Annotated in this window: 53 protein-coding genes and 1 tRNA gene; 25 read left to right on the top strand and 29 right to left on the bottom strand. The window is 66.5% G+C overall.

Annotation, left to right across the window (positions count from 1 at the left end; genetic code table 11):
* Positions 1 to 17 precede the first annotated feature (17 nt).
* The 3 genes from A5733_RS25500 (at position 18) to A5733_RS25490 (ending at position 2,493) form a co-directional block, all read left to right on the top strand.
* On the top strand, positions 18 to 1,109 hold the full coding sequence (locus A5733_RS25500; RefSeq protein WP_076242115.1) for an NDMA-dependent alcohol dehydrogenase: 1,092 nt from the start codon (positions 18 to 20) through the stop codon (positions 1,107 to 1,109).
* A gap of 77 nt (positions 1,110 to 1,186) precedes the next feature.
* A complete protein-coding gene (locus A5733_RS25495; protein WP_076242111.1) occupies positions 1,187 to 1,639 on the top strand; it encodes a nuclear transport factor 2 family protein in 453 nt (150 codons plus the stop codon).
* A gap of 29 nt (positions 1,640 to 1,668) precedes the next feature.
* Positions 1,669 to 2,493 carry an SDR family NAD(P)-dependent oxidoreductase gene (locus A5733_RS25490; RefSeq protein ID WP_067773154.1) on the top strand — a complete coding sequence of 275 codons (825 nt, stop codon included), beginning with the start codon at positions 1,669 to 1,671 and terminating at the stop codon, positions 2,491 to 2,493.
* Here the strand turns inward: A5733_RS25490 and A5733_RS25485 are convergent.
* On the bottom strand, positions 2,490 to 2,795 hold the full coding sequence (locus A5733_RS25485; protein WP_067773152.1) for a hypothetical protein: 306 nt from the start codon (positions 2,793 to 2,795) through the stop codon (positions 2,490 to 2,492). The genes A5733_RS25490 and A5733_RS25485 overlap by 4 nt on opposite strands.
* 107 nt (positions 2,796 to 2,902) lie before the next feature.
* Here A5733_RS25485 and A5733_RS25480 point away from each other — a divergent pair, with 107 nt between their 5' ends.
* Positions 2,903 to 3,319: an HIT family protein gene (locus A5733_RS25480; RefSeq protein WP_067773149.1), complete on the top strand. Its 417-nt coding sequence runs from the start codon at positions 2,903 to 2,905 to the stop codon at positions 3,317 to 3,319.
* Here the strand turns inward: A5733_RS25480 and A5733_RS25475 are convergent.
* Together A5733_RS25475 and A5733_RS25470 are read right to left on the bottom strand one after the other, a co-directional pair.
* Positions 3,279 to 4,712, bottom strand: coding sequence for a cell wall metabolism sensor histidine kinase WalK (locus A5733_RS25475; protein ID WP_067773093.1), 1,434 nt, complete (start codon positions 4,710 to 4,712; stop codon positions 3,279 to 3,281). The genes A5733_RS25480 and A5733_RS25475 overlap by 41 nt on opposite strands.
* Before the next feature lie 30 nt (positions 4,713 to 4,742).
* Positions 4,743 to 5,462: a response regulator transcription factor gene (locus A5733_RS25470; protein ID WP_067773090.1), complete on the bottom strand. Its 720-nt coding sequence runs from the start codon at positions 5,460 to 5,462 to the stop codon at positions 4,743 to 4,745.
* Positions 5,463 to 5,558: 96 nt separating this feature from the next.
* Here A5733_RS25470 and A5733_RS25465 point away from each other — a divergent pair, with 96 nt between their 5' ends.
* The 3 genes from A5733_RS25465 to A5733_RS25455 all read left to right on the top strand — a co-directional run bounded on the left by A5733_RS25465 (position 5,559) and on the right by A5733_RS25455 (position 6,921).
* Positions 5,559 to 6,374 (top strand): hypothetical protein, encoded by an 816-nt coding sequence (locus A5733_RS25465; protein ID WP_076242110.1) that lies wholly within the window; start codon positions 5,559 to 5,561, stop codon positions 6,372 to 6,374.
* A 26-nt stretch (positions 6,375 to 6,400) separates the two neighbouring features.
* Positions 6,401 to 6,475: transfer RNA gene (locus A5733_RS25460), tRNA-Thr, on the top strand.
* A gap of 41 nt (positions 6,476 to 6,516) precedes the next feature.
* Complete coding sequence (locus A5733_RS25455; protein ID WP_076242109.1) at positions 6,517 to 6,921, top strand: HNH endonuclease; 405 nt, start codon at positions 6,517 to 6,519, stop codon at positions 6,919 to 6,921.
* On the opposite strand, the gene A5733_RS25450 is transcribed toward A5733_RS25455, so the two are convergent.
* The 7 genes from A5733_RS25450 to A5733_RS25425 all read right to left on the bottom strand — a co-directional run bounded on the left by A5733_RS25450 (position 6,918) and on the right by A5733_RS25425 (position 12,204).
* A complete protein-coding gene (locus A5733_RS25450; RefSeq protein ID WP_076242108.1) occupies positions 6,918 to 8,579 on the bottom strand; it encodes an ABC-F family ATP-binding cassette domain-containing protein in 1,662 nt (553 codons plus the stop codon). The two genes, A5733_RS25455 and A5733_RS25450, sit on opposite strands and share 4 nt — an antisense overlap.
* Positions 8,580 to 8,664: 85 nt before the next feature.
* Positions 8,665 to 9,060, bottom strand: coding sequence for a type II toxin-antitoxin system VapC family toxin (locus A5733_RS25445; RefSeq protein WP_067773081.1), 396 nt, complete (start codon positions 9,058 to 9,060; stop codon positions 8,665 to 8,667).
* Complete coding sequence (locus tag A5733_RS25440) at positions 9,045 to 9,284, bottom strand: hypothetical protein (RefSeq protein WP_067773077.1); 240 nt, start codon at positions 9,282 to 9,284, stop codon at positions 9,045 to 9,047. The genes A5733_RS25445 and A5733_RS25440 overlap by 16 nt, the downstream gene beginning before the upstream one ends.
* Positions 9,285 to 9,350: 66 nt before the next feature.
* Positions 9,351 to 9,506: a hypothetical protein gene (locus A5733_RS27775; RefSeq protein ID WP_198938931.1), complete on the bottom strand. Its 156-nt coding sequence runs from the start codon at positions 9,504 to 9,506 to the stop codon at positions 9,351 to 9,353.
* Between the two features lie 39 nt (positions 9,507 to 9,545).
* A complete protein-coding gene (locus A5733_RS25435; protein WP_076242107.1) occupies positions 9,546 to 10,691 on the bottom strand; it encodes a cellulase family glycosylhydrolase in 1,146 nt (381 codons plus the stop codon).
* 97 nt (positions 10,692 to 10,788) lie between these two features.
* Positions 10,789 to 11,490 carry a cutinase family protein gene (locus A5733_RS25430; RefSeq protein ID WP_067773071.1) on the bottom strand — a complete coding sequence of 234 codons (702 nt, stop codon included), beginning with the start codon at positions 11,488 to 11,490 and terminating at the stop codon, positions 10,789 to 10,791.
* 81 nt (positions 11,491 to 11,571) lie between these two features.
* The gene (locus A5733_RS25425; protein ID WP_369830975.1) at positions 11,572 to 12,204 is read right to left on the bottom strand and encodes a M15 family metallopeptidase; all 633 of its coding nucleotides are present in this window, start codon (positions 12,202 to 12,204) and stop codon (positions 11,572 to 11,574) included.
* A gap of 119 nt (positions 12,205 to 12,323) precedes the next feature.
* Here A5733_RS25425 and A5733_RS25420 point away from each other — a divergent pair, with 119 nt between their 5' ends.
* Complete coding sequence (locus tag A5733_RS25420; RefSeq protein ID WP_076242106.1) at positions 12,324 to 15,512, top strand: adenylate/guanylate cyclase domain-containing protein; 3,189 nt, start codon at positions 12,324 to 12,326, stop codon at positions 15,510 to 15,512.
* The gene (locus A5733_RS25415) at positions 15,509 to 17,218 is read left to right on the top strand and encodes an FAD-dependent oxidoreductase (RefSeq protein WP_076242105.1); all 1,710 of its coding nucleotides are present in this window, start codon (positions 15,509 to 15,511) and stop codon (positions 17,216 to 17,218) included. Before A5733_RS25420 ends, A5733_RS25415 begins: the two co-directional genes overlap by 4 nt.
* Here the strand turns inward: A5733_RS25415 and A5733_RS25410 are convergent.
* Positions 17,166 to 18,059, bottom strand: a complete 894-nt coding sequence (locus tag A5733_RS25410) for a DUF5995 family protein (protein WP_142254209.1) — start codon at positions 18,057 to 18,059, stop codon at positions 17,166 to 17,168. The genes A5733_RS25415 and A5733_RS25410 overlap by 53 nt on opposite strands.
* A 217-nt stretch (positions 18,060 to 18,276) precedes the next feature.
* On the opposite strand from A5733_RS25410, the gene A5733_RS25405 reads away from it, so the two are divergent.
* From A5733_RS25405 to A5733_RS25390, 4 genes are read left to right on the top strand one after another with little or no spacing between them, the layout of a single operon-like run.
* Positions 18,277 to 20,640, top strand: a complete 2,364-nt coding sequence (locus A5733_RS25405; RefSeq protein ID WP_076242104.1) for a xanthine dehydrogenase family protein molybdopterin-binding subunit — start codon at positions 18,277 to 18,279, stop codon at positions 20,638 to 20,640.
* A 17-nt stretch (positions 20,641 to 20,657) separates the two neighbouring features.
* Positions 20,658 to 21,362, top strand: coding sequence for an SRPBCC family protein (locus tag A5733_RS25400; RefSeq protein ID WP_076242103.1), 705 nt, complete (start codon positions 20,658 to 20,660; stop codon positions 21,360 to 21,362).
* The gene (locus A5733_RS25395) at positions 21,359 to 22,246 is read left to right on the top strand and encodes a xanthine dehydrogenase family protein subunit M (RefSeq protein ID WP_076242102.1); all 888 of its coding nucleotides are present in this window, start codon (positions 21,359 to 21,361) and stop codon (positions 22,244 to 22,246) included. The genes A5733_RS25400 and A5733_RS25395 overlap by 4 nt, the downstream gene beginning before the upstream one ends.
* Positions 22,239 to 22,706 (top strand): (2Fe-2S)-binding protein, encoded by a 468-nt coding sequence (locus A5733_RS25390; protein WP_076242101.1) that lies wholly within the window; start codon positions 22,239 to 22,241, stop codon positions 22,704 to 22,706. Before A5733_RS25395 ends, A5733_RS25390 begins: the two co-directional genes overlap by 8 nt.
* A gap of 62 nt (positions 22,707 to 22,768) precedes the next feature.
* Here the strand turns inward: A5733_RS25390 and A5733_RS25385 are convergent, their stop codons facing one another.
* Complete coding sequence (locus tag A5733_RS25385) at positions 22,769 to 23,602, bottom strand: SDR family oxidoreductase (protein ID WP_076242100.1); 834 nt, start codon at positions 23,600 to 23,602, stop codon at positions 22,769 to 22,771.
* A gap of 39 nt (positions 23,603 to 23,641) precedes the next feature.
* Positions 23,642 to 24,550 carry an enoyl-CoA hydratase gene (locus A5733_RS25380; RefSeq protein ID WP_076242099.1) on the bottom strand — a complete coding sequence of 303 codons (909 nt, stop codon included), beginning with the start codon at positions 24,548 to 24,550 and terminating at the stop codon, positions 23,642 to 23,644.
* Between the two features lie 252 nt (positions 24,551 to 24,802).
* Here A5733_RS25380 and A5733_RS25375 point away from each other — a divergent pair, with 252 nt between their 5' ends.
* The 5 genes from A5733_RS25375 to A5733_RS25360 all read left to right on the top strand — a co-directional run bounded on the left by A5733_RS25375 (position 24,803) and on the right by A5733_RS25360 (position 27,748).
* Positions 24,803 to 25,180, top strand: coding sequence for an intersectin-EH binding protein Ibp1 (locus tag A5733_RS25375; RefSeq protein ID WP_067773042.1), 378 nt, complete (start codon positions 24,803 to 24,805; stop codon positions 25,178 to 25,180).
* Between the two features lie 68 nt (positions 25,181 to 25,248).
* Positions 25,249 to 25,584, top strand: coding sequence for a hypothetical protein (locus A5733_RS25370; RefSeq protein ID WP_076242098.1), 336 nt, complete (start codon positions 25,249 to 25,251; stop codon positions 25,582 to 25,584).
* 109 nt (positions 25,585 to 25,693) lie between these two features.
* Positions 25,694 to 26,083: an intersectin-EH binding protein Ibp1 gene (locus A5733_RS25365; RefSeq protein WP_067773037.1), complete on the top strand. Its 390-nt coding sequence runs from the start codon at positions 25,694 to 25,696 to the stop codon at positions 26,081 to 26,083.
* Between the two features lie 45 nt (positions 26,084 to 26,128).
* Complete coding sequence (locus tag A5733_RS27350; protein ID WP_142254208.1) at positions 26,129 to 26,296, top strand: hypothetical protein; 168 nt, start codon at positions 26,129 to 26,131, stop codon at positions 26,294 to 26,296.
* Positions 26,297 to 27,748 carry a trehalose-6-phosphate synthase gene (locus A5733_RS25360; RefSeq protein ID WP_076242097.1) on the top strand — a complete coding sequence of 484 codons (1,452 nt, stop codon included), beginning with the start codon at positions 26,297 to 26,299 and terminating at the stop codon, positions 27,746 to 27,748. It begins immediately after the preceding gene.
* A 40-nt stretch (positions 27,749 to 27,788) separates the two neighbouring features.
* On the opposite strand, the gene A5733_RS25355 is transcribed toward A5733_RS25360, so the two are convergent.
* From A5733_RS25355 to A5733_RS25300, 12 genes are all read right to left on the bottom strand, one after another.
* The gene (locus A5733_RS25355) at positions 27,789 to 28,274 is read right to left on the bottom strand and encodes a mammalian cell entry protein (RefSeq protein ID WP_076242096.1); all 486 of its coding nucleotides are present in this window, start codon (positions 28,272 to 28,274) and stop codon (positions 27,789 to 27,791) included.
* 3 nt (positions 28,275 to 28,277) lie between these two features.
* Entirely contained in the window at positions 28,278 to 28,979 is a 702-nt protein-coding gene (locus A5733_RS25350; RefSeq protein ID WP_076242095.1) for a mammalian cell entry protein, read from the bottom strand.
* The gene (locus A5733_RS25345; protein ID WP_076242094.1) at positions 28,979 to 30,655 is read right to left on the bottom strand and encodes an MCE family protein; all 1,677 of its coding nucleotides are present in this window, start codon (positions 30,653 to 30,655) and stop codon (positions 28,979 to 28,981) included. The genes A5733_RS25350 and A5733_RS25345 overlap by 1 nt, the downstream gene beginning before the upstream one ends.
* Positions 30,655 to 31,851, bottom strand: coding sequence for an MCE family protein (locus tag A5733_RS25340; RefSeq protein ID WP_076242113.1), 1,197 nt, complete (start codon positions 31,849 to 31,851; stop codon positions 30,655 to 30,657). Before A5733_RS25340 ends, A5733_RS25345 begins: the two co-directional genes overlap by 1 nt.
* Entirely contained in the window at positions 31,851 to 33,248 is a 1,398-nt protein-coding gene (locus tag A5733_RS25335; protein WP_076242093.1) for a virulence factor Mce family protein, read from the bottom strand. Before A5733_RS25335 ends, A5733_RS25340 begins: the two co-directional genes overlap by 1 nt.
* Positions 33,245 to 34,303 (bottom strand): MCE family protein, encoded by a 1,059-nt coding sequence (locus tag A5733_RS25330; protein WP_076242092.1) that lies wholly within the window; start codon positions 34,301 to 34,303, stop codon positions 33,245 to 33,247. The genes A5733_RS25335 and A5733_RS25330 overlap by 4 nt, the downstream gene beginning before the upstream one ends.
* A complete protein-coding gene (locus A5733_RS25325; RefSeq protein ID WP_067773015.1) occupies positions 34,296 to 35,345 on the bottom strand; it encodes an MCE family protein in 1,050 nt (349 codons plus the stop codon). Before A5733_RS25325 ends, A5733_RS25330 begins: the two co-directional genes overlap by 8 nt.
* Complete coding sequence (locus A5733_RS25320; protein ID WP_067773012.1) at positions 35,345 to 36,550, bottom strand: MCE family protein; 1,206 nt, start codon at positions 36,548 to 36,550, stop codon at positions 35,345 to 35,347. The genes A5733_RS25325 and A5733_RS25320 overlap by 1 nt, the downstream gene beginning before the upstream one ends.
* A gap of 15 nt (positions 36,551 to 36,565) precedes the next feature.
* Positions 36,566 to 37,408 carry an ABC transporter permease gene (locus A5733_RS25315; RefSeq protein WP_067773009.1) on the bottom strand — a complete coding sequence of 281 codons (843 nt, stop codon included), beginning with the start codon at positions 37,406 to 37,408 and terminating at the stop codon, positions 36,566 to 36,568.
* Positions 37,405 to 38,169, bottom strand: a complete 765-nt coding sequence (locus tag A5733_RS25310; RefSeq protein WP_067773006.1) for an ABC transporter permease — start codon at positions 38,167 to 38,169, stop codon at positions 37,405 to 37,407. The genes A5733_RS25315 and A5733_RS25310 overlap by 4 nt, the downstream gene beginning before the upstream one ends.
* 285 nt (positions 38,170 to 38,454) lie before the next feature.
* On the bottom strand, positions 38,455 to 39,372 hold the full coding sequence (locus tag A5733_RS25305; protein WP_067773004.1) for a 3-oxoacyl-ACP reductase: 918 nt from the start codon (positions 39,370 to 39,372) through the stop codon (positions 38,455 to 38,457).
* Between the two features lie 27 nt (positions 39,373 to 39,399).
* Entirely contained in the window at positions 39,400 to 39,591 is a 192-nt protein-coding gene (locus A5733_RS25300) for a ferredoxin (RefSeq protein WP_067773000.1), read from the bottom strand.
* Between the two features lie 165 nt (positions 39,592 to 39,756).
* Here A5733_RS25300 and A5733_RS25295 point away from each other — a divergent pair, with 165 nt between their 5' ends.
* From A5733_RS25295 to A5733_RS25280, 4 genes are all read left to right on the top strand, one after another.
* Positions 39,757 to 40,935, top strand: a complete 1,179-nt coding sequence (locus tag A5733_RS25295; RefSeq protein ID WP_067772997.1) for an acyl-CoA dehydrogenase family protein — start codon at positions 39,757 to 39,759, stop codon at positions 40,933 to 40,935.
* Between the two features lie 8 nt (positions 40,936 to 40,943).
* Entirely contained in the window at positions 40,944 to 42,026 is a 1,083-nt protein-coding gene (locus A5733_RS25290; protein WP_076242091.1) for an acyl-CoA dehydrogenase family protein, read from the top strand.
* A 2-nt stretch (positions 42,027 to 42,028) separates the two neighbouring features.
* A complete protein-coding gene (gene fadD17 / locus A5733_RS25285; protein ID WP_076242090.1) occupies positions 42,029 to 43,528 on the top strand; it encodes a long-chain-fatty-acid--CoA ligase FadD17 in 1,500 nt (499 codons plus the stop codon).
* Positions 43,529 to 43,663: 135 nt separating this feature from the next.
* The gene (locus tag A5733_RS25280; protein ID WP_076242089.1) at positions 43,664 to 44,638 is read left to right on the top strand and encodes an NAD-dependent epimerase/dehydratase family protein; all 975 of its coding nucleotides are present in this window, start codon (positions 43,664 to 43,666) and stop codon (positions 44,636 to 44,638) included.
* Here the strand turns inward: A5733_RS25280 and A5733_RS25275 are convergent.
* Complete coding sequence (locus A5733_RS25275) at positions 44,624 to 45,178, bottom strand: TetR/AcrR family transcriptional regulator (protein ID WP_083666449.1); 555 nt, start codon at positions 45,176 to 45,178, stop codon at positions 44,624 to 44,626. The genes A5733_RS25280 and A5733_RS25275 overlap by 15 nt on opposite strands.
* A 43-nt stretch (positions 45,179 to 45,221) precedes the next feature.
* Here A5733_RS25275 and A5733_RS25270 point away from each other — a divergent pair, with 43 nt between their 5' ends.
* On the top strand, positions 45,222 to 45,938 hold the full coding sequence (locus tag A5733_RS25270) for a helix-turn-helix domain-containing protein (RefSeq protein WP_076242112.1): 717 nt from the start codon (positions 45,222 to 45,224) through the stop codon (positions 45,936 to 45,938).
* Here the strand turns inward: A5733_RS25270 and A5733_RS25265 are convergent.
* Positions 45,875 to 46,270 (bottom strand): VOC family protein, encoded by a 396-nt coding sequence (locus A5733_RS25265; RefSeq protein WP_076242087.1) that lies wholly within the window; start codon positions 46,268 to 46,270, stop codon positions 45,875 to 45,877. The genes A5733_RS25270 and A5733_RS25265 overlap by 64 nt on opposite strands.
* Positions 46,271 to 46,398: 128 nt before the next feature.
* Between A5733_RS25265 and A5733_RS25260 the strand changes: the two genes are divergently transcribed.
* A complete protein-coding gene (locus tag A5733_RS25260) occupies positions 46,399 to 47,958 on the top strand; it encodes a succinic semialdehyde dehydrogenase (RefSeq protein WP_076242086.1) in 1,560 nt (519 codons plus the stop codon).
* Between the two features lie 75 nt (positions 47,959 to 48,033).
* On the opposite strand, the gene A5733_RS25255 is transcribed toward A5733_RS25260, so the two are convergent.
* Both A5733_RS25255 and A5733_RS25250 read right to left on the bottom strand, forming a co-directional pair.
* Positions 48,034 to 49,155 (bottom strand): nitronate monooxygenase family protein, encoded by a 1,122-nt coding sequence (locus A5733_RS25255; RefSeq protein ID WP_076242085.1) that lies wholly within the window; start codon positions 49,153 to 49,155, stop codon positions 48,034 to 48,036.
* Entirely contained in the window at positions 49,155 to 50,843 is a 1,689-nt protein-coding gene (locus tag A5733_RS25250; protein WP_198938930.1) for an acyl-CoA synthetase, read from the bottom strand. Before A5733_RS25250 ends, A5733_RS25255 begins: the two co-directional genes overlap by 1 nt.
* Positions 50,844 to 50,876: 33 nt before the next feature.
* Here A5733_RS25250 and A5733_RS25245 point away from each other — a divergent pair, with 33 nt between their 5' ends.
* On the top strand, positions 50,877 to 51,677 hold the full coding sequence (locus tag A5733_RS25245) for a crotonase/enoyl-CoA hydratase family protein (protein WP_067772970.1): 801 nt from the start codon (positions 50,877 to 50,879) through the stop codon (positions 51,675 to 51,677).
* The last annotated feature ends 230 nt before the right edge of the window (positions 51,678 to 51,907 follow it).

The raw sequence follows: 51,907 nt of genomic DNA, 5'->3' as shown, positions 1-51,907 counted from the left end.
GGATCTTGACCTCGTCCTTGACGGGGTCACCGATCTCGATTTCCTCGATCGACCATGGTTGGTTGAACTCCCAGATGGAAGCCGCGGGCATGTGCCATTCCGATCACCACCTGGTGACCGGTGACATCCCGATGGCAGGTTTCCCGGTGCTCGGTGGCCACGAAGGCGCCGGCATCGTGACCGAGGTCGGCCCGGGCGTCGACCACATCAAGCCGGGCGACCACGTGGTGCTGTCGTTCATCCCGTCGTGTGGTGAATGTCCGGCCTGTCAGGAGGGTCTGCGCAACCTGTGCGACCTGGGCGCAGGCCTGCTCGGCGGCACCGCGGTGTCCGACGGCACGCACCGCGTCCACGCAGTCAAGAACGGCCAGCCCGTCATCCCGATGACGCTGCTGGGCACGTTCAGCCCGTACATGGTGGTCCACAAGAGCTCGGTGGTGAAGATCGACCCGTCCATCCCGTTCGAGGTGGCCTGCCTCGTGGGGTGCGGTGTCACCACCGGTTACGGCTCGGCCGTCCGCAGCGGCGACGTCCGTCCCGGTGACGACGTCGTCATCGTCGGCGTCGGCGGCGTCGGCACCGGTGCGCTGCAGGGCGCCCTGGCCGCCGGTGCCCGCAACGTCTTCGTCGTCGACCCGGTCGAGTTCAAGCGCGACAACGCCCTGAAGTTCGGTGCCACCCACGCCTACCCCGATATCTTCAGCGCGATGGCCGGGGTCGCCGAGGTCACCGAGGGCCGGATGGCGCACAAGACGATCGTCACCGTGGGCGAGCTCAAGGGTGAAGACATCGACCACTACATGAACATCACCGCCAAGGGCGGCACCGTGGTGGCCACCGCGGTCGCCAACATGGCCAGCAACGACGTCAAGCTGAACCTGTCGATGCTGACGCTGCTGCAGAAACGCCTGCAGGGCACCATCTTCGGTGGCGGCAACCCGCACCATGACATCCCGCAGCTGCTGAGCATGTACAAGGCCGGCCGGCTGAACCTGGACGACATGGTCACCCGGCAGTACAAGCTGGAGCAGATCAACGACGGGTACCGGGACATGCTCGAGGGCCGCAACATCCGCGGCGTCATCCGCTACACGGACGCAGATCGCTGATCACTCTGCGGTTTGTGGAGCGGTAGCCGTCACCAGTACGGCTACCGCTCCACAAATCAGGGCATGAAGGGAATTTCGTGACCGAAACACAAACCGAGACCCCCGTCGTCCTCGCCTCCCGCTCGTCGTGGAAGTGCGTGCAGACCGGTGACCGTGAGGGCTGGCTGGCGCTGATGGCCGACGATGTCGTGGTCGAGGACCCGATCGGTGAGGCCGTCACCAACCCCGACGGCACCGGGGTGCGCGGCAAGGAAGCCCTCGGCGCGTTCTACGACGCCAACATCGGGCCCAACGAGCTGACCGTCACCTGCGAGGAGACCTTCCCCTCGAGCTCGCCGACCGAGATCGCCTACATCCTGGTGTTGCGCACCAAGTTTCCCAACGGGTTCACCGCGACCGTGCGCGGGGTCTTCACCTACAAGGTGAACGACGAAGGACTGATCACCAACCTGCGTGGCTACTGGAACATGGATGCCATGCAGTTCGCGGACGCGGACGCGAGGAGCAATTCGACCCAGGAAGAGAACTGACCGGCGGTACGCTCGCCGGCCGCGGCGCGATCGTGGTCGGCGGCACCCGTGGCATCGGCCTGGCGGTCGCCCAACTGCTGGCCGATCAAGGCGCCGGCGTGGTGGTCAACGGCCGTGACGCCGACGCGGCACAGGCCGCCGCACAACGCATTTCCGGTGTCGCCCATGCCGGTTCCCCCGCCGATCCCGACGTGGCCGACGCGCTCGTCGAGACGTGCATGTCCGAGTTCGGCCGCCTCGACATCCTGATCAACTGTGCCGGCACCGCCGAGCCGGTCGGCTCATCGATCCTGAACGTCACCAGTGCCGAATTCCGCGACCTGCTCGACGCACATCTGGGCACGGTGTTCGAGACCTGCCGTGCGGCAGCTCCGAAGATGGTCGCTCAGGGCGGCGGAGCCATCGTCAACACCAGTTCCTTTGCGTTCCTGGGCGATTACGGTGGCAGCGGCTATCCGGCGGGCAAGGGCGCGGTCAACGGGCTCACCCTGGCGATCGCCGCCGAGCTCAAGGAGCACGGGGTGCGCGCCAATGTGGTGTGCCCCGGCGCCCGCACCCGGTTGTCCACCGGATCGGACTACGAGCAGCACATTGCCGAGCTCAACCGGCGCGGATTGCTCGACGACGTCAGCATGCAGGGCGCGCTGGACGCGGCGCCGCCGGAGTACGTCGCCCCCACCTACGGCTATCTGGCGAGCGACGCCGCACAGGACGTGACCGGCCGCATCTTCATCGCCGCCGGCGGATTCATCGGCGAATTCACCCGTCCGTCACCGGGTTTCATTGGATACCGCGACCACCACAGCACCCCGCCATGGACAGCGGCCGAGTTACACGAGCTGATCGGCAGTTAACCGCACAAGCCGCGGCCAGAACGGCCACGCCACGCTGTCCGACCGCGCAGGCCGGTGTGGTGCATGACCGGAAGCTTCAGCGGACGGTAGTAGGTGAGCACCACCTGGTCCTCGTCGTGCGACGACGGAGTACAGGAGTGGAATTTCCAGCCATCCAGGCTGCGCCCGGCGATCTTGGGGTGGTCGACGACATCCCACCACGTATCGGCCGGCACATCCAGGTCGATCCACTCGAAATCGGTGGACCGCCCGGACAGGGCTTGGTCATCACTGTCAGCTTCCCGCTTGACCGCGTCGGTCACGATCGACATCCTTCAGGCAAAATTACTAAGCCCCACTAGTCAACCGGGTTTCCGTTTCCTGCGCAACGAGATCGGCATCTCATTCGGCCATCACTATGCTCGTGGCCATGGCGTCCGTCTTCACGAAGATCATCAACGGAGAACTGCCCGGACGATTCGTCTACCAAGACGATGAGATCGTCGCGTTCCTCACCATCGCGCCGATGACGCAGGGGCACACCCTCGTGGTTCCGCGCGCCGAGATCGACAACTGGCAGGACGTCGAGCCGGCGGTGTTCGGCCGGGTGATGGAGGTGTCGCAGCTGATCGGCAAGGCCGTGTGCCGCGCCTTCGGCGCCGAGCGCGCCGGCGTCATCATCGCCGGCCTGGAAGTGCCGCACCTGCACGTGCACGTCTTCCCCGCCTACAACCTGACCGATTTCGGCTTCGCCCACGTCGACAACAATCCGTCCGCCGCGTCCCTCGACGAGGCGCAGGCCAAGATCAAAGCTGCGCTGGCAGATCTGCAATCCTCGGCAGGCTGACGGTGAACCGGCAGCCCTGACCCGGTGCCGTGGTCACCCGCACCTTTCCCCCGTGGGCGAGCACCAGCGAATGCACGATCGACAGCCCCAGCCCGGTACCGCCGCTGGCCCGGGCACGTGACGTATCGGCCCGGTAGAACCGCTCGAATATCCGCTGCGCATCGTCGGCGGTCATGCCGGGGCCCTCGTCGCACACCTCGATGACCGCGTCGTTCCCCTCGGTGCCCACGCGCACCGTGATCCCGGCGGTGTCCGGGGTGTGCTGCACCGCGTTGGCGACCAGGTTGCTCAGCACCTGGCGCAACCGGGCCTCGTCGCCCAGCACCTCAGGCGTGCCCGGGCCGTCGAACACCTCCATGCGCACGCGCCGGCCCGGAGCGATCGACTGGGTGTCGTGGACCGCGTCGGTCGCCAACGTCAACAGGTCGACCCGATGCTGATCCAGCGGCCGCTGCGCATCCAGCCGAGCCAGCAGCAGCAGATCCTCGACCAGCAGGCCCATCCGCCGGGACTCGCTCTCGATCCGGCCCATCAACATCTCGACATCGCGGGCCGCCCCCTGGCGGTACAGCTCGGCGAATCCGCGGATCGTGGTCAGCGGGGTCCGCAGTTCGTGGCTGGCATCGGTGATGAACCGTCGCATGCGCTCCTCGGACGTGCGCGCCTGCTCGGCGGAGGCCTCCGACGACGCGACAGCCCGCTGGATCTGCGCGAGCATCCCGTTGAGCGCCAGGGACAGCCGGCCCACCTCGGTACGTGGATCACGTTCGGGCACACGACGATCCAACTGCCCGGCCGCAATGGCGGCCGCAGTCTGTTCCACCTCGACCAGCGGACGCAGGCTGCGGTGTACGACGGCGTAGCCGACGATGCCGAGGAACAACAACACGACCGTGCCGATGCCGACCTGCGACCAGATCAATGCCCGGACCGACGACTGCACGTCGGACAGATCGATCGCCACGGTGGTGCGTTCCCCGTTGGGGCCCTGCACCGTCATGGCTCGCCACTGCACGTCGGATGACCCGACCGAGCCGACGGTCACCGGCTGGGGCCCGACATCGTTGTCGTCGGGCAGCGAGGGTTCTGCCTCTCGGTCGTTGATCGCGATCCAGGTTCGGCCATCCTGGTCGACGCCGCGCACATAGAAGTTCGACGGCGGGCGCGCCGGGTTCGGCCCCTCCAGCGGGGTCGAGGGCATCTGGTGCGGCTCCTGCGCCCACCCTCGCGAGGCGTCCAGCAGCGTCTGATCGACACGGCTGATCTCGGTGTGCCGCATGATCGAGGTCACCGCGATGCCGGAGGCCAACAGCCCGCAGGCCACCAGGAACAGCACGACGGCCACCAGGCCGACCCGCAGCGGCACCCCATGCCGCTCTACCCGGTCAAACACCCCAAAAGTATGCCGCCGACGCCGCGAGCGTCAGCGTGGCTCGCGCAAAACGTAGCCGACGCCGCGCAGCGTGTGCAGCAGGCGCTTTTCGCCGGTGTCGACCTTGCGACGCAGGTAGGACACGTAGGACTCGACGACGTTGACGTCTCCGCCGAAGTCGTACCGCCACACGTGGTCGAGGATCTTCGGCTTCGACAAGACGGTGCCCGCATTGATGATGAAGTAGCGCAGCAACGTGAACTCGGTCGGTGACAGCGAGACCGGCTCGCCGGCCTTCCACACCTCGTGGGTGTCCTCGTCGAGTTCGATGTCGGCGAAGGACAACTTGGCGCTGCGCGGTTCCTCGACGCCCTTGCCGGACCGGCGCAGGATCACCCGCAGCCGGGCCACGACCTCTTCGAGGCTGAACGGCTTGGTCACGTAGTCGTCGCCACCGAGGGTCAGCCCGGCGATCTTGTCTTGCAGGCTGTCGCGCGCGGTGAGGAAGAGTGCCGGAGCGTCGATGCCGTCGGCCCGCAACCGCCGCAGCAGGCCGAAGCCGTCCATGCCGGGCATCATCACGTCGAGGATCACCGCGTCGGGCCGGACTTCCCTGGCCTTGTCGAGGGCTGCTGCGCCGTTGGACGCGGTGTGCACCTCGAACCCTTGGAACTTCAGGCTGACGGAAAGCAACTCCACGATGTTGGCCTCGTCGTCGACGACGAGTATCCGGGCTTCCGGGACGCTCTCAGGTAATGCAGGCATGGCCATTCCCTGATGTTGGTGGTGCGTGTTGAACTCAACCTGCATACACGCTGTGCACTTCCTGTGAGTTTAGCTGTGATCCTGGTAACTACACTGGCGCCCATGAACCTCGGCAGAACCCTGGTGCAAGTTGCCACTGCGCCGGTACGCATCGGGCTGGCCGTGGCAGATGTCGGGCTGGGCATCGCCGGCGAGACACTCAGCGCCGTACAGCGGGGGATCACCGATTCCAACCCGCTGGGCGGCAGGTCGTCGATGGCGGGCCTCCTCGGGCTCGACGACGCGGTGGAGCGGGCCAACCGGCTGGCCCGGCTGCTCGATGACGACGCGCCACTGGGTCGCGCACTGGCGCCGGACGGTCCGGTGAACCGTTTGCTGCGACCGGGCGGGCTGGTCGACCAGATCACGGCCGAGGGCGGCCTCCTGGACCGACTGACCGCCGACAACGGCGCTGTGGCCCGGGCGGTCGCGCCCGGCGGCCTGGTGGATCAGATCACGCTCGAGGGCGGCCTGCTGGACCGACTGACCACCGACGACGGGGCGTTGTCCAGGGTGATCGCCCCGGGCGGGCTGGCCGATCAACTGCTGGCCAACGACGGTTTGATCGAGCGAATTCTGCGTGAGGACGGCGTCGCCGATCGCCTGCTGGCCGAGGGCGGCCTGCTCGACACCCTGACCGATCCCGACGGCCCACTGCTCAAACTCGCCGACGTGGCCGACACGTTGAACCGGCTGGCGCCCGGCCTGGAGGCCCTGGCTCCCACCATCGACGCACTACACGACGCGGTCATCACGCTCAGCCAGGTCGTCAACCCCTTGAGCAACATCGCCGACCGCATCCCGCTGCCCCGGCGATCGTCGCGACGGAGCACTCCGCGCCCGGTCGTCTCCCAGCGGATTGTCGACGCCGACGAGTGACCCGTTAAACTGGGCGCGTTCGACCCGCCTCCTTAGCTCAGTGGTAGAGCGTTCGCCTTGTAAGCGGAATGTCATCGGTTCAATCCCGATAGGGGGCTCCACGCGCAATCGACTTGTCGGTGCCTGGCAGTAGCTTCCCGATATGAGGCTCTGCCGAGGCTGTGGTTCACCACTGATCAAACGCAGCCAGAAGGTGTACTGCAGTAACGCATGTCAGGGATCGGCCCGACGGACGAACAGCACAAAGCGTTGGCTTGAGACCGGCCAGGCGTCGATCACTTCTCTTCACAGGCATTACGTCCGGCTGTACCTCACTGAAGAACAATCGGGCTGTTGCGCAATCTGCGGCGCCGCCAATGTGTGGCAGGAACTTCCCCTGATCTTTGTGCTGGACCACATCGACGGAAACCCGACGAACAACCGTAGAGAAAACCTGCGGCTGGTGTGCCCGAACTGTGACTCCCAGCTCCCGACGTACAAGAGCCGGAATCGCGGTAATGGGCGGCATTTTCGTCGCCAGCGTTACGCCAACGGTCAGTCGTATTAGAGCTCGGATACCCGGCCGTTCTCCACCGCCCATCGGCGGTCCAGCCGTACGTTCTGCAGCATTCGCCGGTCGTGCGTCACCAGCAGGAGCGCACCTTCATAGCTCTCCAGCGCCTGTTCGAGCTGCTCGATGGCGGGCAGGTCGAGGTGGTTGGTCGGCTCGTCGAGAACCAGCACATTGGTGCCGCGGGCCTGTAGCAGCGCCAAGCCTGCGCGGGTGCGCTCTCCGGGTGAGAGCTGGTCCACCACGCGCTCCACGTGGTCGGCCCGCAAGCCGAACTTGGCCAACAGAGTTCGTACGTCCGCGGTCGACCAGGATGGCAGATACTGCTCGAAGCGGTCGACCAGTCGCGCGGTACCGGTGAAATCCACACGGGCCTGGTCGATCTCGCCGATGGCGACGTTGGCCCCCAACGCCGCACGGCCGTCGTCGGGCTGTTGTCGGCCGAGCAGCAGCCTGAGCAATGTCGATTTGCCCGCCCCGTTGGGTCCAGTGATGCCGATCCTGTCGCCGGCATCGACTTGCAACGAGACAGGTCCGAGAACGAAGTCCCCTTGCCGCACAAGTGCATTGTCGAGCGTCGCCACCACCGAGCTGGATCGTGGCGCGGTGCCGATGGTGAACTGCAGTGTCCATTCCTTGCGCGGTTCGTCGACTTCTTCCAGTCGGGCGATGCGGCTCTCCATCTGCCGGACCTTCTGCGCCTGCTTCTCACTGGATTCGGTGGCGGCTCGACGCCGGATCTTGTCGTTGTCCGGCGCCTTGCGGATCGCGTTGCGGACGCCCTGACTCGACCATTCGCGCTGAGTGCGCGCGCGGGCCACCAAGTCGGCTTTCTTCTCGGCGAACTCTTCGTATTGTTCGCGCTTGTGCCGGCGGCTTACCTCGCGTTCTTCCAGATAGCTTTCGTATCCGCCGCCGTAGACGGTGTTGGTGTGCTGCGCCAAATCCAGTTCCAGCACCCGAGTGACGCTGCGGGCCAGGAACTCCCGGTCGTGGCTCACCAACACCACGCCGCCGCGAAGGTCGCGGACGAACTGCTCGAGTCGGGCCAGCCCGTCGAGGTCGAGATCGTTGGTCGGCTCATCGAGCAGGACGACGTCGAAACGCGACAGCAGGAGTGCCGCCAATCCCACCCGCGCCGCCTGTCCCCCGGACAGCGCGGTCATCGGCGTGAAATCAGGTTGCACCATGTCGGTGTCGAGTCCCAGATCGGCCAGGACCGTCGGAATCCGGTCGTCGAGATCGGCCGCGCCGGCAGCGAGCCAGTGATCCAGGGCGGCAGCGTAGATATCGGCCGGGTCAACGCCCGGCAGCGCATGCGGCTCGGCCAGTGCCGCGGCCGCCGCTTCCATGGCCCGCGTGGCGTCGGTGCAGCCAGTGCGGCGTGCGATGTAGGCCGCGACGGTCTCCCCCGGAATCCGCTCATGTTCCTGTGGCAGCCACCCGATGAACGCGTCGGACGGGGCGACGCGGACCGTCCCCGCGAGCGGCGCGAGCACACCGGCCAGAATCCGCAACAGCGTGCTCTTGCCCGCGCCATTCGCGCCGACAACCCCGACCACGTCGCCCGGCGCCACGGTCAGATCCAGGTTGTCGAACAGGGTGCGATGGGCGAATCCGCCGGCCACGTCCTTGGCGACAAGCGTTGCGGTCATGGCCCTATGGTCGCATCGCCGTGGGTGGCGTTGAGCGTTGCCGCCCGGGCCTGAAGCGGTTCCACCGATATGGGATTGGCGGACGTCACACTTCGGCGAGGTCGACCAGGCTCAGCTGGGGGATTCGCTCGAAGTGGCGTCGATTCCGCGTTGCAAACGGCAAGTTGTTGCGGATACAGATTCCGGCTTGCAGGCAATCGGCGAAACCGATCGGCGTGCCCGCGTCGCGTAGAAGTGACGCGGCTTCACCTGCTCGCAGCCCAGCAGCCATGTCGAGCGGCAGAGTCCGCGCTTTCAGCAGCTTTAGTATCTCCTGATGGCACCGGTGAAAATCGGTGCCCATGCGAAGCTCGAAAGCAGTTAGAGCCGTCAGCCGGATCCGCCGAGAACTGATCAGTTCACGCACGAGCGAAACGCCGGCACCCTTACCTCGCAGAAAATCGATCACCAGATCGGTGTCGACAACTACGAGGCCCGCCACGTCTCCCGCATTTCCCGAATTGCCTGTGTTGCCAGGTCTGCGTCGGCATCGGTGAACGTGCCCTCCAAGCTGAGCAGGGCGTCGACCTCATCCGGAGCAACACTCGCCAAGTAGGCATCGAGTGCCTCTTGAACGATCGATGAGAACCCGCGTACGCCTCGCTGCTGCGCCAACGCGCTCAGTGCACGGTGCTGAGGTTCGGTGATCTCGACGGTCGTGCGCATGCATGCATTCTAGCATCAATGCAGGTAGGGGCATCAACCGGGAATTGATTTCCCTGAGTCCAGCCGTCAGGTCTCGTCGGCGATCTGCGCGCGGCTCTCGTGCAACCCGGGGCCGTCCGGATCCTCACCTTGGTGATCGAGCTCGTGCTGAAACTCCCGCTGGCCCTCGGTCGTCTCCCGGGCGTCCTTCGGTATCGGTCGGCCGTCCTCGCGTTGCTCCATAACCCCGTTTATTCACCCGCCGCTGCCCCGGCCAAACGTTCAGACGCGGGTGGTCAGCTTTCGCAGGGTCTGGTATTCGGTGACCTTGTACGGCCGGCCGTCCGGCTGCAACAGGTCGCTGAACCACACGTTGGGCACCTTGGTGTACGGCTTGTCCCACGAGTCCCAGGGGAAGTACGTCTGGGTCTTTCCGGCCACCAACCCCCAGCTGTAGGCAGCGACGTTGTGTCGCTTGGCCACCGGCAGCACGCCCTCGACCGTGCTGCCCTGATCGCGTGCCAGGTACTCGGTGCACAGGATCGGTCGACCCAGCGGGGCGAGTTCGTCGATGCGGGCCTCGAATTCGGCGGGGCCGGCATAGGAATGGAACGAGATGACGTCGGAGTTGTCGAGCTGGAAGGCGGCCATCTCGCTGCGGTGTGCCCGGTCCCAACTGCCCTGCCACACCCCGCTGGTCAACGGCTGGGCGGCATTGACCGACCGCGCCCATCCGAAGACCTCGGGTAGCAGGCCGCCGACCGCGTCGATCTTGTCCTTGCGTTCCACCTTGCGGTATTGCTTGGCCGGGTTGTCCGGCTCGTTCCACAGGTCCCAGCCCAGCACGCGGTTGTCGTTGCGGAACTGGCTCATCACCCCGACGACGTAGTCACGCAGCACGGGCCGGTAACGCGGGTCGTCGATGCGTTGCGCCCCGGGGCTCTGCACCCAGCCCGAGTTGTGCACTCCCGGTGTCGGTGCGCGTTGGGCACCGACCTGTGGTCGCGGATCCCAGCATGAATCGAAGAACACGAACAGCGGCTTGATGCCGTGGCGGGCCGAGATCCCGACGAACTGCCCCAGCCGGCTTTGGAATCCGGCCCGGTCCTGCGCCCACAGCAGGTCGTGCAGGAATACGCGTACGGTGTTGAAGCCCAGCAGCCGACAGGCCCCCAACTCGCTGTCGATGCGCCGTGCGTCGTAGGTGCCCGGTCCGAACATCTCGAGCTGGTTGATCGCGTTCGAGGTGATGAAGTTGGTGCCGACGAGCCAGCCCTGCGCCTGGTACCACGCGTTGGCACGTTCGACGGGCCATTGCCCGGGCGCCGCGGTGGCGCGCGGGAGGACGGAAAGCGCGGACAGTGCGGGAGTGAGGGCCGCTGACGCTGCCAGTACCAGCGGGATCTTGAGGGCCGTTCGACGGTGCACTTAGTGAACATAGTGGCGGCCGGCGCAGCCCTCGGCCTCACGTATCACATTGCAACCATTGAGGTTTCATATCGTTATCAACGCGCTGGAGCTATCCCTAGAGCCGGCCCACCGTGAAATCGGCGGCCTGGCCCGGCATCCCGTTGAACACATAGGCGGTGTGCGCGAAGGTGGGCACGCCGGCGGGTGTCCCGTCGCAGATGGAGTCACCCGCTTCACACAGCTCGATGGTCTTGTCCTTGTACCGCGGGCCGATCACCATGGGCGGTGCGCCGATGCCACGCATGAACTCGTCCGACGGCGTCCCGAGCAGCACCACCGAGGCCACGTGGTCGGACACCTCGAGCGGCATCGGGTCGGGGATGTACTGCTTGTACTCCGTCGGGATGCCGTCCGGCACGGCAGCCGAGGTGACGAATCCGGCCACCACGGCACCCTGCGAATAACCGCCCAACACCACCCTGGTGTCGGGGCAGTTCTTGGCGGTGGCCTCGATGTGGTCGGCGGCATCGCGGATACCGTCGACGACGGTCCTGGCAAACTCGATACGGTCACCGAAGTTGCCGCTGGCCGGGTAGTTCACCGGATACACCTCGACGGACCGCTCGCCGGTACGCGCACGCAGCGCGTCGACGAAGCTCTGGCCGGGACCACCCACCCCTGGTGGCTCATAGGTGCCGCGGGCGAACACCACCTCAACATCAGGGCACGGCTGCGCCGATGCGCGGGGCAACGGTGCGACCACCACGGCGGAGGCGGCGATGAGCGCCGCGCCCATGATCAGTTTGAGGATGTTCATATCGACTCCCGGCCTGCTGGGCCCACCGGCCCGTGACGAACGTTGCCGTTCCCCATGCCTGCAATTCCCAAACCCGGCCGTCTATGCCAGCGGCACGTCCAGGTGCGGCCGCGGATCACCGGCGCCCGGGCCGTCGAAGTGCCACCACTCCCCCGGGTACACCGCCAGGCCACCGGCACTCATGGCCTCGCGCAGCCGGGCCCGGTTCTTCTGCGCCGCCGGGCTGACCCCCTCGGCGGCGTAGGCGTGGCTGCGCGGGGTGAAGTCGTCGAAGCCGGTGCCCATGTCGACGAGCGATACCGCGTCGGCGATCGTGACGTCGACCGAACGGCCGGCCTCATGACTGCGGGCGTAGTCGCCCGGTCGGGCCACCCAATTCGGATTCGGCACCGCCTCGAACATCCGTACCTGCACCTCATGTGGGCGGTAGCAGTCCCAGAACACCAGGGCTTCGGGCCGCAGCGCGGCTGCGGCCGCGGCCAGGCCCGCGGCCATCGACTCGTGCACAAGGCACGGCGCCCCGACCGGGTACAACTGCCGGCCGACGAAGTTGTCGCTGGTCGCGTAGCGCAGGTCGACGATCGCGTCTGGGACGACCGACCGTACGTCGACAAGACCGGCCGCGGCCGCCGGTCGGGCACCGGCTGCGGGCGCGGGGGCGACGACCACGCCCGACACCAGCATCAGCGCGAGCAGAGCGGGACGCATCGACATATTGCACCACAACGGATTTGATTGCCGGTTCAAGCAAAGTTTCGTCGTTAACGATAATTTCACCGGAGTCGGTTGCGCGCAGGATACGCTTTTCCCGTTCCCTCGCAGGAAAACCGGAGATGAGCCGCGACGAGACGCAGACATCGATCGACGCACTGCTCGACCGAGCGGTACGTGCGTGCAACCGCGGCGACCGTGCTGCAGCAAATTCTCTGGCGGAACAGGTTCTGGCTGTCGACCACCGCAACGCCGACGCCGAAGACCTGCTCACGGCGGCTGCCGACCAAGGGGAGATCCGCCGCCTGACCCTGATGTTCATCGACCTTGTCGACTCGACGCTGTTGTCCACCCGGATCGAGCCCGAGACCTACCACACGGTGGTCGGCCGTTACCGGGCCGAGGTGAAGCGACTGGTCAATCACTATGAGGGACATATCAGTTCGACGAAAGGCGACGGTCTACTGGCCGTGTTCGGTCACCCCAGAGCGCACGAGGACGACACTCGCCGGGCAGTGGCGACGGGGCTGGAGATCACGCACGCCGTGGCCCGGCTGAGTGAGCAGGCCAAGCGTCGATTCGGCGTGGGGATCGATGTCCGGGTCGGCGTCCACCGGGGCATCGTCTACCTCGACACCGACCAGGACGACGTCTACGGTTTTGCCGCCAACTTCGCCGCCCGGATCTCCTCGCTGGCAACTCCGGGAACCGTTGCTGTGTCCGACGTGGTCGCGGTGTTGGTCAACGATACGTTCGAGCTCGCGGCGCGCCCGCCGGCGGCCGTCAAGGGTGTCGACGGATTGGTGGATCACCACCTCGTGCTCGCCGAGCATCCGCAAGCGATCCTGGCGAAACCCGCACGCCTGGTCGGGCGACAACGCGAGCTGGCCTGGTTGCAACACACCTGGCCGCAGGTGCTGAAGGGAGTTTCCGAATGTCCCGGCGTCGCCTTCCTCGGTGAAGCCGGGATCGGAAAGACGCGGCTGGCGCACGCCGCGGCGGCGCTGGCCGAGGACAGCGGCGGCACGGTCGTGAAGATCCGCGGCTCACCCCTGCACACCGATGCGGGGCTCTACCCCGTCCGGCGTCTGTTGGAAGCGCGCTGCGGCATCACCCGACTCACCGCCGCCGCCGATCGGCTCCGCCTGCTGGAAGCCGAACTGCGCTCGCGCACAATGGACCCCGAAACGTACGTCCCGCTGCTCGCGCCGGTCCTCGGCGTCGGACCCGAACACGGATACCAGCCGGCCGCGGCCGAGGGCCGCAGCCTGTATGAGGCGATCGGCAGCGCGACGCATCGCTACCTGCTGGGGTGTCTCGACGGCAACCCCGGCCTGATCATCGCCGAGGATCTCCAGTGGTTCGACGCGTCGACCGTCTCCCTGATCGAATCGCTGTTCTCCGCCGCTGACGGCCGCCTGCTGATGGTGTTGACCACGCGCGAGCAGAAGGCACTGCATGCCGATTGGCCGATGGAGGTTTTCGAGCTCAAACCGCTGTCGGTCGAGGAGTCCGACGCGCTCATCGAGGCCATCGATCCCGAGCTGACATTGGCGCAACGCAGCGCCGTGCGCCGGCGCAGCGAGGGAATTCCGTTCTACATCGAACACATTCTGGCGGCGGTGGGGGCTTCGGGACCCGAACCCGTCCCCGAGGCGCTGTACGAGCCGTTGTTCGCACGCCTGCACACCCGCTCCAACGCCGTGCCCGTGGTGGAGGCCGCCGCTGTGATCGGCCGCAGCGGTGATCTGGCCCTGCTGCGGGCGGTGGTGGGAGACGACCACGACACCGAGCTCGTGGTCGCCGAATTGGTGGATGCCCAGGTGTTCGAGACCGACGGTGTTGATCGGTGGCGGTTCCGGCACGAACTGCTCCGGGAGGTGGCCGCCGAACTCGCCCCGCCCAGCGTGCAACGCGCCCTGCACGAGCGCGTGGCCGAAGAGCTGGTCCGGGCTGCCTCGAGCGTGCAGCCGGACTGGCACCTGGTGGCGCGACATTACGAGTGCGCGCACAATTTCGGCGAAGCCGTCACGGCCTACCGCAAGGCCTCGGTGGCCGCCCGTCGCCGCGGCGCGGCCGAAGAGGCCTGCACGTACCTGACGAACGCACTCAGCCAGCTCGCGCGCTGCACACCGGGGCCGGCACGGGAAAAGTTGGAGATCGCCATCCGGCTGGAACGCGGCTTTCTGATCGGCGCCGCGCACGGCAGCATGAGCGGTGATTGCCCCGCCGACTATCAGCGCTGCCTGGACCTGGCCACCACGGGGTCGTATCAGGACGAATTGTTCTGGGCGCTCAACGCTCTCGTGAGCTACTGCATCCCGCGAGCCGAACTCCAGCGCAGCCGGGAACTGCTCGATTCGTTGTCGGGACTGATCACCAAGGACCGGCCATGGCTTCATTCGGCGATCGCGTCGTCCATGGGTTCGGTGGCGTGGCTGCAGGGCGACTTCGCGGTGGCACGCAGCCACCTCCTGAGCGCACTCGACGACAGTTCGGCCGCCGACCCGCGGGCCCTGGACACCACCTGGTGGGGCAACACCGATCCGATCTCGGGCGCGCACACCTACCTGGCACTGAGCGATCTGATGCGCGCCGACCTCGCCGGCGCCGAGGATCACCTCGCCGAATCCGTGCGGCGGTGTGACCTTTTGGATTTCCCGGTCAACGCCTTCAACCGGGCCCACACGTACTTCAAACAGATCTGGGTGTCTCTGGAGAGCGGGCAGATCGAGGCCGCGGCCACGTTGTCGGCCGGCATGCGCCGCTGCACCGAGGAGTCCGGCCTGGACCTGTGGCGGGTGGTCAGCGCCACCGTGTACGCCACGGTGAAAGCGATGGCCGCGCTGCGTTCGGGCGCCGCCGACCCGGCGACCCTGATGGCGGCCGCGGACAACATCGCCACGCGGGTCGACGGGTCGCGCGTCATGCACCTCAACGTCTATCTGAACTTTCACGACGCGATCATCGGCCGATTGCTGATCGCGGCAGGTCAGCCGGATCTGGCCCGGGAACGGTTGGAGAAGTCACTACTCATCGCAGGGGGAACGGGGATGCACTTTCACGACGCCGAATTGATGCGCATACGCGCCCACACCTTCGCAGAGGAACCAGCGCGGCGCGCAGCGCTGGCCGACGCGTTGGCGTGTGCCCGCGAACAGCAGGCATTGCTGTTCGAACTGCGCTGTCACCTGGATTCGTTCGAGCTGTTGACAGACGGTGACTCCGACGGGCTGGCCTCGGCGCTGCACCGCCTCCCCGAGGACGTCCGGTTACCGGAACGCCAACTGGCAGAACGGATCCTGTCATGACGACGGTGGCGGTGCTCGGTGGTGGTATCGGCGGCCTGACCGCGGCCCACGAGTTGGCCGACCGCGGATTCGACGTTACCGTCTACGAGCGGCATACCGGGGCGTTCGGCGGCAAGGCCCGGTCGATGGCGTTCCCCGGGTCGGCCACCGGAGGACGCAAGGACCTGCCGGGCGAACACGGATTCCGGTTCTTCCCAGGGTTTTATCGACATGTCCCGGACACGATGGTGCGAATTCCCCACAACGGCCAGACCGTTGCCGACCATCTCGTCACGGCCACGCAGATGATGCTGGCGCAGCACAAGGGCGCCAACGAGATCATTGTGGCCACCCAGGTCGCATCGGCACTCGACGATCTGTCGGCCACCATGAAGGCCATCTGGCAGCTGGGCGTGGGGTTGGGTATCCCACCGCAGGAGATGACCGTGTTTGTGGAACGGCTGCTCACCCTGCTGGCCTCGTGCGACGAGCGTCGCTTCGGCCAGTGGGAGCAGACGAGTTGGTGGGACTTCATCGGCGCGGCCAACCGCTCGCCGCAGTTCCAGAAGTTCCTGGCCAACGGGATGACCCGCACGCTGGTGGCGGCGAAGGCCACCGAGATCTCGGCGCGCACCGGCGGTTTGATCCTGTGCCAGTTGATGTTCGACCTGGTACGCCCGAACGGGAAGATGGACCGCGTGTTGGACGGGCCGACCAGTGACGTCTGGATCGATCCGTGGCTCGCCCATCTCGCCGGCCTCGGGGTGAACCTGTGTGGCGGCTACGAGGTCACCGGGATCGATTGTGACGGAACACAGATCACCGGCGTGACCATGTCCGTCGACGGCCACACCGAGCAGATCGTGGCCGATCATTACGTGGCCGCCATGCCCAAGGAGCGCCTTGAACTGCTGCTGACGCCGCAGTTGTGTGCCGCCGAGCCACGGCTCACCGGGCTGCCGCGGCTGACGACCGACTGGATGAACGGTGCGATGTTCTACCTGGACGTCGACAAGCCCCTGGTTCACGGCCACGCCATCTTCATCGACTCCAAATGGTCGTTGACCGCGATCTCCCAAGGACAGTTCTGGCGCAACTTCAACTGGGCGAATCGCGGTGATGGCCGGGTGGAAGGCATTCTCTCCGTGGATATCTCGGCCTGGGATGTGCCCGGTAGCACGGGGGACATCGCCAAGATGTGCAGTCGGGACGAGATTCGTGCCGAGGTGTGGAAGCAGATCACCGATCACATCGACGACGGCTCCCTGGCCAAGGCCAACGTGGTCGACTTTTTTCTCGATCCGGCAATCACATTCGGCAGTGGACAGAAAAAGGTCGAGGCGAAGAACGACGAGCCCTTGCTGATCAACACCAAGGGCTCATGGGCGGACCGCCCGGACGCCGTGACGGCCCTCGCCAACTTCTTCCTGGCCGCCGATTTCGTCCGCACCTACACCGACTTGGCGACGATGGAGGCCGCCAACGAGGCCGCGCGGCGCGCGGTCAACGGGATACTCGACGCCACCGGGTCGCCCGCGGCCAGATGCCCGGTGTGGCCGCTGCACGAGCCGCGGGCGTTGGAGCCGTTCCGCCGATGGGACAAGCTGCGCTGGCAATTGGGCCGGGGACCCGTCACACCGCCGATCAAGATCGACTTCGCCGGGATACCGGAGACTACCGGCGCCCTCGCACGCGGCCTGCTCGCGCTACTGGGTGGCTCCGGCTGAGACTTCCCACGCCGGACTGCGCCGACATGTGCGGCTGCTCGGTGATGCCGGCAAGGGCGCGCAGGTTGCCTGCGACGTCTTGGTTCTCACCTGTGGTGATACTTCGCAGCACGACCGCGATCGGCGGCCACTTCGCCGGTGGCTCCAGATAGAAGGCGCCCAGGCCGGCCGCCCAGGCGAGCTGGTGGACCCGTTTCTCGTGCGCAGCCTCCGGATAGACGGCCAGACTGGTCGCGAAGTTCCAGGCTCCCTCCCGGAACTTGGTCAGAGTGTCCTTGATGAACAGGTCCTCCTTGGGGATCGCCCAGCGCAGCCACCGCACCCGCGGCGACCGGCGTTGGACGATATCGAGCATGTCCGGCGTCTGAAGGGACACCAAGTCGTTGACGCGTTCGAAATCGGCATGGATCTCGGGCAGGCGGTTCGCGGCGAGGTCGACGACCGCGATTCCCAGGTCGAAGCAGATGTGGGCGTTCAGGCTGGCGACCATGTGCTGCAGCATCGAGGCCTTGCGGTTGTGTTGGTTGAGGAACGCGATCTCCCACGGCAGGGTCAGCGCCTCCGGATCGTGCGAGCCCGGATGGAAAAAGGCGTTCAGCGCATCGAAGTACCGCCTCGCGAACACACAGTCGAGTTGCTCGATCCACTGCGCATCGGTGAACTCGCCGGCGCGGGTTGCGCGCTGGATGGCGATCGTGCCGCGTTTGTACAAGGCGGCGAAGTAGCCGATCGTGCTGTTCGCCCGGATCGACCAGTCAATGACGAGGTCCAGATTGTGCACCACGCCGTCGAAGGTCGTGGCATCTTCGAGAGGCTGCAGAACATCGGTTTGCGTCGTCATCGTCATCCCACCTCCGTTGTCCGACGGAGTACAGGATCACCCTGTTCGGCGACCGTGTCGTGAGTAGCCGACTACCCTAGATTCACAGGGGAAATGACGCTCTCCTCTTCTGAGATATCGCTTACCAATGTACGATAATCACACTCTTGAGTCGGCGTCGCAGCCCTGACGACCACTTACTTACGCGCAGAAGCAACCGAGGGATTGGAGCGACCCTATGGCGTCAGCCGTACCGGAGACCGTCGCGACCCGCTATGCCGGCAGACGAGTCGAACGGGTGGAGGACACTCGCCTGCTCACCGGACGCGGAACCTACGTCGACGACATCTCACGACCCGGCATGCTGCACGCCTGCTTCGTGCGCAGCCCGTACGCGCACGCCAGGTTCACCACCGTCGACGCCACCGCGGCCCTGGCCCTGCCCGGGGTGCACGCCGTGCTCACCGCGGCCGATCTCAACCCCGAGGTCAAGGAGGCCTGGCACGCGGTCGCCGGCAAGGACGTCCCCGACACCCCACGGCCACCCCTGGCCGAGGGTGAGGTCAAGTTCGTCGGCGATCCGGTGGCTCTCGTCATCGCCGAGAGCCGGTATGTCGCCGAGGACGCGGTAGACCTCGTCGACGTCGACTACGAACCGCTGGCGGCGGTCGCCGACTTCCGCCAGGCGCTGACCTCCGAGGTCTCCGTGCACGAGGCCTTCCCGGACAACAATGCCGGCGGCATGGCCGGCATGCCGCCGGACGAAGAGGTCTTCGGTTCCGCCGCCCATGTGGTGAAAGAACACATCTATCAGCAGATGCACGTGCCGGTGCCGATCGAGTGCCGCGGCATGGTCACCGAGTGGTCGGCCACTGGCTCTTCGGCGGGCGAGCTGACCATCTGGGCCTCCACCCAGACCCCGCACGAGCTGCGTGCCTTCGCCGCCCGCCTGCTCGGCATCCCGGCCCAGCACGTTCGGGTCATCATGCGCGACACCGGCGGCGGATTCGGCCAGAAGGTCGTCCCGATGCGCGAGGACATGTGCATCATGCTGGCCGCGCGCAGAGTGCCGGCCGCGCTGAAGTGGATCGAGGACCGCCGCGAGAACCTGATGTCGGCCGGCCAGTCGCGCCACGTCGACGGCGACGTCCGAATGGCCTTCGACTCCGACGGCACCATCCTGGCCGCCGACATCGACTTCATCCAGGATGTCGGCTCCTACCCGACCCCGTATCCGGTGCTGACCACCGCGGCCATCGGCATGTTCTTCCCCGGGCCGTACCGGGTGCCCAAGGCCAGCTTCAACTACAAGACGGTGTTCTCCAACACCGCGGGCCTGCACGCCTACCGCGGGCCCTGGCAGTACGAAACCCTCACCCGCGAAATCCTTCTCGACATCGCCGCCCGCAAGATGGACATGGATCCGGTGGAGCTGCGGCGCAAGAATCTGCTCCGCGGCGACGAGATGCCGTACTTCAACCCCAACGGCATGCCGTACGACCACGTCGCCCCAATCGAGACCTTCGAGCAGGCCGTCAAGATCCTCGACCACGAGGGTTTCCGTAAGGAGCAGGCCGAGGCGCTGGCCCAGGGTCGCTACCTCGGGCTGGGCTTCTCGGCCTACATCGAGCCCACCGGCGCGGCCACCGGCCACCTGGCCAGCGAGGGTTGCACGATCCGGATGGAGCCGACCGGCAAGATCAACGTCTACGTCAACGGCGGGTCCACCGGAAACAGCTTGGAAACCACCGTGATTCAGCTGACCGCCGACGCACTGGGCGCCGATATCGACGATGTCGCCACGATCCAGGGCGATACCGCGGTGACGCCGTACGGCGCGGGCACCCAGGGCAGCCGCAGCGCGCCGATGACCGCGGGTGCGGTCAACGAGGCCGGCACCATCCTGCGCAACCAGCTGGTCGCGATGGCCGCGGCCCGGCTGGAGGTCGAGGAATCCGAGATCGAACTGGCCGGCTCGAAAGCCATAGCGCGCAACGATCCCGAGAAGAGCGTGAGCTTCGCCGATCTGGCCTACCGCGCACACTACGAACCACAGATGCTGCCGCCGGGCATGTCCGCAAATCTCGAAGCGACCGCTCGCTACACCGCACCACCCACCGCTCCGATCCACTGGGCCAACGCGACCCACGCCTGCACGTGCGAGGTGGATGTCGTCACCGGCCACGTCACCCTCACCCGCTACATCGTCAGCGAGGACGTCGGTCCGATGATCAACCCCAACGTGGTCGAGGGCCAGATCGCCGGCGGTACCGTGCAGGGTATCGGCGGCGCGCTGTTGGAGAAGCTGTCGTACGACGACGCCGGAAACCCGCTCTCCTCAACGTTTGTCGACTATCTGCTGCCCACTGCCACCGAGGTGCCGGTGATCGAGTACGGCCACGTCGAGATTCCCGGTCCCGGCGTCGGCGGCTACAAGGGCGCAGGCGAGGGCGGTGCCATCGGATCCACGCCCGCGGTGATCAACGCCGTCAACGACGCGCTGGCCCCGCTCGGGGTCACCTTGACCACACTGCCCGCCACGCCTGCGGCGATCGTCGAAGCCATCGAGCAGGCACAGGCAGCACGCTCGCAGAAACCATAAGGAAGGGACCACCAGTCGTGGAACTCAACAACGAATTCCGGGTCGCGGTACCGGCAGCGAAAACCTGGGAGGTGCTCACCGATGTCGAGCGCGTGGCACCGTGCCTTCCCGGTGCCACCCTGCTGAGCGTCGACGGTGACGATTTCACCGGCGCAGTCAAGGTGAAGGTCGGTCCGATCACGGTGGCCTACCAGGGCCAGGCCACCTTCCAGGAAAAGGACACGGCGGCACAACGCGTGGTGCTCAAGGCCAACGGCAAGGAGACCCGCGGCAACGGCACCGCCTCGGCCATCGTCACCGCCCAGCTCAAAGAGGAAGGCGCCGACTCCACGCTCGTTGTCGTCACCACCGATCTGGCCATCTCCGGCAAGGCCGCCCAGTTCGGCCGCGGCGTGTTGGCCGACGTGGCCGGCAGCCTGATCGACCAGTTCGCCAAGAGCCTGGAAGCCGAGCTGACCGGTGGCAGGTCCCAGGCACCCGCAGCCGAGACCGGCTCTGGTGAAACCCCGCAAGCACCGCAGGAGGCCGCGCCGATCAACGCGCTGGCCCTGGCGAAGGTGATGGCGGTGCCGATGGCCAAGCGTTTCGCCCCGGCCATCGGCGCGGTCGCCGCGGCCGGCGTGCTCGGATTCGTGTTGGGCCGCACGGGCCGCAAGAACCGTAAGCACAGTCCGCTGTCGGCCGACGATCTGCACGCCGCGCTGCTGCGGTTGGTGTCATGAAGCCGGCCCCGTTCGCCTACCACCGGCCCGCGGATGTGGCCGAGGCGGTGGCCATGCTCGGCGAGTACGGCGAGGACGCCAAGGTCCTGGCCGGCGGCCAGAGCCTGGTGCCGATGCTGGCCATGCGCCTGACCCACTTCGACAACCTGATCGACATCTCCCGAATCGCCGAGCTCAACGACATCACGTTGCAGGGCAACGAGGTTCGGATCGGTGCCGCGACCCCGCACGCGATGGTCGGGCTCGACGACGAGGTCGCCGAGTCGGTTCCGCTGCTGACGCTGGCCACGCCGCACATCGGGCACTTCCAGATCCGCAGTCGCGGCACCCTGGGCGGCGCGATCGCGCACGCCGATCCGGCCGCCGAATATGCGGCCGTCGCCCTGGCGCTCGACGCCACGATCGAGGCCACCTCCGCACGCGGCACGCGCGAGATCCCCGCGACGGAGTTCTTCACCGGCCTGTGGGAGACCTCGCTGGCCTCCGACGAGATCCTCACCGCGGTGCGCTTCCCGGCCGCAGCGGGCCGCAGTGGTTTCGGTATCGCCGAATTTGCACGGCGTCACGGCGATTTCGCGATCGCCGGCGCGGTGGTCGGTATCGAACTCGACGAGGATGACCGGATCACCCGCTGCGGCATCGGTCTGCTGGGCCTCGGCTCCACGCCGCTGCGGGCCACCGGCGCCGAGACTTCACTGCTCGGCACCCCGATCGCCGGCATCGCCGCCGACGAGATCGGTGCACTGGCCATGTCCGGCCTCACCGACATTCCCTCCGATCTGCAGGGTTCGGCGTCCTACCGGGCTCGGGTCGGTGCCGCCATGGTGTCCAGAGCCTGGACCCAGGCCGTCACGCACGTCACCGAGGAGGCGCTCCATGCATGAACTGCCCGTTGCACTTTCGGTCAACGGACGTGACTACCGCGATCAGGTCGAACCGCGCGTCACGCTCGCCGACTTCCTCCGGGAGAACTGCGGTCTGACCGGTACCCACCTCGGCTGCGAGCACGGCGCCTGCGGGGCCTGCACGGTCCTGCTGGACGGCCAGGCGGTCCGGTCCTGTCTCGTGTTCGCGGTCCAGGTGGACGGCCAGGAGGTGACCACGGTCGAGGGCATCGCCGGCCCGGACGGGGAACTGTCGCCGGTGCAGGCCGCCCTCAAGGAATGTCACGGCCTGCAATGTGGCTTCTGCACACCGGGATTCGTCACCTCGATCACCGCGTTGCTGCGCGACAACCCCAGCCCCACCGACGAGGAGATCCGCGAAGGACTCTCGGGCAACTTCTGCCGCTGCACCGGCTACCAGGGCATCGTCAACGCGGTGCACCGGGCCTGCGAGGCCTAGAACCCACAACGTTGAAGATGGCGGTCACGTGGTGGCCGCCATCTTCAGCGTAAGTCCTGGTACTAGTCGGCGACGACGCCGCGCAGACCGTCCGCGCCGAACAACGGCTCGAGCATTCCGGAGATGTCAGGACCGCGGCGCAGCCCGTGCCCACCGTCGACGTTGATGGCCTGGCCGGTGATCCAGCCGGAGGCATCGCTGAGCAGGAACACCGCCAGGTTGGCGATGTCGGAGACCTCGCCGAACCGCGGCAGCGGAGTGCAGGCCTTGTAGTCGTCGGTGACGGCGGGGACATCCATGATCGGGCCGACCATCTCGGTGCGAGTCAGGCCGGGCCGGATGCTGTTGACCCGCACCCAGGACGGTCCGAGCTCATCGGCTGCCAGCATCAACAGGTGATCGAGGGCCGCCTTGCTCACGCCGTAGGCGCCGAACCACCGGTGGATGTTGCTCGAGGCGATCGACGAGATGCCGACGAACGATCCGCCGCCACCGCGCACCATCTCCCGGCCCGTGTGCTTGAGCAGATACATCGTGCCGTTGACGTTGAGATCGACGGTCTGGCGCCATAATTCGGAGTCGATCTGGGTGATCGGGCCGATGGTCTGGGAACCGCCGGCACTGTGCACCACGCCGTGCAGCCGACCGTGCCACGCGGTGGCGGCATCGACGGCGCGACGCACCTCGTCCTCGTTGGTGACGTCGGCGGGCTCATAGCGCACCGAGCCGGGCCCGAGGGATTCGAGTTCTTCGGCGGCGGCGCTGAGCTTGTCGGCGTTGCGGCCGACCAGGAGCGCGTTACCGCCGGAGGCGACGATCGCGGCCGCGGCACCTTTGCCGATGCCGCTACCGCCGCCGGTCACCAAATACGTACGATCCGCCAACGACAGCTGCACTGCTGCACTCCTAAAGAACTAGAACAGGTTCTCGTCAGGTCAAGGTGTATCACGCCGGGCCGGCTTGGGTGCGCCCAATATGCGCCAATCCGGAACATCCGGCGGCATGCCGACCGGCCAGCGGTTCTCGTTGGCCGATGCCCAGTGCGCGTGCCCGAGCTCGTGGATGTGGAACGCGTGCCGCAGCGCCTCGGTGAAGCCCATCGCGTCGCTTGCCGCGTTGACCGAATCCTTCACCAGCAGCGCCGCCATCGTCGGCCGCTCAGCGATGCGGCGGGCGAATTCCAGTGTCTTGTCTTCGAGTTCGTCGCGGGCGAACACCTTGGACACCATGCCCAGCCGGTACGCCTCGTCGGCATCGATCGAATCACCGGTCAGCAACAACTCTTTGGCTTTACGGGCACCGAATTCCCATGGGTGGGCGTAATATTCGACACCGGGCATCCCCATCCGTACGCCGACGACATCGCTGAACTTCGCGTCGTCGGCCGCCACGATCAGGTCGCACGCCCAGATCAGCATGAGCGCCGCGGAGATGGCGTTGCCCTGCACCTGGGCGATGGTGATCTTGCGCAGATCGCGCCACCGCCGGGTGTTTTCGAAATAGAAGTGCCACTCTTGCAAGTACGTTCGTTCGGCCACGCCGGCGGCGGTGGCTCCGTAGCCACGGAACGTGGGGTGCTGACCGGGACCTGGTTCACGCTCGGCCAGCGCCTCTTCTGAGCCCAGGTCATGCCCGGCGGAGAAGTTCTTGCCGCGGGCGGCCAGGATCACCACCCGCACCGCGTCATCGGCCTCGGCCCGGCCGAAGGCCTCGTCGAGTTGGACCAGCAAAGTGCGGGATTGGGCGTTCTGGGCGCCGGGACGATTCAGCCAGATCCGGGCGATGCGTCCGTCATCGAGTGTCTCGTATTCGACCTGGCGGGCTGCGTCGTCGGAACTGGCCATGGGATACCTCGCAGGTGGGATGGTTGCTTAACAAACTGCACCTTACGTGTATCACGACGATCCACTCACACCGGCGTCACAGCTACTCGACAGTCGACTCACAGCAGGTCGTCATCCGTACCGCGCACACACCGCCGGCACAGCGCTTTTCCCTTGTGACGAGTAGGATATTGAAAAGCCAACGACGGTGGCCCCAGCCCCGTCAATCGGTCGTTCAGCAAACTCGTCAGGCACCGAAGGGATATCGCGACAATGGCCATCTCCCCGCTTCGCATCCGCCGTTTCACCGTCGCGGCCGGTGTCGCGGCAGCCCTTGTGGCGGCTCCCGGGCTCACCGTCCTCTCCACCGGTTCGCAGGCCCTGGCCGACTGCCCCAACGGCGAGAGCGAAGACACCTACACCACGGTGTGTGTCCCGGACCTGGTGCCGAACTCACCTTTTTCCTCCATTCCCGGCAACCCGAACTTGCCTGCGGTGAACGCGCCGAGCGGCGGCGGCGACATCCCGTGCACCGGCGCCAACACCGGGGAGTGCATCGGCCTCGGTGAAGAGCAACAGGCTCAAGGACAACAACCGGTCCCGCAATCGACGGTCGGCAGCAGTCCGACCGTGCACGGTTCCATCGGCTGAGCTCGGGCGGTCACAGCCCTACTTCAGACGCCGCACAGTAAACGTCCAGCAGCTCTAAACTGCTGGGCGTGAAATCACCTCTTGCCGCCACACTGGCACTGGCCGCCGTCGGATTCGCCCTGTCGCTGTCGTCCGGCGCGCCGACGGCACACGCGGCGTGTACGTCCGGTGAGGAAGAGGACTCCTTCACCACCGTCTGCACCCCGTTCCTGGTGCCGAATTCACCGTCTCCGTTCAGCGGCATCCCCGGTAATCCCGACCTGCCTGCGGTGAACCTGCCCGGCGGCGGAGGCGCCATCCCCTGCACCGGTCACAACGCCGGGGAGTGCATCGGCCTGGCCGAGGAGGACGCCGCCGAGGGGCCGCGGGCCATCCCGCGCTCGACCATCAGCGCCAGCCCCTAGACGCGTGTCGACGCTTTGCCAGGCACCTCCTAGAACTGATGCAGATTCTTCCCAGCTTCCATAGAATCCTCGGCGACGAAACAATCGAATACCTAGAGAAAGCGTGACGATGGCGACCCTCCCCATCTCGATACGACGGCTCATCCTCGGCTGCGGATTCGGCCTCGCCGTGGCCGCCGCCCCGGCCGTCGCCGTGCTGACCGTGCCTGACTCCTCCGGCCCGGCGCTGGCGTGCCCGTCAGGCGAAGAAGAAGACCTCTACAGCGGGCAGTGCGTCCCGCACACCGTGCCGAATTCGCCCAGCGGGTTCGGCGGCATCCCGGGCAACCCCAACCTGCCCGCCGTCCACGCACCCGGCGGCGGTGGGGCCATCCCGTGCACCGGCGCCAACACCGGTGAATGCATCGGCCTGGCCGAGGAGGCGCAATCGCAGGGCCCGGCGGCGACCCCCGAGTCGACGATCGGCAGCAGCCCGACCGTGCACGGTTCCATCGGCTGACAACAGGATGCGGCCGGGTTTGTCCCGGTCGCATAGAGTTGTGCCATGCCTGCGAAAACTGATCCCGCCGCCGACATCGACGACGTCGAGCCGCTCGCCGACAGCACCGCCAGCCAGGCCCGGCGTGTGGTGGCCACCTACGCCACCGACGCCGACGAATGCCGGATGTTCCTGTCGATGCTCGGCATCGGCCCCTCGAAAAACGAGGCGTAGATGAGTCCGGAGCGCGGCCAACCGGCCGCCTCCGGTAACTCCGACTTCGTCGTGGTGGCCAATCGGCTGCCCATCGACATGGAGCGGTTGCCGGATGGCAGCACAACCTTCAAACGCAGCCCGGGTGGTCTGGTCACCGCCCTGGAACCACTGCTGCGGAAACGTCGCGGCGCCTGGATCGGCTGGGCCGGAATTCCCGACAGCGGCGAAGAGCCCATCGTCGAGGAGGACGTCCAGCTCTTCCCCGTGCAGCTGTCCGCGCAGGACGTGGCCGACTATTACGAGGGATTTTCCAACGCGACGCTGTGGCCGCTGTACCACGACCTCATCGTCAAACCCGAGTACCACCGCGAATGGTGGGACAGCTACGTCGACGTGAACCGGCGTTTCGCCGAAGCCACGGCTCGGGCCGCCGCGCCGAATGCCACCGTCTGGATTCAGGACTACCAGCTGCAGCTCGTCCCCAAGATGCTGCGCATGCTCCGACCGGATCTCACCATCGGGTTCTTCCTGCACATTCCTTTCCCGCCGGTCGAACTGTTCATGCAGATGCCGTGGCGTACCGAGATCGTCGAGGGCCTTCTCGGGGCGGACCTGGTCGGGTTCCATCTGCCCGGCGGCGCCCAGAACTTCCTGGTCCTGGCTCGCCGACTGGTCGGAGCCAACACCTCACGCGCCTCGATCGGCGTGCGGTCCCGGTTCGGTGAGATCTCCTACGGGTTCCGCACCGTGAAGGTCGGTGCCTTCCCCATCTCGATCGACTCCGCCGACCTGGACGCCAAGGCCCGCAACCGGACCATCCGGCAGCGGGCCCGGCAGATCCGCGCCGAGCTCGGTAACCCGCGCAAGATCTTGTTGGGTGTCGACCGGCTCGACTACACCAAAGGTATCGACGTGCGGCTGCGCGCGTTCTCCGAACTCCTCGAAGAGCAGCGGGTCAAACGCGACGACACCGTCCTGGTGCAGCTGGCCACCCCGAGCCGCGAGCGCGTCGAGAGCTACAAGATGATGCGCGAGGACATCGAACGCCAGGTCGGTCACATCAACGGGGAGTACGGCGAGGTGGGCCATCCGGTGGTGCACTATCTGCACCGGCCGGTGCCGCGGGAGGAGCTCGTCGCGTTCTTCGTCGCCGCCGACGTCATGCTCGTCACCCCGCTGCGCGACGGGATGAACCTGGTGGCCAAGGAGTACGTGGCCTGTCGCAGCGACCTCGGCGGTGCGCTGGTGCTGTCGGAGTTCACCGGCGCGGCGGCCGAACTACGCCAGGCCTACCTGACCAACCCGCATCACCTCGAGGGTGTCAAGGATGCGATCGAGGCGGCACTGAACCAGAGTCCGGAGGAGGGCAGGCGGCGGATGCGTGCCCTGCGCCGGCAAGTGCTGGCGCATGATGTGGATCGGTGGGCCCGCGCGTTTCTCGACGCGCTGGCAAGCGCAGATTCAACCTGAGCGCTGGCAAGCGCAAATTCAGCCTGAGCGCTGGCGAGCGCTAGATCGGGTTGATCGCGTTGATCAACCAGTCCCCGTCGACCTTGCGGTAGTCGACCCGTAGCCGGCTGCCGTCGTAGAGGGGCTGACGGGACTTGTCCGTCACGGTGCGGTTCATGTACACCAGCACCGATCCGGATTCGCGGGCCGCGGTCATCATGCCGACCCCGACGACGTTGATCTGGACCACCAGTTGACGCTTACGTGCCTCGGGGATCACCTTGGCGGTGGCGTCCTGCTCGAACTGCTGGCGAAAATCCGGGGCCAGCAGTGGATACGTTTCCATCAGACTGCGCTCGACGGTCTGGTAGTCGTAGCCGAAAACCTTCGGGATCTGCTCGGCGGCCAGCGCGGGCAGGGTGGTCCTGGTGACTTCTTGACCCCGCTGCATCACGCGGTTCCAGTACAGCGAGCCGCCGATTCCGCCGAGCGCGACGAAGGCCACCGACAGCACGCCGATCAGCAGGGCAACGAGTTTCGAGCGCATCTGTCAGTTTCCACCGTCGGGGTACTTGAGGTCGTATCCGGTCATGTGCCCGTTGTCGTCCTCGTGCACGATGACCCGCAGTCGGTACGGGCGGGTCGGCGAATTGAGACCGTCCACGTCGGTGACCGTGACCCGCACCGCCACCAGAACCGAGGCGTTCTTGGCGATCTCGTCGACCTGCTCCAGCGCCGCGCCGTTGATCACCGCTTCCGAGCTGGCATTGGTGTCACGGAACAACGCCTTGAGGTTGTCGGCGTTGTTGCCCTGACTCATCATGTCGCGCAGCGGGCCGCTGGTCCCGTCGATGAAGCGGTTCACACTTTCGTCGATGGTGTCCTGGGTGTAGCTGAACATGTTGACCACGGTCTGTTTGCCGGTGTCGACGAAGCGCTCGTTGCGGGCCTGGACGTCGTCGACGGCGCGTTGCTGGTCGAGCATCACGTAGGCCAGGACTCCGAGCGCGACGGTGGCCAGCCCCAGCACCGAGGCAGCCACCAGCGCCACCAGCGCGCGGTGCCCGCGCCGCCGCGGCGGCGCCTTGACCGGTGTGGTGGCTCCCGCACGGCTGCTGCGAGCGGAGCCGGATGGCGGTTCGACCGCCACCGTCGTCGTGGTCACCTCGGCGGCCGGGGCGCCGGTCGGACCGGCCGCCCTGGACGCGCGCCTACGTACCGGCCTCTGGTTCGAGGCCGTTTCTTCGGACATCAAGCCTGCCTTGGATCCAGCATCAGGTCTACCCAGGTCTCCGCGGGTGCCAGATCTTCGGCGCCGGCTGCGTACACACCGGTGCCTCCATCGGCGTCAGCGAAGACCCCACTGTGCTGATCGTAGGTGCCGATCCCGGGAGGGCTGGCCAGAGGTGGTGCCTCCGCAGGCAACGGCGCATCGGGCGCCGGTGCTTCCGGAGCCCCCGGAGGTGTCCGGCCGTACGGCGGCACGATCTGGTCCGGCGGCGCGAAGTACGGCCACGGCGGTGGCGGCGTTCCCGGCTTGTTCGGCGGCACCGGCAGCGGGAACGGCGCGTGCGGTGCCGGACCCGGACCCGGCTGCACACCGGGTGGCAGCTGCACGGATGGCGGCCCCGGATCCGGATCGACCTGTGGCGGGATGTTCGGGAACTTGTTGGGCGGCAAGATGTTGCGCCCGTCCTCGATGGGAGTCCCGTACGGCACCGGCGGCCCGCGCCACGGGTTGCTGCCGACCGGCACATAGCCGTTGGGATCGCGGCACAGCTGGATGGTGGGTGCTCGCTTACCCGGGAACTCCATGCACGGATAGTTACGCGCACCGCGCACCACGGCCGGATCGTTCTGCGCGGTCTTGCAGTACAAATCCGATGGGAGCTCCCGCAGGGTCTCGTCGGCCGGTGACCGGATCTGGGTCGCCGGGAGGAAGCCGACCGAGCACGGCGGCGGATCACCGAGGTCGATCTTGAAGTCCAGCTTGGCGCCTTCGTCGGCGGGCAACCCACCGGCGACGGTGTTCAGCGCGGCCATCAGCGCCGGAAAGATCACCAGCGCCTGCTCGAGTGACTTGCTGTAGATCACCCCGATCCGGCCGAAGTTGGCCAGGTTGGCGGCCAGCACCGGGAAGGTCGGCCGGATACCGCTGAACGCCGTGTTGGCCGCCTCGGTGGCGCCCGGGACGGTCTTGAGTGTCGTGCGCAGCTGCGGGTCGGCCTTGTTCACCTCACCGGTCAACCGGGCCAGCCCGTCGGCGAGCGAACGGATGTTGTCGCCGCTGCGTATCTGGGCGTCCAGGAAGGGCCCGGCCTGGTCGATGAGCTGGGTGGTCTGGCCGTAGCTGGCGTTGGCCTCGTCGATCAACAGCCGCGACGACTCGATCAACCGGGCCAGCTCCGGTCCGGATCCGTTGAACGCCTTGAACGTCTCGCGCAACAGGTCCTGCAGCCGGCTGTTACCGATGCTGCTGACCAGCGTGTCGGCCTCGTGCAGCAGCCCGGCGATGTCCTGCCCCACCCGGGTGTGCTGCTGGTCGATCATGGCGCCGTTGCGCAGCTTGCCCGACGACGGATCCTCCGGCGGGATCAGGTCGATGTACTGCTCACCGACAGCCGAGACGCTCTTGACCGTCGCGGTGACGTTGTCGGGTATCGCGGTGTTGCTGTTGAGTTGCATGTCGGCGATGACGCCGTCGGGCGCCAGCCCGACCGATTCCACCCGCCCCACGGTGACCCCGCGGTAGGTGACGTTGGCGTTCTGATAGATCCCGCCACCGGAGGCGAAGTTCGCCTTGACGTGATAGGTGCCGATTCCCACTGCCGCCGGCAGGTGCAGATAGAACAGCGAGATGGCACCCACGGTGAGGATCGTGACGACCCCGAAGATCATCAGTTGCAGGCGGGTGAGCCGGTCGATCATTACGGCGTCCCCTCGTCGTGTTGTGTCGCGGTGCCCGCCGGGATCTTGAACGGATCGGCGGCCTGGCCGGACAGGTTGGCCATCGCCCCGGTCAGGAAGTCCGGCGGATTGATCACCTCGCTGAGGTGCTGCATGTTGGGGTCGAAGCCCCCGGTGGTGAAGATCGACTCACCGAACCGGCGCAGGGTCAGGTCGAAGGTGACATAGACGTTCAGGTAGTCACCCCGCACGGCCTGGCGCAGGTACTTGTAGTGGAACGGGAACGTGGGAAGGAACTCCAGGTCCTTGATGAAATCGTCGGCGTTGTCGTTGAACGCCTTGATCACCGGATAGAGATCCTTCAGGTCTGCCGCGAAGTCGTCTTTGGTCTGCGACAGGATCCGCGCACCGACCTGGGCGAAGCTGCGCAACGCGGTGAACGCCTCGACGATGTGGGACCGGTTGTCGTTGAGCACCTTCAGCGCGCCGGGCAGCGTATCGAGGGTGCGGCCCAGGTTGTCTTTACTGCGGGCCAGAATCGAGGCGAACCGGTTCAATCCGTCGGCGGCGGCGATGATGTCGTCGGTCTGCTGGTCCAGCGACGCGGTCAGCTCGGCCAGCCGGGGAATCAGATCGGTGAAGCTGCCTGCCCGTCCGGCGACCGCCGCATAGGCCTCATCGGTGATGTCCTGCAGCGCACCGAGATTGCCCTTGTTGACCACCATGCCGAGCGAGGACAGCACCTCTTCGGTGGTGGGATAGCGGCCGGTCTGGGCCAGCTTGATGTTCGAGCCTTCCCGCAGCTGCCCTTCCGGCTGCTCGTCGACCGGCTCGGCCAACTCCACGTGCTGCGAGCCCAGCAGCGACGTCTGGGCAACGCGCGCAACCGCATTCGCCGGCAGCTTCACGTCACCGTCGAGCGACAGCTCCACCGCGGCGTAGAAGGTGCCGTCCGGACGCTGCACAGCGTCCACACCCGACACACTGCCGACGGTCACGTCGTCGACCATCACCGGCGAGTTCTGCGGCAGGGTCGCCACATCCGGCAGCTGCACCGTGACGGTGTAGGAGCCCGCGCCATGCCCGGCCGTGCCCGGCATGTTGAGCGAGTTGAGTCCGCCGAACTGGCAGCCGGCCAGCAGCACCGCGCCACTGCCGATCGCCAGTGTCCGGCCGCCGATCCGGGAAGCTTTGCCCCTCAATGCTTTACCCCTCATCATCCACCAGCCCCAGCCTCGGCAGGCGCGGCCGCGGCGGGCGCAGGCGCAGGTTCAGGCGCGGGTCCGGGTGCCGGACCGACACCGGTTCCGGCTGCGGGTGCCGGCGCCTCCGGCGGCAGCACCAACGAGCTCAGCGTTGCGTCCGCCGGAATCTGCGGCGGCGTCACACCGGGGGCGTTCTGCCACTGCAGGTACGGCACCGGCGTTTCGGACTTGGCCTCGGTTTCGGGGGTGTCGTAGATGATCTGCCCCTTGTAAGCGGTGATGCTGTTGATCGGGTGGAACAGCACCGGCGGGTAGTTCATCGTGATCCGTCGCAGTACCGGACCCATCCGCTGCCGGCAGATCTCGGCACGCTTGTAGTTCTCCGGGTTCGCGCCGGTGTCGAAGTTGCCGCCGCACAAGAACTGCACCGGGTTGGCGAAGTTGGGCAGTGAGAGCAAACCACCGACGGTGCCCTGGGCCGGGTTGTAGATGTTGTAGAAGTTCGCCAACCCGTTGGGCGTGACGTGCAGGATCTGCTCGATGTCGTCACTGTGATCGGTGAGGATCTGGGTGAAGTCGGCCAGTTTGCCCACCTGGGCGATCAAGGCGTCGTTGCTCTCGTTGAGGAACCCGCGGACATCACCGAGCGCCTGGTTCAGCGTGGACAGTGTCTGGTCCAGCCCGCTGGAGCTGTCGGCCAACACCTGCGACACCGACGCCACGTGGTTGGTGAACTGCACGATCTGCTCATTGCTGTTGGAAAGTGCATCCACCAGGATCTGCAGATTCTTCACCGTGCCGAACAGGTCGGTGCGGGAATCCCCCAGTCGCCCAGCGGTTTGCGACAGTTCGCGCAGGGCGTTGCGGAACGAGTCGCCGTTGCCGTCGAACGTGGTTGCGGCCTGGTCGACGAACGCCGCCACCGGCCCCTGCACCGAGCCCGGCTGCGGGCCGAGCTGACTGCTCAGCTGGGTCAGCTGCTCTTTGACCTCGTCCCATTCGACCGGGACCCCGGTCCGGTCGAGTCCGATGGTCGCACCGTCGGCCATCTCGTCGCCCTCGGTGTAGGCCGGGGTCAGCTGAATGAACCGCGAGGACACCAGGTTCGGCGAGATGATCAGGGCCTTGGCGTCCGCGGGCACCTTGATACCGCGATCCAGCGTCATCTCGATCTTGACGTCCGAGGGCCTGGGCTCGATCGAATCGATCGTGCCCACCGGCACGCCGACGATCCGCACCTCGTCGCCCGGGTAGATGCCGACCGCATTGGTGAAGTAGGCGGTCAGCGTGTGCCCCTGGCGCGACGGCCAGACCTGGTAGACGCCGACGGCGAGAACGCCGATCAGCACCACAGCCAGCGCGATACGTAGCCAGCGACTCCGGCCGGGCGCCGAATTGTCTTGTGTCATGGCGATTTCGGCCTAACGATCGTCCGTTCGGAGATGTAACCGCGCAGCATGTCGGCCAGGCTGTCGGGCAGTTTGCCCGGCTGGAAGTAGGTGTCGAGCAGGACCTCGGAGATGGCCGCCGGCGGCAGACCGTACAGGTTGATCTGGAAGCCCGGGCCCGAGCCGACGACCTCACCCAGCGCCGTCGCGTATCCCGGCAGCCGCTTGAGGGCCTCACCGATGTGTTGACGACGCTCCAGCAGGTTGTCCATCACCAGGTTGAGCTTCTCCAACGCCGGCTTGAATTCCTTGCGGTTGTCGGCGACGAATCCCGAAAGTTGCTTGGACACATCGTCGATCCCGGCGATCAGGTTGCTCAGCGCCTGCCTGCGCTCGTCGAGCGCGGCGAACAGCTGATTGCCGTCGGTCAACAGCTGGTTGACCTGTCCGGCGCGGGCGGCCAGCAGATCCGACACCCGCTTGGCGTGCGTCAACAACCCCTCGAGGGCCTCGTCACGCTTGTTGATGCTGCGGGACAGGTTCGCGACGCCGTCGAGCGCACCGCGCAATTGCGGGGTGGCATCGCGAAGCGTGTCGGTCAGGGTCTGCAACGCCTGCTCGAACTTCGGTTTGTCCAGCTCGGAGACATTGTGCCCGAGGTCTTGCAGAGCCGTGTTGAGGGTGTAGGGAGTCGTGGTGCGGCCCAACGGGATAACCGTCGACGTGCCCGAGCCCCTGGGAGTTACCGAGAGCGACTTCTGCCCCAGCACGGTGTCGGTCTTGATCGCCACCAACGACTGATCGCCGACCTTGATGTCGCGGTCGACGGTGAAGCCGACCTTGGCGGTATCGCCGGCCAGGGCCACGTCGGTCACCTTGCCAACCGTGATACCCGAGACGTTGACGTCGTTGCCCGGGGAGATCCCGCCGGCATCGCTGAAGTAAGCCTCGAATTGCTTGCCCTGCGGGAAGAACGGCAGACCGGTGTAGCCGAACGACACCAGTACCAGGCACGCCACCACGAAGATGCCGAGGATCCCGGTGCGCACGGGATTCGACTCGCGCGTACTAGCCATTGGTCGGCGCACACCTCCCCTTGGACGGGTCCGGCGGGCCGCCGAACGGAATCAGGATGTCGCTGCCGGCCGGGCCGTTGACCTTCAACCGGACCGAGCAGTAGAAGATGTTGAAGAACGAGCCGTAGGCGCCAAGTGCGTTGAGGCGCAGGTAGTTCTCCGCCAGCGGCTCGATCACCTTGTTGACGTCGCCCTTGCGCTCGTCCAGACGCTGCGCCAGCGGGCGGGCGTTCTCGATCACGCCTTGCAGCGGCCGGCGCGACTTCTCCAGCATGTCGGTCAGGTCGTTCTCGGCCGAGGCCAGCGGTTCGATGGCGCCGGCGATCGGGTCCCGGCCCTCGGACAATCCGGTGATCAGCTTCTGCAACTCGTCGACGCTGGCGTCGAACTGGGCGCCCTTCTCGTCGACGGTGCCGAGCACGGTGTTGAGGTTGGTGATGACGTCGCCGATGAGCTGATCTCGCGCGGCCAGGTTCTGGGTGAAGGCGCTCGTGCTGGTGAGCATGTTCGCCAACGCGCCGCCCTGGCCCTGCAGCATCTCGATCACCGCGTTGGAGATCTCGTTGACCTTCGCCCCGTCGAGGCCCTTGAGCACCGGGCGCAATCCACCCAGCAGGGCATCGAGATCCAGGGCCGGCTGAGTGTTCTGCACCGGGATGGTGGCCCCGGGCGCCAGCTTTCGCAGTTCGCCTGGGCCCGAGGTGATCTCCAGGTAGCGATCCCCGACCAGGTTCTCGTACCGCACCAGCGCCTTGCTGGAGGTGTAGAGCTGGTAGCGCTTGTTGACGTCGAATGCCACGTCAACGGTGTTGTCCGGGTTGAGCTTCACGTCGTTGACGGTGCCAACCGGCACACCGGCGATCCGGACGTCCTGGCCGGCCTTCAGCCGGGACGCCTCACTGAACGTGGCGTGGTAGCTGTTGGACGAGGCGAACCGGAACTCGCCGAAGACCACCACCAGCATCGCACCGACCAACACCATGGCGACGGTGAAGATGCCGACCTTGAGCATGGTCCGATCAGGACGCGCGTCGGAGGCCATCAGAACCGGTCCCTTTCTGCGAACGCACCGTTGAACAGGAACTGCAACGTCGCCGGAGCGTCGAACTGCACCTCGGTGTTGGGCTGGAACGGGACATACGCGTTGTCGGTCACCAGGAACGGCGAGCGGTACCAGCTGCCGCCGAACTGCTTGCTCGGGATGTTGGGCAGGCCGCGGCAGTTCGGTCCGCCGGAGGCGTTCACGATCGGCAGGCTCTCGGGATAGGTGTAGGCCGGGGAGCCGGGCAGGAAGTTCGAGTTCACGTACAGGCCGGGCCGCACACCACCGATGATCGGGGCGAACCGGTCGACGGCGACCGAGACACCCTGCAGGAGGCAACCGAACTCCGGCGAATAGTCGCCGGCCACCTTCAGAGGAGCCCGCAGGCGCTGGATCGCGGCGATGTAGTCATCGGCCGCCGGCTCCAGGGTGGCGGTGCCGTTGTTGGCCAGTCCGGTGGCGGCCAGCAGCGTGGCGTTGAGGTTCGTCTTCTCGTCGACGATGGTCTTGTTCAACGCGGGCACGTTGTCGATGACCCGGGCCAGGTCCGGGCCCGCGTCGCCGTAGATGTTGGACACCACGGCGGCCTTGGCGAAGTCGTCCTGCAGCGTCGGCAACTTCGGATTCAGTTGCTGCAGATAGGTGTTCAGGCCCGCCAGGCTGGCGCCCAGATCGTCCCCGTGGCCGCGCAGACCCTCACCGAGGGCGGTCAGGGTGGCGTTCAAACTCACCGGGTCGATCTTGTCGAGCACGTCGGACAACGTCTGGAAGAGGGTGTTGACCTCCAGCTGCACGTCCTTGGCCGCCACGGTGCTGCCCGGCCGCAGCGACTTCGAATCCGGCTGCGCCGGCGGCAGGAACTCGACCGACTTCGCACCGAAAATGGTGTTGCCCGCGATTCGCACGGTGGCGTTGGACGGGATGTACCGCATCTCGCCGCGCTTGATCGACAGCGTCAGCTTCGCCTCGTTGCCGGCGTAGGCGATGTCGGTGACCTTGCCGATCTGGATGCCCCGGTACTTGACCTTGGCGTCGCGTTCCATCACCAGGCCGGCCCGCGGGGCGGTCAGGCTGACGGTGTCGGTCGGCGTGAAGGCCGCGGTGTACGACAAGTAGGTGAAGACCACCGCGGCGGCCACGATCGCCGCCAGGATCGCCGCGGCGATCCGGACGTGACGGCGGTGTTTGGTCGTTGCGTCTGACATAGAGGTTCCTGCCACCTACCCGGAAAGGTTGAAGTTGCCGGACGCGCCGTAGACCGCCAGGGAGATGAACAGGGTGATGGTGACGACGACGATCAGTGAGGTGCGCACGGCCTGACCGACCGCGACGCCCACGCCGACGGGCCCGCCGGAGGCGTTGTAGCCGTAATACGTGTGCACCAGCATCACCGCGATCGCCATGACGATGGCCTGAAGGAACGACCACAGCAGGTCACTCGGTATCAGGAAGGTGTTGAAGTAGTGGTCGTACAGACCGGCCGACTGGCCGTTGATGAACACCGTGGTGAAGCGGGCGGCGAAGAACGCGGCCAGCACCGACAGCGAGTACAGCGGGACGATGGCGATCAGCCCGGCCATGAGTCGGGTCGAGACGAGGTAGGACACCGCGTGTACGGCCATCGCCTCGACCGCGTCGATCTCCTCGGCCACCCGCATCGCGCCGAGTTGGGCGGTGGCGCCCGCGCCGATGGTCGCGGCCAACGCGATACCGGCGATCACCGGGGCCACGATGCGCACGTTGAGGAAGGCCGAGAGGAAGCCGGTCAGCGCCTCGATGCCGATATTGCCCAAGGATGAGTAACCCTGCACCGCGATCACGCCGCCGGAGGCCAGGGTGAGGAAGGCCGCGACGCCGACCGTGCCACCGATCATCACCAGCGCGCCGGCGCCCATGGTCATCTCGGCGACCAGCCGGATGGTCTCCTTGCGATACCGCGTGACGGCGTTGGGGATGTACCGCATCGTCTCGCCGTAGAACAGTGCCTGCTCACCGACGTTGTCGACGGACTTGGGCACACCGCGGAACAGCCGGCGGAAGCGAAGGGTGGCGTCGTAGCTCATCGAACGAGCACCCGAACACCGATGGCCGTCATGATCACGTTGATGACGAACAAGCAGATAAAGGCGTAGACGACCGTTTCGTTCACTGCGTTCCCGACACCCTTCGGGCCTCCTTTGACGGTCAGCCCGCGGTAGCACCCGACCAGGCCGGCGACCACGCCGAACAGCAGTGCCTTGATCTCGGCGAGCACCAACTCACCAAGGCCGGTCAGCACGGTCAGGCCGTTGATGAAGGCGCCGGGGTTGACCCCCTGCAGGAACACTGAGAAGGCGTATCCGCCGGCGATACCGATGGCACAGACCAGGCCGTTGAGCAGCAACGCCACGAACATCGAGGCCAACACGCGCGGCACCACCAGGCGCTGGATCGGGTCGATGCCCAGCACGCGCATCGCGTCGATCTCCTCGCGGATCGTGCGCGCGCCCAGGTCCGCGCAGATCGCGGTGGCACCGGCACCGGCCACCACCAGCACGGTCACCACGGGACCGAGCTGGGTGACGGTGCCGAACGCGGTGCCCGCACCCGACAGGTCCGCCGCGCCGATCTCGCGCAGGAGGATATTGAGCGTGAACGCCACCAGCACGGTGAACGGGATGGCCACCAACAGCGTGGGAACCAGCGAGACTCGGGCGATCATCCAGGTTTGGTCAAGGAACTCCTTGAGCTGGAACGGCCGGCGGAACATCTTGGCGAAGGTGTCCAAGGACATCTCGACGAAGCCGCCCACGGCCCGGGCCGGAACCGCAAGCTGTTCGATCAACCTGGGCTCCGTTCTCGTTTCCAAACTGGGTCGCGCTACAAGGGGCGGCGAACTTCGCCGAGATCGCGTTAGCGAAAGATGGACGGCCATATATCGTGGCCGCTTCCCCACCCCTTGATCTTACGGTGCTCTTAGTGAGCCGGATCATATTAACTAGAACACGTTCGCACTGTCAAAGAATTCAAATTCTCAGGTCAACGCAACATTTTCCCAGTTCAGGGCATGCCGAGCCGACACAGTTCTGGAACATGTTCTACCGCCGTCGAGCGTGGGGCAACGAGACTGTCAGTCTCGCGAACCCATCAGCTCAGTGGCCGAGAATCCACGCTCCGGATCACGATCAGCAAAGTACTCGTGCAGTGTCCCGCTGAGGTCTGCCGGGTTCCACGCAGAGGAGTCTGCGGTGAAGTGCTTCTCTGCTGTGGGCGGCGCGACCAACGTGACAGTTGGACCATAGACGATGAACAGCTGACCGTTGACCGCTTCTGAGGCCGGCGACGCCAGGAATCGCACGAGTGTGACGACGTGGTCGGTGGACAGCGGATCAACCTGACCGTCGGTCATCTCGGGCGCGTCGCCGAACACGCCGGCGGTCATCGCCGTACGGGCGCGCGGGGCGATCGCGTTGGCGCGGACACCGAAGCGCTCCAGCGCCCGGGCCGCCGACACCGTCAGTGCGGTGATACCGGCCTTGGCGGCGCCGTAGTTGGGCTGGCCGACCGGACCCGAGAGACCAGCCTCGGACGACGTGTTGATGATCCGGCCGTACACCGTGCCATCACCGGCCTTGGCCTTGTTGCGCCAGTAGGCCGCGGCATTGCGGGTCAGCAGGAAGTGCCCGCGCAGGTGCACTGCGATGACGGCGTCCCACTCTTCGTCGCTCATGTTGAACAGGATGCGATCGCGGGTGATGCCGGCATTGTTGACGACGATGCCCAGGCCGCCCAGTCCGTCAGCGGTCGCGACCAGCTCATCGGCGGTCGAGCGGGCACTGATGTCTCCGGCCACCGCGACACCCTTGGAGCCGGCGGCCGCGATCTCGTCGAGGACGTCGGAGCCCTCCAGCGCCGCCGCCATGTCGTTGACGACCACGGTCGCCCCGGCCTTGGCCAGGCCGATGGCCTCTGCACGCCCCAGGCCGGCGGCCGCGCCGGTGACCACGGCGACCTTGCCGGAAAGATCGATCTGAGCCTCGTCGGTCATGCTGCTCCTCGCAATTTATGAATACCTCTAGTCTTTCCGGATCAGGGCGGCCCGGGGACACTCGGCGATGGACTGCTCGGCCAGGCCCTCCTGATCGGCAGGCACCGGATCGGACTTGACCACGGCGTAGTCGTCATCGTCAAGATCGAACAGATCAGGGGCAATACCCACGCACACCGCATTGCCTTCACAGCGATCACGGTCAACTTCAACTCGCATGGCGACCTCCTCACGACGTGTGCGTACACGGGGCTGCGTGCGCGCAGCCACAGAATACGACCCCACCTGACGGAAACCGGTCCGAGACCGGCCTGGATCATCAGACTAGAACGTGTTACAACCAGGTGAGAACTCAGGTCTATCGAGCAGTGAGGATGCAGCGGAATGCGGATCGGTTACACCCCCGAGCAGGAGGAGTTGCGCCGCGAGTTGCGCGCCTACTTCGCCAAGCTCATGACGCCCGAGCGGGTCGAGGCCCTCAGCTCCTCCGAAGGTGAGATGGGGCGCGGCAACATCTACCGCGAGACCGTCGCCCAGATGGGTAAAGACGGCTGGCTGACGCTGAGTTGGCCCAAAGAATTCGGCGGCCAGGCCCGCCCGCCGATGGACGGCCTGATCTTCACCGACGAAGCTGCCATCGCCGGCGCCCCGGTGCCGTTCCTGACGATCAACAGTGTCGCGCCGACGATCATGCACTTCGGTACCGAGGAGCAGAAGAAGTTCTTCCTGCCGAAGATCGCCGCGGGTGAGCTGCACTTCTCGATCGGATACTCCGAGCCGGGTGCGGGTACCGACCTGGCCGCGCTGCGCACGACGGCGGTGCGCGACGGTGATGACTACGTGGTCAACGGCCAGAAGATGTGGACCTCCCTCATCGCCTACGCCGACTACGTCTGGCTGGCGGTGCGCACCAACCCCGAGGCCAAGAAGCATCGCGGCATCTCCATGCTGATCATGCCCACGACCGCCGAGGGCTTCTCCTGGACTCCGGTGCACACCATGTCGGGGGTGGACACCAGCGCCACCTATTACCAGGACGTGCGCATCCCGGTCACCAACCTGGTCGGCGAGGAGAACGCGGGCTGGAAGCTGGTGACCAACCAGCTCAACCACGAGCGGGTGGCCCTGGTTTCTGCGCAGCCGATCTACGTCGCGCTGGACGGGGTCCGCGAGTGGGCGCAGAACACCAAGGACGTGCACGGCAAGCGGTACATCGATTCCGAATGGGTGCAACTCAACCTGGCCCGGGTGCACGCCAAGGCCGAGGTGCTCAAGCTGATCAACTGGGAGCTGGCCTCTGCCGACGGCGCACCCTCGCCGGCCGATGCATCGGCGGCCAAGGTGTACGGCACCGAGCTGGCCACCGAGGCCTACCGCCTGCTGATGGAGGTGTTGGGTACCGCGGCGACACTGCGTCCGGACAGCAAGGGCGCGTTGCTGCGCGGCCGGATCGAGCGGTTCCACCGTTCGGCGCTGATCCTGACCTTCGGCGGCGGCACCAACGAGATTCAGCGGGACATCATCGGCATGGTCGCCTTGGGCCTGCCCAGGGTCAATCGGTAAGGGACATCATGGATTTCAAGACAACCGAAGCTGCCGACGACCTCGGTGGCCTGGTGCGCACGATCACCGAGTCGGTGTGCACCCCCGAGCACCAGCGTGAACTCGACGGCCTGGAGCAACGTTTCGACGCCGATCTGTGGGCCAAGCTGCGCGAGGCCGACGTGCTCTCGGCCGCGGCCCCCGAATCCGTGGGCGGCGGTGGCTACGGCGTGCTCGAGCAGGCCGCCGTGCTGACCGCCCTCGGCCGCCAACTGGCCGCCGTGCCGTACCTGGATTCAGTGGTGCTGGGCGCCGGCGCGCTCGCCGCGTTCGGATCCGACGAGCTCCGCACCGAATGGGCGCAGCCCGCCGTGGCCGGCGAGAAGATCCTCGCGGTCGCGCTCGACGGCGAGATGGGCCAGGGACCCGTGCAGGCCCGGGCCGACGGCTCACTCACCGGCACCCGGACCCAGGTCTACTACGGGCCGGTGGCCGACGCTTTCCTGGTGCCGGCCGAAACCGAGGGCGACACCGCCGTGTTCCTGGTTCCCGCCGATGCAGCCGGGCTGACCGTCAGTGCGCTGAGCACCACCGGTAAGGGCAGTGTCGCGCACCTGGAGTTCACCGACGTCGACGCCGGCCTGCGGATCGGTGGAGCGGAAGTGCTGGCTTGGCTGACCACGCATGCCGCGCTGGGCCGCAGCGCTTTTCAGCTCGGGGTCCTGGAACGCGCATTGGAGCTGACATCCGAGTACGCCCGCGAGCGGGAACAGTTCGACCGGCCGATCGGCAGCTTCCAGGCCGTGTCGTCGCGGCTGGCCGACGGCTACATCGACGTCAAGGGCCTCCGCCTGACGCTGACCCAGGCCGCCTGGCGGTTGTCCGAAGACCTGCCCGCCGACATCGACGTCGCCAGTGCGGCGTTCTGGGCCGCCGATGCCGGCCACCGCGTCGCGCACACCGCCGTGCACGTACACGGTGGTGTCGGCATCGACATGGACCATCCGGTGCACCGGTACTTCCTGGCCGCCAAGCAGACCGAGTTCGGGGTCGGCGGGGCCACCGGGCAGCTGCTGCGTATCGGCCGCGAACTCGCCGACACTCCGGTCTAGGGATGGGGGGTCCAACCGTCACCCAGCTGCTGGCCCCGCTGGCCGGGGTCACCGATTGCGGTATCTACCAAGCGGATTCGTTCGTCAGCTGGGCTGACCACATCACCTCGGGCGCACAGCTCGCAGCGGCGTTACGGGCACGGTTGGACCCCACAAAGCCCCCGCATGTCGGGGCACTACTGGGCAACACCACGTTCTTCTCCAGCCTGCTCGTCGCGGCGGGCCTGGACGGGCTGGTACCGGTTGGGCTCAATCAGACCCGGCGTGGCGAGGCGCTGGCCCGCGACATCGCCCACGCCGACTGCCAGCTGGTGCTGGCCGATTCCTCGGTGACCGTCCCGCCGGGCGTGGACTACATCGACGTCGAATCCGAGGACTGGGCAACCGAACTCGCGTCGTACCGCGATACTCCGGTGTCCTTCGCCGATTTGTCGGCCGACGACCTGTTCATGCTGATCTTCACCTCGGGCACCAGCGGTGATCCCAAGGCCGTTCGGGTCACGCATGACAAGGTGGCGTTCCCGGGCCGGATGCTGGCTGAGCGTTTCGGCCTGGGCCCGGCCGACACCGTCTACCTGTCGATGCCGTTGTTCCATTCCAACGCGATCATGGCGGGTTGGGCCGTCGCCACCGCCGCGGGCGCCTCGATTGCCTTGCGGCGCAAATTCTCTGCGTCCGGCTTCATGGCCGACGTCCGTCGCTACGGCGCCACCTACGCCAACTACGTCGGCAAGCCGCTGTCCTACATCCTGGCCACCGAACCTTCGCCCGACGACGCCGACAACCCGCTGAAAATCCTCTACGGCAACGAGGGCGCCCCGCGGGATCTGAACCGGTTCGCCGAGCGGTTCGGGGTCAGGGTGGTGGACGGATTCGGTTCCACCGAGGGCGGTGTCGCCATCGCCCGCACGCCCGACACCCCCGAAGGTGCGCTGGGCCCGCTCACCGACCAGGTGGCCATCGTCGACCCCGACACCGGAAAGCCGTGTCCGCCGGGCGTGGTCGGCGAGCTGGTGAACCCAACCGGTGCCGGCTGGTTCCGCGGCTATTACAACGATCCCGACGCCGAGGCGGACCGGATGGCCGGCGGTGTCTACCACACCGGCGATCTGGCCTACCTCGACGAGGACGGCTATGCCCACTTCGCCGGACGCCTGGGTGACTGGATGCGCGTCGACGGGGAGAACCTGGGCACCGCCCCGATCGAGCGAATCCTGTTGCGCCACCCCGATGTGGTCGAGGCCGCGGTCTTCCCGATCCCGGACCCGAATGTCGGCGATCAGGTGATGGCTGCCCTGGTGCTGACCGCCGACGCCGTCTTCGACCTCGACAAGTTCCGCGCCTTCCTGCATGAGCAGTCCGACCTCGGCCCCAAGCAGTGGCCGTCGTATGTGCGCATCGGCACCGCGTTGCCGCGCACCGAGACGTTCAAGGTGATCAAGCGCCAGTTGTCGGCCGAGGGCACCGACTGCACCGACCCGGTCTGGCCGATCACCCGCTGATCGGTGTCTGCCGCGTTGCGCTCTACGCCGCGCGTTGCTGCTTGATACTGACCGCAATTCGCGGCCTAAGCACCTCCACCGCGACCTCGCATTACCATTTCGATACCATTGGCATCGAAACATGGGAGGCGCAGTATGCACATCGCAGTGACCGGCGGCACCGGCTATCTCGGAGCTCACACCGTTCGACGCTTGCTCGAGGCGGGCCATCGCATCCGGCTGCTGGTCGCACCGGGCTGCGGAGGCGAGGAGGTGATCGGTCATCTCGCCGCGCTCGGCGAGATGACCGTGCTGGAAGGCGACATCCGCGACAGCGAGACCGTCGACAGCCTGCTGTCGGGGTGTGAGGCCCTCATTCATGCCGCAGGCATCGTCGGCACCGATCAGCGCCGCGAGCAACTGATGTGGGAGATCAACGCGCACGCCACCGAGGCGGTGCTCAACCGTGCCGTCGAGGCCGGGCTCGATCCGATCGTCTCGGTCAGCAGCTACAGCTCGCTGTTCCCGCCGCCCAACGGGGTGATCTCCGCCGACACCCCACCCGCGCCTGGCCGCAGCCCGTATGCCAAGACCAAGGCCTACGCCGATCGGGTGGCCCGGCGGTTGCAGGACGCCGGCGCACCGGTGGTGGTGACCTACCCGTCGAGCGTCGTGGGCCCGGCATTCCACACCGCCGCCGGTGTCACCGAGCGGGGCTGGGCACCGATCGCCAAGGCCGGCCTGGCGCCCCGGATGACCGGCGGTATGCAGATGATCGACGTGCGTGACGTCGCGCTGGTGCACGAGCGACTCATGGTCCCGGGCCGCGGCCCCAAGCGATATGTCTGCGGCGGCGTGATGGTGTCGTTCAACGAGATGATCGACGTGCTGGAACAGGGCGCCGGACGCAGAATCCGCCGGATTCCCCTGCCGGGACCGCTATTTCGCGGCATCGGCTGGCTTTCCGATCTGATCGGTGGAGTGCTGCCGCTCGGTGACGGGATCAGCTACGAGGCCGCGATGTTGTTGACGGCCGCCACCCCGACCGACGACAAGAGCACGCTCGTCGATCTCGATATCGAGGCCTGGCGGTCGCCGCAGGCGGCGATGCTGGCCTCATTCGGACGGTGACCCGGCGAGCGCCTGGCGCAGCAGCCGTACCACCCCGTGCCGCAGCTGAGCTGAATCGTCGTCGATCGCCACGGTGGTCGTGAACATCGCGGCCCCGGCCGCCATGGACAGCACAGCCTTCGCATCCGACGCCGACCCGTACCCCCGGGCGACGAACAGCTCGACCGCCGGCCCACTGAAGCTCTCCCACAGGGCCTTTCGCAACGCCCCGTTCTCACGCAGGGCCAGCAGCAGTCCGGGCACGGCCGCACTGACGTCGGCTCGGCTGAACAGCTCGTGGCTGCCGCGCACCACCCAGTCGATCCACCCGGCCAGGTCGGTGCCGGAAAACGGTGACATGTCCGGTGTTTCGCCGAGGATCGCGTGCAGCACCAGTTCGGCCTTGGAGGCCCATCGGCGGTTCAGGCTGGAGCGGCCCACGCCGGAGCGGGCCGCGACCAACCGAAGACTGAGATCGTCCCAGCCGACCTCGACCAGGAGCTCACGCGTGACCGCGAGCACCCGCTCGTCGATCGAAGCATCGCGTGGCCGCCCGGTCATTCCCTGATTCAACCCCATGAGCCACACGGGTAGCGTCGGGGACGTGGGCTACCGCGAACAGGATCCGCCGCCCCGGCTACGCGAACTCGTCGAGTGCCGGTGGACGCGCACGGGCCCGGCCGAGCCCGGCCGCGTGCTGCCCGACGGCTGCATGGATTTGATCGAGATGGGCGGCACGATCGTCGTGGCCGGGCCCGACACGACGGCATTCGTCACCGATGGCAGCCCGGACACGGTGCGCGGGTTACGTTTTCGTCCCGGTGCGCTGCCGCGGTTGCTGGGTGTCCCGGCATCCGAACTGCGCAACACCAGGGTTGAGCTGAGCGAGCTGACCCCGATCATCCACGACCGCTCACTCGAAGAGCTCGCGCTCGCACTGGCGTCTCGCACACCTGGGGCCGAGACCGCCCCATGGTCGCTGCCGATGCTGCGATCCGTCACACGCCGGCTGGCGGCCGGCGAATCGGTCAGTGCGACGGCACGCCACATCGGCTGGTCAGACCGGACGCTGCAACGCCAGTGCACGGCGATCTACGGGTACGGCCCGGCCACGCTGCGCCGCATTCTCCGGTTTCGGCGCGCGGTGCGGATGATCGACGCCGGGATGAGTACCAGCGCAGTCGCGGCCCAGGCGGGCTATGCCGACCAGCCGCACCTGCACCGCGAAGCTCGTGCCCTCGCCGGGGTGCCGTTACGTCACTTGTCCAACGCGGCGAACAAGTCCACCGAGGTGCCGTCGGGATCTTCGACGGTCGCGTAGCGCTGCCCCCAGGGGGCGTCGAACGGCGTGAGCGTTCCCGCATGGCCGGCTCCGGTGAGCCGCTCGTAGAGTTCGTCGACGTCGGTGGGCGCGTCGAGCCCGAACGCCAGCGCGACCCGGCCGGGCCCGGTCGGGGGCGTCCACCCGGGATGCATTCCGGCAATCACCTCCTCGGTGTCGAAGGCCAGCCGGTTTCCGCCCGGCAACGCCACCTCGACGTGCGGCCCGTCCGGTTGCGGGACCTCCAAGCCGAGCAGCCGGTAGAAATCCAGGGATCGGTGCAGGTCTTTGGTGACGATCTCGATGACCACCGCGTTCAGGTTCACAGCCATACCGGCAGGTTAGAGCGACGAGCCAGGCCCAGTCGTGAACAAATCGGACAACCTGGGCCTTTGTCGGACCGTGGGTACCGAGTAGGTTGGCCTTGATTGTTGGTTACTTGCCAGTAGGGAGAATTCCGATGCCTGCTCCGTCCGCTGCGGATTTCGCTCGTCTGCGCGCACTCGTCGCGATCGACGACGCTGAAGTAGGTGCGCGCGCGACCAAAACCATCGACGAGGTGTTCACCGGGCGGGAGCTGACCACCATCCCGGTCGGCACCGCCGACGACGTGACCGCAGCCTTCGCCAAGGCCCGCACCGCGCAAGCCCAGTGGGCCAAACGACCCGTCTCGGAGCGTGCTGCCGTCATCGAGCGCTTCGGCGAACTGGTGGCCAAGAATCGCGACTTCCTGATGGATGTGGCGCAGGCCGAAACCGGCAAAGCCCGCTCGGCCGCGCAGGAAGAGATCGTCGACATGATCTTGAACTCGCGCTACTACGCCCGGCAGGCGACCAAGCTGCTGTCGCCCAAGCGGGTGCAGGGCCTGCTGCCGGGCCTGGTCAAGACCGTGGTCAACCACCACCCCAAGGGCGTCATCGGCGTCATCTCGCCGTGGAATTACCCGATGGCCCTGTCGATCTCGGATTCCATCCCGGCCCTGCTGGCCGGCAATGCCGTGGTGGTCAAGCCCGACAGCCAGACGCCGTACTGCACGCTGGCCAACGCCGAACTGCTGTATCAGGCCGGCCTGCCGCGCGATCTGTTCGCGGTGGTGCCCGGACCGGGTTCGGTGGTCGGCACCGCGATCGTCGAGAACTGCGACTATCTGATGTTCACCGGGTCCACCGCCACCGGGCGGACGCTGGCCGAGCAGTGCGGCCGCCGGCTGATCGGGTTCTCCGCCGAACTCGGCGGCAAGAACCCGATGATCGTCACCAAGGGCGCCAACCTCGATGTGGTGGCCAAGGCCGCTACCCGGGCCTGCTTCTCCAACGCCGGTCAGCTGTGCATCTCGATCGAGCGGATCTACGTCGAGCGCGAGGTGGCCGATGAGTTCACCGCCAAGTTCGGTGAGCGGGTCCGCAACATGAAGCTGGCCGGTGGCTACGACTTCACCGCCGACATGGGCAGCCTGATCTCCGAGGACCAGGTCAAGACCGTGTCCGGCCATGTCGACGACGCAAAGGTCAAGGGCGCCACGGTGATCGCCGGTGGCAACGCCCGCCCGGACATCGGCCCGCTGTTCTATGAGCCGACCGTGCTGACCGGCGTCACCGACGAGATGGAATGCGCCCGCAACGAGACCTTCGGTCCGCTGGTGTCGATTTACCCGGTCGATTCGGTGGCCGAGGCCATCGAGAAGGCCAACGACACCGAGTACGGTCTGAACGCCAGTGTCTGGGCCGGGTCGAAGGCCGAGGGTGAGGCGATTGCCGCGAAGATCAACTCGGGCACGGTGAACGTGGACGAGGGCTACGCCCTGGCGTTCGGCAGCACCGCGGCGCCGATGGGCGGCATGAAGGCCTCCGGGGTCGGACGCCGCCACGGTGCCGACGGCATCCTCAAATACACCGAGTCGCAGACCGTGTCCACCGCCCGGGTGATCAATCTCGATCCGCCGCTGGGGATCTCGCAGACCCTGTGGCAGAAGGCGCTGACCCCGATGATCCAGGCGGTGCAGAAGCTGCCCGGCCGCTAATTTCCTCTGCCGAAAAGACACAAACCCATACCTTTTCGCGGAAAAAGGTACGGGTTTATGTCTTTTCGCGGAGGGTCAGGCTCCGGCGATACCGTCCAGGCGCTTGGTGGCCGCCTCGAAACCGCTGACCAGCTCGCCGATGATGTCGGCGACGGGGCGGATCTCGTTCATCCGGCCCACGATCTGACCGACCGGCATCGACACGGTGTCGGGGTTGTCCGACTCGTTCATCCGCTGATGAGCCTCGCTGACCAGGATGTTCTGCAGCGGCATCGGCAGCGGCTCCGGCGCGTCCGGGGCATCCCAGGCGTCGGTCCACTTGGTCTTGAGCAGCCGGGCCGGCTTGCCGGTGTAGATCTTTCGACGCACGGTGTCGGCGGTGGTGGCCTTGAGCAGGGCCTCCTGGATCGTGGAGGTGCCGCCGGGCAGCCGGTGTCCGAGGTCGTACTCGGCCGAGGTCAGGAACGCCGAACCCATCCACACGCCCGAGGCGCCGAGCGCCAGCGCCGCGGCGACCTGCTTGCCCGTGCCGATACCGCCAGCGGCCAGCACCGGAGCCTTACCATCAAGGGCGTCAACGATTTCCGGCCACAGCACCATCGAGCCGATCTCACCGGTGTGCCCACCGGCCTCATGCCCCTGGGCCACGACGATGTCGACACCGTTCTCCACATGGCGCAGTGCGTGTTTGGTGCTACCGGCCAGCGCGGCCACCGGAACTCCCGCGGCATGTGCCTGCTCGATCACGTCGACCGGCGGGGAGCCCAGCGCGTTGGCGATCAGCTTGATCGGGTGCTTGAGCGCGACCTCGACGTGGCTGCGGGCCACCGAGTGCAGCCAGCCCAACACGCCCTCGTTGCGCTCCTCATCCGCGGACAGCGGCGGAACACCAAGATCGGCAAGGGTTTTCGCGACGAAGTCGCGGTGGCTCTGCGGGATCAGCTTGTTGATGTCCACGGCCGTGCCCTCGGTGGGGATCTTGGCCGGCATCACCACGTCGACACCGTAGGGCTTGCCGTCGGTGTTGGCATCCATCCACTGCAGGACTTCTTCGAGGTCGTCGGCGTCGTTGAACCGCACGCAGCCCAGCACACCCAGACCACCCGCCTTGCTGACCGCGGCGGCCACCTTCTCCGACGGGGTGAACACGAAGATCGGGTATTCGATCCCGAACCGTTCACACAGCTCTGTACGCATCAGCTCTTGGCTCCCACATGGTTGGCATGCACCTCGTCGGCGGCACGCTCTTCGGTCTGATCCTTGGCCCACCGGTAGTCGGGCTTGCCCGCAGGTGAGCGCTTGACCTCGTCGACCAGCCACAAGCTGCGTGGCACCTTGTACCCGGCGATTTCGCTGCGCACGAAGGCGTCGAGTTCGGACAGCGTCGGCCGAGCCCCTTCCCGGGGCTGCACGACGGCCGCGACGTGCTGGCCGAAACGCTCGTCGGGAACACCGACCACCAACGCGTCGAACACGTCGGGGTGCCCCTTGAGTGCGGCCTCGACCTCTTCGGGATAGATCTTCTCGCCGCCGGAGTTGATCGACACCGAGCCGCGACCCAGCATGGTCACGCTGCCGTCGGCCTCGACCTCGGCGTAGTCGCCGGGGATGGCGTAGCGAACACCGTTGAAGGTCTTGAAGGTTTCGGCAGTTTTCTTCTCGTCCTTGAAGTAGCCGACCGGGATGTGCCCGCACTTGGCCAGGATGCCCCGCACCCCGGAGCCCGGCTTGACCTCGTTGCCGTCCTCGTCGAGCACCTTGGTGTTCTTGTCGATGGTGACGCGCGGACCGCCAGTGTGCGACTGCCCCTTGGCCACGATGCTGGTGCCACCGAAGCCGGTCTCCGAGGAGCCGATCGAGTCGGTGATGACGCGATTGGGCAGCAGCTCAAGGAATTTCTCCTTGAGGCTCGTGGAGAACAGCGCCGCGGTGCTGGCGAGCAGGAAGAGAGACGACAAGTCATGTTCTTTGCCGGCAGCCTGCGCGGCCAACAGCGAGTCCAGCAGCGGACGCGCCATCGCGTCGCCGGTGAAGAACAGCAGGTTGACCTTGTAGTCGTGGATGGCCTGCCAGACCTCGTCGGCGTCGAATTCCGGGGTCAGCAGGACGGTTCCGCCGGAGAACAGCGCCATCCAGGTGGCCGATTGCGTGGCGCCGTGGATCATCGGCGGAATCGGGTAGCGGATCATCGGCGGATTCGCCGCGGCCGCCTTGGCCAGGTCGTACTCATCGGCCACCGGCTCGCCGGTGGCAAAGTCGGTGCCGCCGAACAACACTCGGTAGATGTCCTCGTGACGCCACATGACGCCCTTGGGGAATCCGGTGGTGCCGCCGGTGTAGAGCAGGTAGATGTCGTCCTCGCTGCGCGGGCCGAAGTCCCGTTCCGGCGAGCCCTGAGCCAGCGCGTCCTCGAAGGCCACGCCGCCGTAGCGCTGGAAGTCGTCGTCCGAGCCGTCCTCGACGACGAGCACCGTCTTGACGTTCGGCGTTTCCGGAAGCACGTTGGCCACCCGGTCGGCGTAGCGACGCTCGTGGATCACCGCGACCATGTCGGAGTTGTCGAACAGGTACTTCAGTTCGCCTTCGACGTAGCGGAAGTTGACGTTGACCAGAATCGCGCCGGCTTTGACGATGCCGAGCATCCCGATCACGATCTCGATGCGGTTGCGGCAGTACAGGCCGACCTTGTCGTCCTTCTTGACGCCCTGGTCGATCAGATAGTGGGCCAGGCGGTTGGCCTTCTCTTCCAACTGCCCGTAGGTCAGCTGCTCGTCACCGGAAATCAGCGCGACACGGTCCGGCACAGCGTCGATGGCGTGCTCGGCAAGATCAGCAATATTCAGAGCCACAGAACCTAAACTAGAACGTGTTACATTTCGATACAAGTCTGGGTCGAAAATGTAGAGAGGCAGACACCAGTGACTGAGCCTGATAAAGGGCCCGACGCCCTCATTGAGCAGCGCGGACACACTTTGATCTTGACGCTGAACCGGCCGGAGGCGCGCAACGCACTTTCCACCGAGATGCTCTCGATCATGGTGGAAGCCTGGGACCGCGTCGACAACGATCCGGAGATCCGCACCTGCATCCTGACCGGTGCCGGCGGATACTTCTGCGCGGGCATGGACCTCAAGGGCGCGACGAAGAAGCCGCCGGGCGATTCGTTCAAGGACGGCAGCTACGACCCGTCGAAGATCGAGGGTCTGCTCAAGGGCCGCCGGCTCACCAAACCGCTGATCGCCGCGGTCGAGGGTCCGGCCATCGCCGGTGGCACCGAGATCCTGCAGGGCACCGACATCCGCGTCGCCGGGGAGAGCGCCAAATTCGGCATCTCCGAAGCGAAGTGGAGCCTGTACCCGATGGGCGGCTCGGCGGTACGCCTGGTGCGGCAGATTCCCTACACCATCGCGTGCGACATGCTGCTGACCGGCCGGCACATCACCGCGGCACAGGCGCTCGAGTACGGCCTGATCGGTCACGTCGTCCCGGACGGCACCGCGCTGGACAAGGCCCTGGAGATCGCCGAGGTGATCAACAACAACGGCCCGCTGGCCGTGCAGGCGATCCTCAAGACCATCCGTGAAACCGAGGGCATGCACGAGAACGAGGCATTCAAACCCGACACCGCCAACGGCATCCCGGTGTTCCTGTCGCAGGATGCCAAGGAAGGCCCGCTGGCGTTCAAGGAGAAGCGGGCCCCGAACTTCCAAATGAAGTAGCGCCCGACGACGTTGCGCTGAAGATTCCGGTCAGCATTGAGCCGCAATCTTCAGCGTTGTCATCGGTACCATCCCCCTACTCCAAAACTGAGGCCCTGCTCGATGTTTCGAGCAGGGCCTCAGTTTTTATGGCGTCAGCGCCAGTGTCCCGGCGGCGGCGGCCGCCCCGGTGCGGGGGGCGGGGGGGGCGGTCCCCCGCATCGCGGGGGCGGGTGGCGCGTCTCCCCAGC

It is taken from the genome of Mycobacterium sp. NS-7484 (assembly GCF_001953975.1).
In the GTDB taxonomy this organism is placed as follows: Bacteria; Actinomycetota; Actinomycetes; order Mycobacteriales; family Mycobacteriaceae; genus Mycobacterium.
Note: the sequence above shows the minus strand (reverse complement) of the source record. Positions and strands in the feature narration are given on the sequence as shown.

Coding starts and splice junctions, on each gene's coding strand:
- A5733_RS25480 (WP_067773149.1), top strand. CDS start 2,903: ATGGCGTCCGTCTTCACGAAGATCATCAACGGAGAACTGCCCGGACGA.
- A5733_RS25470 (WP_067773090.1), bottom strand. CDS start 5,462: ATGGCCATGCCTGCATTACCTGAGAGCGTCCCGGAAGCCCGGATACTC.
- A5733_RS25465 (WP_076242110.1), top strand. CDS start 5,559: ATGAACCTCGGCAGAACCCTGGTGCAAGTTGCCACTGCGCCGGTACGC.
- A5733_RS25455 (WP_076242109.1), top strand. CDS start 6,517: ATGAGGCTCTGCCGAGGCTGTGGTTCACCACTGATCAAACGCAGCCAG.
- A5733_RS25450 (WP_076242108.1), bottom strand. CDS start 8,579: ATGACCGCAACGCTTGTCGCCAAGGACGTGGCCGGCGGATTCGCCCAT.
- A5733_RS25440 (WP_067773077.1), bottom strand. CDS start 9,284: ATGCGCACGACCGTCGAGATCACCGAACCTCAGCACCGTGCACTGAGC.
- A5733_RS27775 (WP_198938931.1), bottom strand. CDS start 9,506: ATGGAGCAACGCGAGGACGGCCGACCGATACCGAAGGACGCCCGGGAG.
- A5733_RS25430 (WP_067773071.1), bottom strand. CDS start 11,490: ATGAACATCCTCAAACTGATCATGGGCGCGGCGCTCATCGCCGCCTCC.
- A5733_RS25425 (WP_369830975.1), bottom strand. CDS start 12,204: ATGTCGATGCGTCCCGCTCTGCTCGCGCTGATGCTGGTGTCGGGCGTG.
- A5733_RS25420 (WP_076242106.1), top strand. CDS start 12,324: ATGAGCCGCGACGAGACGCAGACATCGATCGACGCACTGCTCGACCGA.
- A5733_RS25415 (WP_076242105.1), top strand. CDS start 15,509: ATGACGACGGTGGCGGTGCTCGGTGGTGGTATCGGCGGCCTGACCGCG.
- A5733_RS25410 (WP_142254209.1), bottom strand. CDS start 18,059: ATGACGACGCAAACCGATGTTCTGCAGCCTCTCGAAGATGCCACGACC.
- A5733_RS25405 (WP_076242104.1), top strand. CDS start 18,277: ATGGCGTCAGCCGTACCGGAGACCGTCGCGACCCGCTATGCCGGCAGA.
- A5733_RS25395 (WP_076242102.1), top strand. CDS start 21,359: ATGAAGCCGGCCCCGTTCGCCTACCACCGGCCCGCGGATGTGGCCGAG.
- A5733_RS25390 (WP_076242101.1), top strand. CDS start 22,239: ATGCATGAACTGCCCGTTGCACTTTCGGTCAACGGACGTGACTACCGC.
- A5733_RS25380 (WP_076242099.1), bottom strand. CDS start 24,550: ATGGCCAGTTCCGACGACGCAGCCCGCCAGGTCGAATACGAGACACTC.
- A5733_RS25375 (WP_067773042.1), top strand. CDS start 24,803: ATGGCCATCTCCCCGCTTCGCATCCGCCGTTTCACCGTCGCGGCCGGT.
- A5733_RS25365 (WP_067773037.1), top strand. CDS start 25,694: ATGGCGACCCTCCCCATCTCGATACGACGGCTCATCCTCGGCTGCGGA.
- A5733_RS27350 (WP_142254208.1), top strand. CDS start 26,129: ATGCCTGCGAAAACTGATCCCGCCGCCGACATCGACGACGTCGAGCCG.
- A5733_RS25360 (WP_076242097.1), top strand. CDS start 26,297: ATGAGTCCGGAGCGCGGCCAACCGGCCGCCTCCGGTAACTCCGACTTC.
- A5733_RS25355 (WP_076242096.1), bottom strand. CDS start 28,274: ATGCGCTCGAAACTCGTTGCCCTGCTGATCGGCGTGCTGTCGGTGGCC.
- A5733_RS25350 (WP_076242095.1), bottom strand. CDS start 28,979: ATGTCCGAAGAAACGGCCTCGAACCAGAGGCCGGTACGTAGGCGCGCG.
- A5733_RS25345 (WP_076242094.1), bottom strand. CDS start 30,655: ATGATCGACCGGCTCACCCGCCTGCAACTGATGATCTTCGGGGTCGTC.
- A5733_RS25340 (WP_076242113.1), bottom strand. CDS start 31,851: ATGAGGGGTAAAGCATTGAGGGGCAAAGCTTCCCGGATCGGCGGCCGG.
- A5733_RS25335 (WP_076242093.1), bottom strand. CDS start 33,248: ATGACACAAGACAATTCGGCGCCCGGCCGGAGTCGCTGGCTACGTATC.
- A5733_RS25330 (WP_076242092.1), bottom strand. CDS start 34,303: ATGGCTAGTACGCGCGAGTCGAATCCCGTGCGCACCGGGATCCTCGGC.
- A5733_RS25325 (WP_067773015.1), bottom strand. CDS start 35,345: ATGGCCTCCGACGCGCGTCCTGATCGGACCATGCTCAAGGTCGGCATC.
- A5733_RS25320 (WP_067773012.1), bottom strand. CDS start 36,550: ATGTCAGACGCAACGACCAAACACCGCCGTCACGTCCGGATCGCCGCG.
- A5733_RS25315 (WP_067773009.1), bottom strand. CDS start 37,408: ATGAGCTACGACGCCACCCTTCGCTTCCGCCGGCTGTTCCGCGGTGTG.
- A5733_RS25305 (WP_067773004.1), bottom strand. CDS start 39,372: ATGACCGACGAGGCTCAGATCGATCTTTCCGGCAAGGTCGCCGTGGTC.
- A5733_RS25300 (WP_067773000.1), bottom strand. CDS start 39,591: ATGCGAGTTGAAGTTGACCGTGATCGCTGTGAAGGCAATGCGGTGTGC.
- A5733_RS25295 (WP_067772997.1), top strand. CDS start 39,757: ATGCGGATCGGTTACACCCCCGAGCAGGAGGAGTTGCGCCGCGAGTTG.
- A5733_RS25290 (WP_076242091.1), top strand. CDS start 40,944: ATGGATTTCAAGACAACCGAAGCTGCCGACGACCTCGGTGGCCTGGTG.
- fadD17 (WP_076242090.1), top strand. CDS start 42,029: ATGGGGGGTCCAACCGTCACCCAGCTGCTGGCCCCGCTGGCCGGGGTC.
- A5733_RS25280 (WP_076242089.1), top strand. CDS start 43,664: ATGCACATCGCAGTGACCGGCGGCACCGGCTATCTCGGAGCTCACACC.
- A5733_RS25275 (WP_083666449.1), bottom strand. CDS start 45,178: ATGACCGGGCGGCCACGCGATGCTTCGATCGACGAGCGGGTGCTCGCG.
- A5733_RS25265 (WP_076242087.1), bottom strand. CDS start 46,270: ATGGCTGTGAACCTGAACGCGGTGGTCATCGAGATCGTCACCAAAGAC.
- A5733_RS25260 (WP_076242086.1), top strand. CDS start 46,399: ATGCCTGCTCCGTCCGCTGCGGATTTCGCTCGTCTGCGCGCACTCGTC.
- A5733_RS25255 (WP_076242085.1), bottom strand. CDS start 49,155: ATGCGTACAGAGCTGTGTGAACGGTTCGGGATCGAATACCCGATCTTC.